Origin of the sequence: Myceligenerans pegani (genome assembly GCF_014892515.1) — a bacterium.
Classification (GTDB): Bacteria; Actinomycetota; Actinomycetes; order Actinomycetales; family Cellulomonadaceae; genus Myceligenerans; species Myceligenerans pegani.
Genome location: NZ_JADBGR010000062.1, coordinates 1 through 57204 on the forward strand (window position 1 = coordinate 1; position 57204 = coordinate 57204).

General features: G+C 71.2%; 46 protein-coding genes, 1 tRNA gene and 1 other RNA gene. 20 read left to right on the plus strand and 28 right to left on the minus strand.

Features of this window, described 5'->3' with window-relative positions; genetic code table 11:
- The 5 genes from IIE03_RS06590 to IIE03_RS06610 all read right to left on the minus strand — a co-directional run.
- On the minus strand, window positions 1–8469 hold an 8469-nt coding region (locus IIE03_RS06590), incomplete at its 3' end, for a type I polyketide synthase (RefSeq protein WP_318842843.1).
- A 141-nt stretch (window positions 8470–8610) separates the two neighbouring features.
- On the minus strand, window positions 8611–9543 hold the full coding sequence (locus IIE03_RS06595; protein ID WP_192861954.1) for a zinc-binding dehydrogenase: 933 nt from the start codon (window positions 9541–9543) through the stop codon (window positions 8611–8613).
- 44 nt (window positions 9544–9587) lie between these two features.
- A complete protein-coding gene (locus IIE03_RS06600; protein ID WP_192861955.1) occupies window positions 9588–10415 on the minus strand; it encodes an NAD(P)H-binding protein in 828 nt (275 codons plus the stop codon).
- Between the two features lie 67 nt (window positions 10416–10482).
- On the minus strand, window positions 10483–12003 hold the full coding sequence (locus IIE03_RS06605) for an FAD-binding oxidoreductase (protein ID WP_192861956.1): 1521 nt from the start codon (window positions 12001–12003) through the stop codon (window positions 10483–10485).
- A 121-nt stretch (window positions 12004–12124) separates the two neighbouring features.
- Window positions 12125–13201 carry an alkene reductase gene (locus IIE03_RS06610; RefSeq protein ID WP_192861957.1) on the minus strand — a complete coding sequence of 359 codons (1077 nt, stop codon included), beginning with the start codon at window positions 13199–13201 and terminating at the stop codon, window positions 12125–12127.
- 127 nt (window positions 13202–13328) lie between these two features.
- Here IIE03_RS06610 and IIE03_RS06615 point away from each other — a divergent pair, with 127 nt between their 5' ends.
- Window positions 13329–13757 carry a MarR family winged helix-turn-helix transcriptional regulator gene (locus tag IIE03_RS06615; protein WP_192861958.1) on the plus strand — a complete coding sequence of 143 codons (429 nt, stop codon included), beginning with the start codon at window positions 13329–13331 and terminating at the stop codon, window positions 13755–13757.
- 52 nt (window positions 13758–13809) lie between these two features.
- Here the strand turns inward: IIE03_RS06615 and IIE03_RS06620 are convergent, their stop codons facing one another.
- The 6 genes from IIE03_RS06620 to IIE03_RS25680 all read right to left on the minus strand — a co-directional run bounded on the left by IIE03_RS06620 (window position 13810) and on the right by IIE03_RS25680 (window position 21319).
- Window positions 13810–14337 carry an ester cyclase gene (locus tag IIE03_RS06620; protein WP_192861959.1) on the minus strand — a complete coding sequence of 176 codons (528 nt, stop codon included), beginning with the start codon at window positions 14335–14337 and terminating at the stop codon, window positions 13810–13812.
- A 32-nt stretch (window positions 14338–14369) separates the two neighbouring features.
- Complete coding sequence (locus tag IIE03_RS06625) at window positions 14370–15920, minus strand: FAD-binding oxidoreductase (protein WP_192861960.1); 1551 nt, start codon at window positions 15918–15920, stop codon at window positions 14370–14372.
- A 4-nt stretch (window positions 15921–15924) separates the two neighbouring features.
- On the minus strand, window positions 15925–17457 hold the full coding sequence (locus tag IIE03_RS06630) for an aspartate aminotransferase family protein (protein WP_192861961.1): 1533 nt from the start codon (window positions 17455–17457) through the stop codon (window positions 15925–15927).
- Window positions 17454–18317, minus strand: a complete 864-nt coding sequence (locus tag IIE03_RS06635; RefSeq protein WP_192861962.1) for an alpha/beta fold hydrolase — start codon at window positions 18315–18317, stop codon at window positions 17454–17456. Before IIE03_RS06635 ends, IIE03_RS06630 begins: the two co-directional genes overlap by 4 nt.
- A 7-nt stretch (window positions 18318–18324) precedes the next feature.
- The gene (locus IIE03_RS06640; protein WP_192861963.1) at window positions 18325–19641 is read right to left on the minus strand and encodes an FAD-dependent oxidoreductase; all 1317 of its coding nucleotides are present in this window, start codon (window positions 19639–19641) and stop codon (window positions 18325–18327) included.
- 172 nt (window positions 19642–19813) lie between these two features.
- Window positions 19814–21319 (minus strand): AfsR/SARP family transcriptional regulator, encoded by a 1506-nt coding sequence (locus tag IIE03_RS25680; protein WP_318842844.1) that lies wholly within the window; start codon window positions 21317–21319, stop codon window positions 19814–19816.
- A 1059-nt stretch (window positions 21320–22378) separates the two neighbouring features.
- On the opposite strand from IIE03_RS25680, the gene IIE03_RS06650 reads away from it, so the two are divergent.
- The gene (locus IIE03_RS06650) at window positions 22379–23797 is read left to right on the plus strand and encodes an ATP-binding protein (RefSeq protein ID WP_192861964.1); all 1419 of its coding nucleotides are present in this window, start codon (window positions 22379–22381) and stop codon (window positions 23795–23797) included.
- 309 nt (window positions 23798–24106) lie between these two features.
- Here the strand turns inward: IIE03_RS06650 and IIE03_RS06655 are convergent, their stop codons facing one another.
- The 3 genes from IIE03_RS06655 to IIE03_RS06665 are packed head-to-tail and all read right to left on the minus strand — an operon-like array spanning window position 24107 to window position 25731.
- Window positions 24107–24619, minus strand: a complete 513-nt coding sequence (locus IIE03_RS06655) for a hypothetical protein (RefSeq protein WP_192861965.1) — start codon at window positions 24617–24619, stop codon at window positions 24107–24109.
- On the minus strand, window positions 24619–25110 hold the full coding sequence (locus IIE03_RS06660) for a YxiG-like protein (protein WP_192861966.1): 492 nt from the start codon (window positions 25108–25110) through the stop codon (window positions 24619–24621). Before IIE03_RS06660 ends, IIE03_RS06655 begins: the two co-directional genes overlap by 1 nt.
- A gap of 18 nt (window positions 25111–25128) precedes the next feature.
- Window positions 25129–25731 carry a DUF7660 family protein gene (locus IIE03_RS06665; RefSeq protein WP_192861967.1) on the minus strand — a complete coding sequence of 201 codons (603 nt, stop codon included), beginning with the start codon at window positions 25729–25731 and terminating at the stop codon, window positions 25129–25131.
- A 55-nt stretch (window positions 25732–25786) separates the two neighbouring features.
- On the opposite strand from IIE03_RS06665, the gene IIE03_RS06670 reads away from it, so the two are divergent.
- The 5 genes from IIE03_RS06670 (at window position 25787) to IIE03_RS06690 (ending at window position 30108) form a co-directional block, all read left to right on the plus strand.
- Window positions 25787–26608: a hypothetical protein gene (locus IIE03_RS06670; protein ID WP_192861968.1), complete on the plus strand. Its 822-nt coding sequence runs from the start codon at window positions 25787–25789 to the stop codon at window positions 26606–26608.
- Between the two features lies 1 nt (window position 26609).
- Window positions 26610–28115: a S1 domain-containing protein gene (locus tag IIE03_RS06675; RefSeq protein ID WP_192861969.1), complete on the plus strand. Its 1506-nt coding sequence runs from the start codon at window positions 26610–26612 to the stop codon at window positions 28113–28115.
- Window positions 28112–28885, plus strand: coding sequence for a hypothetical protein (locus IIE03_RS06680; RefSeq protein WP_192861970.1), 774 nt, complete (start codon window positions 28112–28114; stop codon window positions 28883–28885). The genes IIE03_RS06675 and IIE03_RS06680 overlap by 4 nt, the downstream gene beginning before the upstream one ends.
- Before the next feature lie 388 nt (window positions 28886–29273).
- Window positions 29274–29627, plus strand: coding sequence for a VOC family protein (locus tag IIE03_RS06685; RefSeq protein WP_192861971.1), 354 nt, complete (start codon window positions 29274–29276; stop codon window positions 29625–29627).
- Between the two features lie 22 nt (window positions 29628–29649).
- A complete protein-coding gene (locus IIE03_RS06690; protein WP_192861972.1) occupies window positions 29650–30108 on the plus strand; it encodes a VOC family protein in 459 nt (152 codons plus the stop codon).
- A gap of 76 nt (window positions 30109–30184) precedes the next feature.
- On the opposite strand, the gene rnpB is transcribed toward IIE03_RS06690, so the two are convergent.
- Window positions 30185–30583: RNase P RNA component class A (rnpB, locus tag IIE03_RS06695), an RNA gene on the minus strand.
- Window positions 30584–30670: 87 nt separating this feature from the next.
- Here rnpB and IIE03_RS06700 point away from each other — a divergent pair.
- Together IIE03_RS06700 and IIE03_RS06705 are read left to right on the plus strand one after the other, a co-directional pair.
- The gene (locus tag IIE03_RS06700) at window positions 30671–32128 is read left to right on the plus strand and encodes an MFS transporter (protein ID WP_225997387.1); all 1458 of its coding nucleotides are present in this window, start codon (window positions 30671–30673) and stop codon (window positions 32126–32128) included.
- Window positions 32129–32246: 118 nt separating this feature from the next.
- Window positions 32247–33086 carry a hypothetical protein gene (locus IIE03_RS06705; protein WP_192861973.1) on the plus strand — a complete coding sequence of 280 codons (840 nt, stop codon included), beginning with the start codon at window positions 32247–32249 and terminating at the stop codon, window positions 33084–33086.
- An 8-nt stretch (window positions 33087–33094) separates the two neighbouring features.
- Here the strand turns inward: IIE03_RS06705 and IIE03_RS06710 are convergent, their stop codons facing one another.
- Complete coding sequence (locus IIE03_RS06710; protein WP_192861974.1) at window positions 33095–33415, minus strand: ArsR/SmtB family transcription factor; 321 nt, start codon at window positions 33413–33415, stop codon at window positions 33095–33097.
- Window positions 33416–33431: 16 nt separating this feature from the next.
- On the opposite strand from IIE03_RS06710, the gene IIE03_RS06715 reads away from it, so the two are divergent.
- The 8 genes from IIE03_RS06715 to mtnN all read left to right on the plus strand — a co-directional run bounded on the left by IIE03_RS06715 (window position 33432) and on the right by mtnN (window position 40555).
- Window positions 33432–33923 carry an SRPBCC domain-containing protein gene (locus IIE03_RS06715; RefSeq protein WP_192861975.1) on the plus strand — a complete coding sequence of 164 codons (492 nt, stop codon included), beginning with the start codon at window positions 33432–33434 and terminating at the stop codon, window positions 33921–33923.
- A gap of 189 nt (window positions 33924–34112) precedes the next feature.
- Entirely contained in the window at window positions 34113–34943 is an 831-nt protein-coding gene (locus IIE03_RS06720; RefSeq protein ID WP_192861976.1) for a YaaA family protein, read from the plus strand.
- 58 nt (window positions 34944–35001) lie between these two features.
- Window positions 35002–35934: a Nif3-like dinuclear metal center hexameric protein gene (locus tag IIE03_RS06725; RefSeq protein ID WP_192861977.1), complete on the plus strand. Its 933-nt coding sequence runs from the start codon at window positions 35002–35004 to the stop codon at window positions 35932–35934.
- A gap of 122 nt (window positions 35935–36056) precedes the next feature.
- A complete protein-coding gene (locus IIE03_RS06730; protein ID WP_192861978.1) occupies window positions 36057–36788 on the plus strand; it encodes a zinc ribbon domain-containing protein in 732 nt (243 codons plus the stop codon).
- On the plus strand, window positions 36788–37522 hold the full coding sequence (locus IIE03_RS06735) for a histidine phosphatase family protein (protein WP_192861979.1): 735 nt from the start codon (window positions 36788–36790) through the stop codon (window positions 37520–37522). Before IIE03_RS06730 ends, IIE03_RS06735 begins: the two co-directional genes overlap by 1 nt.
- A 150-nt stretch (window positions 37523–37672) precedes the next feature.
- The gene (locus IIE03_RS06740; RefSeq protein WP_192861980.1) at window positions 37673–39049 is read left to right on the plus strand and encodes a glycoside hydrolase family 10 protein; all 1377 of its coding nucleotides are present in this window, start codon (window positions 37673–37675) and stop codon (window positions 39047–39049) included.
- A 175-nt stretch (window positions 39050–39224) separates the two neighbouring features.
- Window positions 39225–39677, plus strand: coding sequence for an S-ribosylhomocysteine lyase (locus IIE03_RS06745; RefSeq protein ID WP_192861993.1), 453 nt, complete (start codon window positions 39225–39227; stop codon window positions 39675–39677).
- The gene (gene mtnN, locus IIE03_RS06750; RefSeq protein ID WP_192861981.1) at window positions 39674–40555 is read left to right on the plus strand and encodes a 5'-methylthioadenosine/S-adenosylhomocysteine nucleosidase; all 882 of its coding nucleotides are present in this window, start codon (window positions 39674–39676) and stop codon (window positions 40553–40555) included. Before IIE03_RS06745 ends, mtnN begins: the two co-directional genes overlap by 4 nt.
- Window positions 40556–40687: 132 nt before the next feature.
- On the opposite strand, the gene IIE03_RS06755 is transcribed toward mtnN, so the two are convergent.
- Together IIE03_RS06755 and aceE are read right to left on the minus strand one after the other, a co-directional pair.
- Window positions 40688–42607: a bifunctional 3'-5' exonuclease/DNA polymerase gene (locus IIE03_RS06755; RefSeq protein ID WP_192861994.1), complete on the minus strand. Its 1920-nt coding sequence runs from the start codon at window positions 42605–42607 to the stop codon at window positions 40688–40690.
- A 139-nt stretch (window positions 42608–42746) separates the two neighbouring features.
- A complete protein-coding gene (gene aceE / locus IIE03_RS06760; protein ID WP_192861982.1) occupies window positions 42747–45497 on the minus strand; it encodes a pyruvate dehydrogenase (acetyl-transferring), homodimeric type in 2751 nt (916 codons plus the stop codon).
- Between the two features lie 479 nt (window positions 45498–45976).
- Between aceE and IIE03_RS06765 the strand changes: the two genes are divergently transcribed.
- The 3 genes from IIE03_RS06765 (at window position 45977) to IIE03_RS06775 (ending at window position 47033) form a co-directional block, all read left to right on the plus strand.
- Window positions 45977–46405 carry a DUF3052 domain-containing protein gene (locus IIE03_RS06765; RefSeq protein WP_408632832.1) on the plus strand — a complete coding sequence of 143 codons (429 nt, stop codon included), beginning with the start codon at window positions 45977–45979 and terminating at the stop codon, window positions 46403–46405.
- Window positions 46405–46893: a peroxiredoxin gene (locus tag IIE03_RS06770; RefSeq protein ID WP_192861983.1), complete on the plus strand. Its 489-nt coding sequence runs from the start codon at window positions 46405–46407 to the stop codon at window positions 46891–46893. The genes IIE03_RS06765 and IIE03_RS06770 overlap by 1 nt, the downstream gene beginning before the upstream one ends.
- A gap of 67 nt (window positions 46894–46960) precedes the next feature.
- Window positions 46961–47033: transfer RNA gene (locus IIE03_RS06775), tRNA-Val, on the plus strand.
- Window positions 47034–47072: 39 nt separating this feature from the next.
- On the opposite strand, the gene IIE03_RS06780 is transcribed toward IIE03_RS06775, so the two are convergent.
- The 10 genes from IIE03_RS06780 to IIE03_RS06825 all read right to left on the minus strand — a co-directional run.
- Window positions 47073–48515 carry an AMP-binding protein gene (locus IIE03_RS06780; RefSeq protein WP_192861984.1) on the minus strand — a complete coding sequence of 481 codons (1443 nt, stop codon included), beginning with the start codon at window positions 48513–48515 and terminating at the stop codon, window positions 47073–47075.
- Window positions 48466–49614 carry an MSMEG_0565 family glycosyltransferase gene (locus tag IIE03_RS06785; RefSeq protein ID WP_192861985.1) on the minus strand — a complete coding sequence of 383 codons (1149 nt, stop codon included), beginning with the start codon at window positions 49612–49614 and terminating at the stop codon, window positions 48466–48468. The genes IIE03_RS06780 and IIE03_RS06785 overlap by 50 nt, the downstream gene beginning before the upstream one ends.
- Before the next feature lie 33 nt (window positions 49615–49647).
- Window positions 49648–50517, minus strand: coding sequence for a carbon-nitrogen hydrolase family protein (locus tag IIE03_RS06790; protein ID WP_192861986.1), 870 nt, complete (start codon window positions 50515–50517; stop codon window positions 49648–49650).
- A 99-nt stretch (window positions 50518–50616) separates the two neighbouring features.
- Window positions 50617–51846, minus strand: a complete 1230-nt coding sequence (locus IIE03_RS06795) for an MSMEG_0569 family flavin-dependent oxidoreductase (RefSeq protein ID WP_225997388.1) — start codon at window positions 51844–51846, stop codon at window positions 50617–50619.
- Window positions 51843–52202: an MSMEG_0570 family nitrogen starvation response protein gene (locus IIE03_RS06800; protein ID WP_192861987.1), complete on the minus strand. Its 360-nt coding sequence runs from the start codon at window positions 52200–52202 to the stop codon at window positions 51843–51845. The genes IIE03_RS06795 and IIE03_RS06800 overlap by 4 nt, the downstream gene beginning before the upstream one ends.
- Complete coding sequence (locus tag IIE03_RS06805) at window positions 52195–53097, minus strand: carbon-nitrogen hydrolase family protein (protein WP_192861988.1); 903 nt, start codon at window positions 53095–53097, stop codon at window positions 52195–52197. The genes IIE03_RS06800 and IIE03_RS06805 overlap by 8 nt, the downstream gene beginning before the upstream one ends.
- A gap of 53 nt (window positions 53098–53150) precedes the next feature.
- Window positions 53151–53672 (minus strand): MSMEG_0572/Sll0783 family nitrogen starvation response protein, encoded by a 522-nt coding sequence (locus tag IIE03_RS06810; RefSeq protein WP_192861989.1) that lies wholly within the window; start codon window positions 53670–53672, stop codon window positions 53151–53153.
- 110 nt (window positions 53673–53782) lie between these two features.
- Window positions 53783–55201, minus strand: coding sequence for an MSMEG_0567/sll0787 family protein (locus tag IIE03_RS06815; RefSeq protein ID WP_192861990.1), 1419 nt, complete (start codon window positions 55199–55201; stop codon window positions 53783–53785).
- A gap of 1 nt (window position 55202) precedes the next feature.
- Window positions 55203–56270, minus strand: coding sequence for an MSMEG_0568 family radical SAM protein (locus IIE03_RS06820; RefSeq protein ID WP_192861991.1), 1068 nt, complete (start codon window positions 56268–56270; stop codon window positions 55203–55205).
- A gap of 309 nt (window positions 56271–56579) precedes the next feature.
- The coding region (locus tag IIE03_RS06825; RefSeq protein ID WP_192861926.1) for an AbgT family transporter at window positions 56580–57204 on the minus strand (625 nt) is incomplete at its 5' end.

A 57204-nucleotide genomic window follows, 5' to 3' on the forward strand; every position in this document is an offset into this window, starting at 1 on the left:
CAGGTCGCACTCCCCGCTCCGCAGCGACGCGGCCGCCAGATGCAACGCCACCAGCGACGACGAACACGCCGTGTCCACCGTGACCGCGGGGCCCTCGAGGCCGTAGGTGTAGGCGAGGCGCCCGGACACGACGCTGGAGAGATTGCCCGCCAGCAGGAAGCCCTCGAACTCCTCGGGTACGGAGGCCAGCCGGGACGCGTAGTCGTCGTACATGGCGCCGACGAACACCCCCGTGGCGCTGCCCCGTAGGGACGCCGGGAGGATCCCGGCGCTTTCCCAGGCCGCCCACGCCACTTCCATCAGCAGGCGCTGCTGCGGGTCGGTGGCGGTCGCCTCGCGCGGGGAGATCCCGAAGAACTCGGCGTCGAACAGGTCGGCGTCGTGCAGGAAGCCGCCCTCCCGCACGTACGACGTGCCGGGGTGCTCGGGATCCGCGTCGTAGAGCGCGTCCAGGTCCCAGCCACGGTTCACCGGGAAACCCGACACCGCGTCGACGCCGTCGGCGACGAGCCGCCACAGGTCCTCGGGAGACTCCACGCCACCCGGATAGCGGCACGCCATACCCACGATCACGATCGGGTCGTCGTCCGCGACGCGCGTCGTGGCCCGGACGGCGGCGCGAGCCGGCGCGTCGATCCGTGTCAGCAGGTAGGTGCTCAGCGCGGTCGGCGACGGGTGGTCGAAGACCACCGTCGCGGGGAGCCGCAGTCCCGTCGTGCCGGCGAGCCGGTTGCGCAGTTCGACACCGGCCAGCGAGTCGAAGCCGAGATCACGGAACGCTCGGCCTGCCGGGACGTTCGCGGCACCCGCGTGTCCGAGCACCTCGGCCACGGTCCTGCGGACCAGGTCCAGCACCACTTCCTCGCGCTCCGGTTCCGCGAGCGCGCGCATCGCGTCCGGCCAGGCGCCGGCGGGACCGGCGGAGGCCGGAGCCGGGCGCCGGGACGTGGCGGGAACGATCTCGCGCAGCGTGGCCGGGGCGTCCGTGCCGAGGGCACGCAGCGCGGCACGGTCCATGGCGACCGGCGAGAGCACCGGCCGGCCGTCGGCCAGCGCGGTGTCGAACAGCCGCAGCCCCTCGTCCGCGGTCAGCGGGAGGAAGCCCGACCTGCGCCAGCGGGCGACCTCCCCTTCCCCGAGCTCCTTGCCCATGCCGTCCGCCCAGAGGCCCCAGGCCAGCGACATGGCGGGGAGCCCGAGGCCGGCCCGGTGCAGCGCCAGGGCGTCGAGGTAGGTGTTCGCCGCGGCGTAGGCGGCCTGCCCCGCCGTTCCTGTCAGGCCGGTCACCGAGGAGAACAGCACGAACGCCGTCAGGTCGAGCTCGGCGGTCGCCTCGTGCAGGATCCACGCCGCGTCCGCCTTGGGCCGCAGCACCTCGTCGATCGACCCCGGTTCCAGCGATGCCAGGGTCCCGTCCACGACGACGCCGGCGGCGTGCAGCACGCCGGTCAGCGGCCGGTCGGCGGGGATGTCGGCGAGGAGGTCCCGGACGGCGTCGGCGTCCCCGATGTCCGCCGCCCGGACGACCGGACGCGCGCCGAGCGCGGTCAGTTCCGCCATCAGGTCGGCCGCACCGGGCGCGTCGCTCCCGCGCCGGCTGACGAGCAACAGGTCACGGACGCCGTGGCGCTCGGCCAGGTGACGCGCGACGATCCGCCCGAGCCCACCCGTTCCGCCGGTGACGAGCACGGTGCCGTCCGGGCCGAACGGCACGGTGGCCGGTTCGTCCGGCCCGGCCTCGTCACGTACGGCCGGAGCCGCCTGCAGGCGAGGTGCGTAGGCGCGGCCGCCACGGACGGCGACCTGTGGTTCCCGGGTCGAGAGCGCCGGCGCGACGTCGTCGTCGGACTCGATGTCCACGACGACGAACCGGCCCGGGTACTCGGACTGGGCGGTGCGGACCATGCCCCACACCGTCGACGCGGCGAGACCCGGGAGCGGGGCATCGGGTGCCACGGCGACGGCGCCCCGGGTGACCAGGACCAGTGGTCGCGGGTCGGTGTCCGGATGGTTCCGCATGGCGGCGAGCGCGCGGTGCGCGTTCTCGTGCGGGTCGATGCCGTCGAGCTCGACCGTGACGTGATCCGGGGAGGCTCCCGTCGTCTCGACGGGCTGCCAGGCCAGGGCGAGCAGGGAGCCGGGCGCGGCGGTCTCGGCGACGGGGCGCAGCACCAGGGAGCCGATGGAGGCGAGGGGGACTCCGTCGTCGTCGGCCAGGAGGAGCGCGACGTCACCGTGCGCGTTCGGGGTGACGCGGACACGGGCCGTCGCGGCGCCCTGCCGGTACACCTCGACGTCCGACCAGGTGAACGGCAGCCAGACGCGGCCCTCCTGGGCCAGGTCCAGCACCACCGGGTGCAGGACGGCGTCCAGCAGAGCAGGGTGCAGGCCGAAGGGTCCCGCCTCGGCGGTCAGGGACACCTCGGCGAAGAGCGTGTCGCCACGGCGCCAGAGGGCTTGGACGCCCTGAAAGGCAGGACCGTACTCGTAGCCCAGCGCGGCGAGACGGTCGTAGAGGTCGTCGACGGATTCGGCGACGGCGCCGGCCGGAGGCCAGTCGGCCAGGTCGTCCCCGTGCGAGGTGCCGGTACCGGCCGGTTCCAGTGAGCCGGACGCGTGCCGGCTCCAGGCGTCGTCGGTCCGGCTGTGCACGGTGAGGCGGCGGCCGCCGTCGTCGTCCGGGGCGGAGATCCTCACCTGGACGGGCACGGAGCCGTCCGGCCCCACGAGCAGCGGCTCCTCCAGCGTGAGTTCGGTGAGCGTGCCGGCGCCGACACGGTCGGCGGCGGCCAGGGCCAGGTCGAGGAAGGCTGTTCCCGGCAGGAGCACGGCGCCGTTGACCACATGGTCGGCCAGCCACGGCCAGGCGGAGCGGCTGATCCGGCCGGTCAGCACGTGCTCGTCCCGGTCGGCCAGGTCGACCGTCGCGGACAGGAAGGGGTGAGCCCCCGCCTCCTGGCCGAGGCCGAGCGCGTCGGTGTGCTCGACGGGTCGCAGCCAGAAGCGCTCGCGCTGGAAGGCGTAGGTCGGGAGGTCGACCGGGGCGGCGCCGGGGAAGAACGGTGCCAGGTCCACCGGAGCGCCGTCGACCAGCGCGGCCGACAGCCCTCGCACCAGGCTCTCGGCCTCGGGGCGACCGTCCCGGAGCAGCGGGATCGCCCCGGGGACGAGCCCGCTCAGCACGGCGTCGGGGCCGACCTCCACGAACCGGACCGCCCCCTCACCGGCCAGCGCCGCGGCGGCGTCCGCGAACCGGACGGGCTCGCGGATCTGCCGCACCCAGTAGGACGGGTCCGTCAGCTCGCCGGGGGCGGCGAGTTCGCCGGTGAGGGTCGAGACCAGCGGGACGGAGGGCTCGTGGAGGGTCGCGGACTCGGCCATCCGTCGGAATTCCGGGAGGATCCCGTCCATGTGCGGCGAGTGGAAGGCGTGACTCACCCGCAGCTCCTTGACCCGGCGTCCTCGGGCGCGCCACTCCTCCGCGAGGTCGCGGACGGCGTCGGCGTCCCCGGAGACGACCACGGAGTCCGCGGCGTTGACCGCGGCCAGCACGGTCGTGCGCCCGTCGGTGACGACCTCGTCGGCGTTCGCCTGGATCGCGGTCATGGCCCCGCCGGGCGGGGCGCTCTGCATCAGGCGTCCCCGGGCCGCGACCAGTCGCGCGGCGTCGTCGAGCGACATCACGCCGGCGATGTGGGCGGCCGCGTACTCGCCGATCGAGTGACCGGCGACCAGGTCGGGGACGAGTCCGTGCGCCTCGAGGAGCCTCGCGAGCGCCACCTCGACCGCGAAGAGCGCGGGTTGTGCCGCACCGGTCCGGCCGAGTTCCTCGGCGTCGTCGCCGAAGACGACGTCGAGCAGCGGACGGCCGAGGTGCTTGTCGAGCGACGCCGCCACCTCGTCGAGGGCCGCGGCGAACGCCGGGTAGGCCGCGTACAGCTCACGCCCCATCCCGAGCCGTTGTGCTCCCTGCCCGGTGAACAGGAACGCGGTCTTCCCGGCACGCGCGCTCCCGCGCAGGGTGCCGTCCCCCTGTGCCAGGGCGTCCAGCCCGGCGAGCAGGTCGTCCGCATGACGACCGACGACGACGGCGCGCTCCTCGAACAGCGTCCGGCCGGTCGCGAGCGCGATCCCGACGCCGTCGACCGCGAGCCCTTCCGCGGCCTCCCGCAGCCGGGCCGCCTGCGCCCGCAGCGCCGTCTCGTCCCGTGCCGAGAGCACCCACGGGGTCGGCCCGGCCGGCGATCCGGCGTCGCCGGCCGACGACGCCGGGCCCGTAGCCGGCGGCTCCTCCAGGACGACGTGTGCGTTGGTCCCGCTGATCCCGAAGGAGGAGACCGCCGCACGACGGGGGGTGGAGGAGGCCGGCCAGGGCCGCGGACCGGTGAGAAGGCGAACGGTACCCGCCGACCAGTCGACGTGGGGCGTCGGGGCGTCGACGTGGAGGGTCTTCGGCAGGGTCTCGGCATGCAGCGCCTGGACCAACTTGATGACGCCCCCGACCCCGGCGGCGGCCTGGGCGTGACCCACGTTCGACTTGAGAGAGCCCAGGTAGAGGGGCTCACGGCCGGCACGGTCCCCGCCGTACGCGGAGATGATCGCCTCCGCCTCGATCGGGTCGCCCAGACGGGTCCCCGTGCCGTGCGCCTCGACGACGTCGATCTCGGCGGGGTTCAGGCGCGCGTCGGCCAGCGCGTCCCCGATGACCCGGCGCTGGGCCAGGCCGTTCGGGGCGGTGAGACCGTTGGACGCGCCGTCCTGGTTGATCGCGGAGCCCCGGATCAGGGCCAGGACGCGATGCCCGTTGCGCCGGGCGTCCGAGAGGCGCTCGAGCAGGAGCATTCCGGCGCCCTCGGCCCATGCCGTGCCGTCGGCCGCCGCGGCGAAGGGCTTGCAGCGGCCGTCCGGGGCGAGGCCACCCTGACGGGTGAACTCCACGAACATCCCCGGACCGGACATCACCGTGGCGCCCCCGGCCAGCGCCAGCTCCGTCTCGCCCGCACGGAGGGAGCGGACCGCCAGGTGCAGTGCCACCAGGGACGACGAGCAGGCGGTGTCGATCGTCACGGCCGGGCCGGTCAGGCCGAGGTGGTAGGCGATCCGGCCGGACATCACGCTGCTGGTGCTGCCCGTCAGGACCTGCCCCTCGACCTCAGCGGGTGCCTCGTGCATCCGGGGGCCGTAATCGAGCGTCGTGGCGCCGACGTATACCCCGGTCCTCGAGCCCCGCAGGGAGCGCGGGTCCAGGCGCGCGCGCTCGGCCGCCTCCCACGCCACCTCGAGCAGGATCCGCTGCTGCGGGTCCATGGCGAGGGCCTCGCGGGGCGAGATCCCGAAGAACGCCGCGTCGAACATGCCCGCGTCGTGCAGGAACCCGCCCCGGTTCACGGCCAGGTCCACGTCCCAGCCCCGGTCGGAGGGGAACTCCGAGGTGGCGTCCCGGCCCTCGGCGACCAGCCGCCAGAGATCCTCGGGCGAAGCGACGCCACCCGGATACCGGCAGGCCATGCCCACGACGGCGATCGGCTCGTCGTCGTCGGCCATCGCGCGCTGCGACCCGGCCTCGGCGCGCTCCCCCGAGAGTTCGGCGGTGAGATGCTCGATCAGCGCGGACGGCGTCGGGTGGTCGAACAGCAGACCACTGGCCAGGCCGAGCCCGGTCGCCGTGGCGAGGCGGTTGCGCAGCTCGACCGACATGAGCGAGTCGAACCCGAGGTCCTTGAAGGGCAGTCCGGTGTCGACCGGCTGGCCCGGTGCGTACTCCAGCACCGCCGCGACCTCGGCCAGCACGAGCTCGTCCACCGCGCGCATCGAGGTGCCGGCCTTGGTGGGCTCCGCGGCGGGGCCGTCGACCGCGGGCTCTGCCGTCCGGCGTGCGGCCTGGTCGGCCGGGGCCGCGGAGGTACCGGGCAGCCAGTGCCGGGTCCGCTCGAACGGGTAGGTGGGGAGCGGGACGACGGCGGCGCCGGCGAAGAGGGCCGCCCAGTCGACATCCGCACCGCGGACATGTGCGGCGGCGACGCCGGCCAGCACGGTCTCCGGTTCGGGGCGGGACGAGCGCAGCAGCGGCTGGCTCACGCTGTCCTGCGGCTCGCGCACCGAGGCGGCGGCGAGTGCCGCGCAGACCGCGTCCGGGCCGACCTCCAGGAAGGTCGTGGTCCCCGCGGACTCCAGCGTGCGGACGGCATCGAGGAACCGCACCGGCCGCCGCACCTGGTCGGCCCAGTACCGGGGCGAGAGCCACAGGTCCGTCTCCTCGCGGCCCGTGACCGTCGAGACCATCGGGACGGAGGGCGGGTGGTACACCAGCCCGTCCGCGACCCGGCGGAACTCGTCCAGCATCGGTTCCATGAGGGATGAGTGGAAGGCATGGCTGACCGCGAGGCGACGGGCCTTCCATCCCTGGCGCTCGGCCGCGGCCGCGAACTCCTCGATCAGGACGAGTTCGCCGGAGACGACCACGGACGCGGGACCGTTGACCGCGGCGACGGCGAGGTCCTCGGTGAGCAGCGGGAGCACATCCTCCTCGGCCGCCTGGACCGCGAGCATCGCACCCCCGGAGGGCAACGCCTCCATCAGCCGCGCCCGAGCGGCCACGAGGGCGCAGGCATCGGCCAGGTCCAGGACTCCGGCGCAGTGGGCTGCGGCCAGCTCGCCGATCGAGTGGCCGGCCAGTCGGTCCGGCCGCAACCCCCAGGACTCGACGAGCCGGAACAGGGCCACTTCCAGCGCGAACAGCGCGGGCTGGGTCCATGCCGTCCGGTCGAGGTCGTCACCGCTGGTGATCACGTCCCGGAGCGATCCGGGAAGCAGACCGTCGAACTCGGCGCAGACCGCGTCGAAGGCGCGGGCGAACTCGGGGTACCTGTCGTACAGCCCGGCGCCCATCCCGGCGCGTTGTGCACCCTGGCCGGTGAACAGGAACGCCACCCCACCCGGCGTCACCGAGCCCGTCACGGTTCCCGGCGCGGAGGTACCGTCCGCGACGGCGTCGAGGCCCCGGCGGAAGTCGTCGCCGTCGGCTCCGATCACCACCGCGCGGTGGGCGAACCTGGTCCGGCCCGTGGCCAGCGACCATCCGACGTCGGCCGGTGCTCCGTCGACGGAGCGCAACGCGGCGGCCTGAGCGGACAGGGCTTCTCGCGTACGGGCCGAGAGGACCCACGGGATCGGCGGCCGCGTCGCGGAGGACGACGCGCGCGGAGTCTCCGGCGCGTCGGTCAGGACGAGGTGGCAGTTGGTGCCGCCGATGCCGAAGGAGCTGACGCCTGCGACGAGGGGACGCGTGGGCGCGGGCCAGGGCGTGAGGGAGTCCTGGACCGCCAGGCCCAGCCTGTCCAGCGGGATGTCCGGGTGCGGCGTGGCGAAGTTCAGGCTCGCCGGGAGCCTCCGATGATGGAGGCTGAGCAGCACCTTGAGGAGGCCCACGACTCCCGCGGCTCCCTCCAGGTGCCCGACGTTGGTCTTCGCCGAGCCGACGCGCAGCGGGAGGTCACGCCCGGCGCCCAGGACGGCACCGAGGGCAGCGGCCTCGATCGGGTCGCCGACCGGCGTGCCCGTCCCGTGCAGTTCCACGTACTGCGCCCCCGAGGGCTCGATACCCGCCGCGTCGTAGGCGGCGCGGAGCACCCGCTCCTGCGCGGCGACGCTGGGGACGGTGAGGCCGTCCGCGGGACCGTCGTTGTTGACCGCGCTGCCGCGGATGACGCCGTAGACGCGGTCGCCGTCGGCCAGGGCACGGTCGAACGGCTTGAGGATCAGCGCGCCGCCGCCCTCGCCCCGGACGAAGCCGTTGGCCCGGGCGTCGAAGACGTACGCCGTCCCGTCCGGCGACAGCCCACCGAAGCGTTCGGCCGTCGTGGCCGCCTCGGCGAGCAGGTTGAGGTTGACGCCGGCCGCGACGGCCAGGGCGGAGCCGCCGGACCGCAGCTCGTCGCACGCCAGGTGGACGGCGACGAGGCCGGACGACTGCGCCGAGTCGACGGTCAGGCTCGGGCCCCGCAGGCCGAGGTGGTGCGAGATCCGGTTGGCGATGACGCCCCGGTTCACCCCCGTGAAGGTGTGCTGGGTGATCGCGTCGACTCCGCGCTGGTAGGTCAGGGCCGCGTAGTCGTCACGGTGCGCACCGACGAAGACGGCCGTCTCGCTGCCGGTCAGCGTCGCGGGAACGATCGCCGCGTCCTCCAGCGCCTCCCAGACCAGCTCGAGCGCCAGCCGCTGCTGCGGGTCCATCGCGGCGGCCTCGCGCGGCGAGATGCCGAAGAAGCCCGGGTCGAAGCCGTCGATGCCGTCGAGGTACGCACCCCAGCGGGCGCCGCCGGGCCCGCTGCGCTCCGGCGGCATCTCCCGTACCGCGGTGGCCCCCCGCTGCAGCATGTCCCAGAACTCGCCCGGGTTCTGCGCGCCGGACAGCCGGCAGGAGATCCCGATGACCGCAATCGCTGTCTGACCGTCGCTGATTGTCGCCACGCCGGAAGACTAACCGAGCAGAACGACACCAATGCAGTCGAACAGTCATTGACTGGTAATTTAGTGCAATTACCGTTGAAACACCCGTGTCACCAGGACGAACCGTCCTGGTGACACGAGACAAGGCGCTTGACGAGGGGCTCAGCGGAGGCCGGGCTCCCGCACCACCTCGAGGACCGCCTTGCCGCGCACCTTCCGGCCGAGCAGCTGCGACGCGGCTTCCGCATAGGAGTGCCAATCGCCCCGCCAGCCGATGGCAAGGTCCAGCCTTCCCTGGTCCGCCAGGCGGACGAGGTACCGCAGGTCGCCCCCGAGCGGGACGGAGATGACGAACGTCTCGATGCGCCCCCCGTCGTGCCTGATCCGAGCCTCCTCGAAGTCGATCGTCGTCGGCTCCTTCGACGCCATGCCGACCGCCACGACAACGCCTCCGCCCGAGAGCCGCCGGTACGCGTCCGCCAGCTGCCGGCCGCCGACGTTGTCCACGACCGCGTCGACCCGTCCCTCCACGGCCCCGGGGCCGAGGACGACCTCCGCCGCACCCAGTTCGAGGAGCCCCTCGCCCCGCTCGGGCGACCCGACGGACGCGACCACCTCCGCTCCGGCCAGGCTCGCAAGCTGCACGGCGAACCTACCGACGCCGCCGGACGCACCCGTGACGAGGACGCGACGGCCGAGAACGGAGCCCAGTCGGCGGACGGCCTGGAGCGCGGTGACGCCCGCGACGGGGAGCGCCGCGGCGGCTGCGAGGTCGACGCCGTCCGGGACGACCGCGAGCTCGGCGGTGTCGACCGCCCGGAGCTCCGCCCACGCACCCGACCAGCCGAAGGTCACCACGCGCGCCCCGGCCGGCGGGCCGGAACCGTCGGCGGCGGCGGCGACCACGATGCCCGCCGCGTCCCAGCCGGGGATCGTGCCGTCCGGCAGGTCCGGCGTCCGGAACGCGACCTCACCGAAGTTGAAGGAGAATGCGGCGACCTCGACAAGAGCCTGCGACGGACCGGGCTGCGGCGTCGGCGCGTCGTCCAGTCGCAGCATGTGCTCGCTGGCTCGGTGGTGGATCAGGGCCTTCATCGTGAGTCCGATCTGTCGTGTGCGAGGTGTTCGCCGATGGCCGGTCAAGAGCTCCACAGGTGGGCGTGCTCGGTGACGAAGTCCTGGACCGCGCGCGGCGCGTTGCCCGTGACCGTCTCGACCGCGTCGCTGACCACCGCGAACGTTCCGTCGTGCACCCGGCCGAACATGTTGCCGACGACCTCGGCGAGCCACGGAGCGGCCCCTGCGACGGCCTGGTTCAGCGGGACGTCCACCGCCTTGACCGCTGTACCGGTCGCGGCGGAGATGCCGGCCGCGATGTCGGCGGTGGTGACCGCCGCGGGCCCGGTCAACGTGTAGGTCCGGCCCTGGTGGGTGGCGGGGTCCACGATCGCCTGCACCGCGACGGCCGCGATGTCGCGGGTGTCGACCCAGGCGATCGGCGTGCCACCGGTGGACAGGCTGATCGTCCGCTGACGGCGGATCGACTCGAGGAAGTAGCGGGGGTCCGTCAGCACCTGCTGGAACCACGACGGGCGGAGGATCGTCCACCGGTCGGCGTTGTTCGTGACGGCGGCCTCGACCCGCCGCACCCAGCCGTCGGCCGCGACCCGTTCGGCACCCTGCTCGGAGACCAGCACGACGTGGGCGCCCGGCGCCGCCGCGATCAGCTGCTCGATCAGCTCGGGCGAGTCCTCGACGTCGGGCCGGCCGAGGTAGATCGCGTCCGCCCCACCGACGGCCTTGGGCCAGGTCGTCTGGTCCCGCCAGTCGAAGGCGACGGTCGTCGGCAGCTGCGGGCTCCGCGAGGATCCGCCGCGAACCTCGGTGTCACCGCGTCCGGCGAGCTGTGCCACGACCTCGCGGCCGGTCTTGCCGCGGGCTCCGGTGACGAAGACGGTTCGGGTCATGTGAAGGAGTCCTTCCCAGGTGCTGTCTGGATGATCTGGTCGACGGCGGCCGGCTCGGCCGCGCCGGTCACGTCGTGGGGCGAACGGACAACCCGTGACTGAACTCGCCGCGCGGATCCCACTGCTCCTTGACGGCCTGGAGGCGGGGATAGTTGTCCCCGAAGTACAGTTCGTGCCACGGGACACCGGAGTCGTTCAGTGCGGGATCCGCGACATCGGCGTCGGCGTAGTTGATGAAGCATCCGTCCGTGACGTCGTCGCGTCTCGGCACCCCGCCGGACGAACCGTAGACGTCCGCATAGCACTCCCGGATCCACCGGTCGTGACGCACGTCCTCCGACGGATCGGTCCAGAGCGTCACGTAGAGCAGCTTGAGGACGGAGTCGCGCTGGGACACCGCCGTCGCCCCCGGGGCGATCTCGTTGATCCGCCCGCCGTAGGAGACCAGGGCCACCATCGAGAACGGGTTCTCGTAGTCGTCCCGCGTCAGCTGCCGGTAGAGCGCGGCGAGCTGCCCGGCGGGCATCGCCTTCCGCAGGTACGCGGACTTGGCCTTCCAGCGCGGCAGCGACGGTTCCACGAACCCGAACCATTCCCGCACGACGTAGAACCACGGCAGGACGCTGCGGTCGTTCACCGTGCAGTCGGCGCCGACGCCTTCGCTGACCGCCGCGAGGAACCGGTCCAGCATCTCGTCCGCGCCAGGGAGCCCCGCATCGATCTGGGTACTCATCCGGAACGCCCCCGCGGCCCGGTGCTGCGTCTTGAGCTGGCTGTAGAGGCCGACGTAGGGCGAGTCCGGCGCGGAGTTGGCCTCGTGCCACGCGCCGAAGTTGCGCACGAGGCGCGTGAAACCCTCCTCGGTCAGGTCGTCCCACGACCAGGCGACGTCGGACACGATGAGTTCGGCGGGCGGGGCGGGCAGCTGGTCGGCCGGCTCGGCCGACCCGGTTCCGGGCGCGCGCAGCCAGTACCTGGTGATCACGCCGAAGTTGCCGCCGCCCGCGCCGGTGTGTGCCCACCACAACTCACGGTGCGGGTCGTCCGGCTCGCTGGTCGCCACGACCGTGCGGCACCGTCCGTCCTCACCGACGACGACGACCTCGACGGCGTGGAGGTAGTCGACGGTGAGTCCGTGCCTCCTGGACAGTGCGCCGTAGCCGCCACCGACGATATGCCCGCCCGCACCGACCGTGGGGCACGTCCCCCCGGGAAGCGTGACCCCCCAGCCGCGGTACAACGTCTCGTAGACCCGCCCCAGGGTTGCCCCCGGCTCGACGGCGAACGCCCGGCGCTCCTCGTCGTAGTACACCGCGTCCAGGCCGGCCAGGTTGATCACGACCTGGACGTCGGGGGACGTGGTGAAGTCCTCGTCGCAGTGCCCACCGCTGCGCACCGCTAACTTCAGGCCCTGGTCGACGGCCGCCTGCACGGCTTCCACGACCTCGGCGACGGAGGAGACCAGGTGCACGTATCGCGGCGCGCCCACCCACCGGGTGTTCGCGCCGCTGATCAGGCCCCGGTAGCGAGCATCGGCTCGTCGAACGGTCGCGCCGCCCGCCAGGGCAACCGGCGAACTTTCGTGCATGGAGCAGGACCTCCCGGTCGGATCTGGGTGCCGGCGGCACACCGAGGCTTGTCCGGGCCGGAGACCGCCCGGACAAGCCTCGACGCACCTCGCACGACGGAGGGCAGCTTGCCTGTCCGGCCTACTTCTCGAGCGTCGGGTAGTCCGTGTACCCGACCTCGTTGCCGCCGTAGAACGTCTCCGGGTTCGGCGTGTTGTACGGACCGCCGGCCTTGATGCGCACGTCGAGGTCGGGGTTGGCGAGCCACAGCGCCGCCAGGGACACCGCGTCCGCGACGCCCGACGCCATCGCCGACTCCGCCGCCTCGGCCGTTGCCGGGTAGACCTCCATGGTCTCGTGCGGGTTGAGGATGAACGTGCCCGGCCAGGCATCCCGGAGCTGCCGGGTCAGGTCGCGCGTGCCCATCTCGATCACGTGCAGGTAGGCGATGTCGAGCGCCGCGAGCTCCTCGAGAAGCGCCACGTACACGGGGGCCGGGTCGTTCTCGACGATGCTGTTGTACGGGCTGCCGGCGGCGATCCTGATGCCCACGCGATCGGCACCGACGGCCTCCGCGACCGCACGCACGACCTCGACCGCGAAGCGGATGCGGTTGGCGATCGAACCGCCGTACTCGTCGGTGCGCAGATTGGTGTTGTCGGCGAGGAACTGGTGCAGCAGGAAGCCGTTCCCGCCGTGCACCTCGACGCCGTCGAAGCCGGCCTCGATGGCGTTGCCGGCGGCCTGGGCGAACTCCTCAACGGTGGCGGCGATGTCCTCCGTGGTCATCTCACGCGGCGTCGGGTGGTCGAGCGGCCCCTCGAAGCTGATCATCTGCTCGCCGGACGCCACCGCCGACGGCGCGATCGGCAGCTCACCGTTCGGGTACAGCGACGGGTGCGCGATCCGGCCGCAGTGCGTCAGCTGCGCCACGATGCGGCCGTCCTTCGCGTGCACCGCGTCGGTGACCTGACGCCAGCCGGCCATCTGCTCCGCGGTGTGCAGGCCGGGGGTCAGGATGTAGCCCTGGCCCAGCACGCTCGGCTGAATGCTCTCGGAGACGATCAGGCCCGCGGATGCTCGCTGAGCGTAGTACTCGGCGGTCATCGGGGTGACGACGCCCTCCTGGGTCGCCCTGTTTCGCGTCATCGGGGCCATCACCAGACGGGACGGCAGCTGCAACGCGCCCACCTTCACCGGGTCGAACAGAGTGCTCACGATTTCTCCTCACTGAACGCGCCTGAACATGAATTACTTGAGTCGCTCACGGACACCCTCCCACAGTTCCTTGAGTGGATCAAGCACCATGCTTTAGTCACTCACGTACGTGGCGTACCATCGCCATATGGCTGTACCATCTGTCCCCGCGAACGCCGCGACCGCCCTCGAACAGGCGATGTTCACGTTCGTCGACGCCTACAACCAGGCCTGGGAGACCGCCGCTAGCGAGCACGACATGAGCACGGCCCACGCCTGCGTGCTCGGCCGCGTCGAAACCCGACGCAGCATGGGTGAGCTCGCCGAGGAACTGCGCTGCGACGCCTCCAACATCACGCAGATCGTCGCTCGCCTCGAAGCTCGCGACCTGGTCCATCGCGAGCCCAATCCCGAGGACAGACGGTCCCGGCACATCGTGCGCACGCCCAGTGGCGACGACCTGTACGGCGAGTTCGAGCAGTCCTTCGAGTTCCCCAGGGCGGCCGCGGCGAACCTCGACGACGCGGAACGTGAGCAGCTCACGGCACTGCTGCAGAAGGCGCTGCGGGCCGCCTGACGCGACGGTGGCCGCGCCCCGACCCGGGCACGGCCACCCGCACGCCTCCCGGTCACGCCGCGGGGAGCAGGCCGAGCTGTGTCGCCATCTCGAGGTTGTCGTAGCGGATCAACCAGGTGGAGATCCTGCCGCCGGAGAACTGGTAGATGTCGTAGCCCTCGAGGTCGAACTTCCTGCCGGTGGCGTCGACGCGAGGAGCCGGGTTCTCCGGGGGCCAGCCCACGATGTCGCCGGTCAGAGTAGCCGTGCCGCGCCATCGCACCGCGAGGCTGTCGCCGTCCAGCGCGAGATACGGTGCGCCGATCTCGGCGAACTGCATGTCCGGGAACGCGTTGTAGGTGATCTCGGCGAAGCGGCGGAACTCGTCCTTGCCGCGGGTGAAGCGGCCTTGCATGGCCGGGTCCTCGACGTAGACGTCGTCCGTGCACATCTCGAGTTGTGCGTCGATGTCCTGCGCGTTCACCGCGTCGAACCAGCGGGTCATGAAGCCGTCGAGCGCGGCCGGCAGGGACCCGTCGAGCTGGGCTCGCGCCTTGCTGTAGGTCTCGGCGAGGTAGTCGGGGTGTTCTGTGGTCGACATGGGCTTCCTTCGAGGTCGGGTGCGGACGGGATTCAGTCGGGCCGGCGGACGGCGAGCGCGTGGGTGAACACATCCTGCGGATCCCACCTCGACTTGATCCGCTGCAGCCTCGGGTACGCGCTGCCGAAGTACAGCTCGTGCCAGGCGACGCCCGAGGTGTTCAGCGTCTCGTCGAGCAGGTCCGCATCGATGTAGTTGAGGATCGCGCCGTCGCCCGCACCGCGACGGTCCGGCACCCCTCCCGTCGACGCGTGGACGTCGGCGTACCAGCGGCGCAGCCACGCGAGGTGCGCCGCGTCGTCGGCCTCGTCGGCCCACATCGTCAGGTAGAGCAGCCTCAGGACCGAGTCGCGCTGGCCGACCGCGGTGGCCGACGCGTCGATCGCGTTGACAGCTCCCCCGTAGCCACCGATCTCCACCATGGTCGCCGGGTTGTCGAAGTCCGGGTCGGTCAGGTGGCGGTAGATCGCCCGCAGCTGCTCGTCCGGGAAAGCGGTCCGCAGGTAGGCCGACTTCGCCTTGAAGCGGCCCTTGCCCTCCCAGCCGTCTCCGCCGAGGCCGGCCCAGGCGGTCACGTGCCCGAGCCAGTCCACGGTCCTGCGCTCCTCGCGGTAGGTCAGGCCGGTGCCTTCGACGACCGCGGCGAGGAACTCGTCGAGCAGCTCCTCGGCGCCCGACGTCGCGGCATCGAGCTCCGTCGACATCAGGAACTCGCCCGCCGAGACATGGCGCGGCTTGAGCGCGCCGAAGAGGTTGGCGGCCCGGGAGCCGGGAACGCTGTTGGCCTCGTGCCACGCGCTGAAGTTCTTCAGCAGGCGGGTGAAGGCCTTCTCCGTCATCGCGTCCCACGACCACGCCGTCTCCGAGACGATCAGTTCCCGCGGGGCGCGGGGCAGCTGGGCCGCGGGATCGTCGCCCTCGGCGTCCGGCGAACGCAGCCAGAACTTCGTCACCAGCCCGAACGTGCCGCCACCGCCGCCGGTGTGGGCCCACCACAGGTCATGGTTCTCGTCGTCGGGGTTCCGGCCCGCGACGACCTTGCGGGCGCGGCCGTCGCCGTCGACGACCACCACCTCGACGGCCTCGAGGTGGTCGACGAGCTGACCGAGCTGCCGGGACAGCGGTCCGTACCCGGCGTTGGTCATCTGCCCGGCGAGCGCCACCGGCGGCCCCGCCCCGGCGGGCACGGTGACGTGCCAGCCCTCGTACAGCCTCGTATAGAGTTCCACCGTCGAGATGCCGGGTCCGACGGCGAACGCGGACCGCTCCGGATCGAACTCGACCGACCGCAGCTGCGAGGTGCTGATGAGGGCGCGGACCTCCTGGTTGGTGAGCAGGTCCTCGTAGCACGCGCCACTGCTGTGGATCGCGAACCGATCCCCGTTGTCGATCACGTGCTGGACCGCGTCGACCGCTTCGTCCGCCGTGGCGGGCACCAGGACGTAGTCGGGCGTTCCCGCCCACCTGCCGTTGAAGCTGGCAGTCAGTGCTGTGTACCGTTCGTCGCCGGGCTTGACGACCTCGACGTCGGATAGGGGCATGTCGTCCTCGTCTCTCGTGTTCGTGGCGAGCAGGGCGGCCACGAGCTCAGCCGATCGGGGCCAGCCGCCGGCCGTCCGTGTCGCGGATCTGTCGGCACAGCTCGCGCAGCGCCTCGGTGAGCCTCGCGATGTCGGGGGCGCCGATGTACGCGGACGGTTCGAAGCGCAGCGTGTACACCGCACTCGAGGTGGGGAACGTGCGGATACCGTGCTCGCGGAGCAGGTACCCGGACAGGAAGTAGCCGAAGAACCCGGAACCGTGCAGTTCACGCAGCGTCTCGGACGTGGCGTCGCCCTGTTCGAAGAACTCGAGGCCCACCATCAGGCCGCGTCCCCGCACGTCCTTGAGGACCTCCGGGAACTCCTCCTGCAGGCCGCGCAGCGCGCTCCGCAGCTCCGTCCCGCGCGACTGCGCCGCCCGGTAGACCCCGCCGTCGTCGGCTTCGAGCATCTCCAGCACCTTGCCCGCGATCAGACACGAGAAGCTGTCCTTCGCGAACGTCGAGCTGTGCATCATCTCGAAGCTGGTCTGGTAGCGCGAGGCCCGCACCAGCATCACCGCGGCCTTGGCGATCCCGCCGCCCAGGCTCTTGGCCATGGCGTAGTAGTCTCCCCGCAGACCGAGGTGACTGCTCGCGAGGAAGGCGCCGGTGCGACCCATCCCGCTCTGGATCTCGTCCACGACGACCGGGATGTCGAGCTCGGTGGCCACCCGCCGGACGTCGCGGACGAACGTCTCCGGCAGCTCGTGGATGCCGCCCTCACCGAGGATCGGCTCCAGCACCACCGCACAGAACCTCGGGAAGGGCCTCCGGACGACCTCGATCCGGTCACCCTCCACCACCACGTCATGCAGTTCTCGGCTCTCGGAGCGGACGATGTCGTCCACCGCGCCGGGCTCGTCGACCGGCACGAACCGGGCCTGCGCGGCGAGCGCCGAGAACACCGCCCGGTAGACCGGGTTGTAGGTGAGTTGCGTGCTGCCCGCGAGCTTGCCGTGGAACGACCCGACCGGTGCCAGGAACAGCGGCGTCTGGGCGATCAACGCCTCGTTGTGCGCGACGACGTCCGCGACGACGGCGTCGACCCCTCGCGTCGTGACGGTTCCGGCGGCGGCGGCCGCCTTTGCCGCCTCGAGGTTCGCGCCGATCTCGGCGCGCAGTCCCTCGATCCGGGTGTAGCGCTCCAGCTCCGCGTGCTTCATCGCGGCCTCGATCGCCTCGGCGCCGCTGTTCGCGAAGATCGCGAAGTAGGGCTCGTCCGAGCCCGTCTCCCTCTGGATGATCCGATTCAGCCTGGCCGCGACCTCGTTGGCGTACGGGTGACGGGAGAACTGGGCATGGATCGGCGTGTGGCCGGCCAGCAGCTCCTGCGCATAGGCGACGAGCTCCGGGTTGCTGTGGCCGAGCATCGTCGACCCGTAGCCACCGACGAAGTCCAGGACGGGGACCTCCTCGTCGCCACGCCGGTAGTAGAGCCGGTCGCCCTCTCCCCGGACGTACTCGACGTCGAGGCCCGCGGTGGCCAGCACCCCGCGAAGATAGGGTTCGGCGAGTTCCTCGAGTGTCACCTCGGTCATCGTCCGACCCCCTGCTCGGCCTCGGCGAGCCGCACGATCTCCGCGGCGACCGCCTCGGGTGCCTGCTGCGGCTGCCAGTGCGAGGTCTCGGGCAGGGTGACGAGCCGGTACCGGCCCGTCACGTGCTCTTCCGTCTTCGTGACCGAGAGCCTGCTGACCGCGGTATCGGTCGGGCTCCAGACGAATGTGGTGGGTACCGGGACGGTGCCGAACCCGAACGGCTCACCGAGCAGGTTGTTCGCCCGGTACCAGTTGAGCGCCGCGTCCAGGACGCCCGGGTCGGAGTGCTTGCGGACGTACCTCTCCACCTGCTCGTGGGTGAGGACGCCCTCGCCCGCCTGCGCGAACCAGGCCCGCAGCTGCGCGGAGTCGTCGGCCAGGAACTGCTCGGCGGAGCCGCTCGCCATGAGCATCTCGACGTACTGGGAGCCGTGCTGCTGCTCTTCGTCGACGCGGAAGGCGTGCTGGTAGGCGTCCAGGTGGGGGATCGCCAGCGCGACCAGGCTCCGCACCCGCGCGGGATGCTTGGCGCCCAGGTACCACGCGACCGCCGCGCCCCAGTCGTGCCCCACGACGTGCGCGGACTCGATCTCGAGACGGTCGAGGATGCCGAGCACGTCGCCGGCGAGAAGTGGCAGGGCGTAGTCCGCGACGTCGGCCGGCCTCGCGCCGTCGGAATAGCCACGCTGGTCGGGAGCGACGGTACGCAGTCCGGCGTCGTGCAGGAGCGGCGCGACCTCGGTCCAGGACCGCCGGCTGTGCGGGAAGCCGTGCAGGAGCACGACGACGGGGCCGTCCGCCGGGCCGTCGACGTCCACGTCGAAGGTGAGGTCCCCGAGTGAGATCTGTTCACGTGTCATCGGTGTCTCAGACCCCCAGGATCTTGGTCTCGAGGTGCGGCTCGTGCAGCACGGTGTAGTGGTCCGCGAGGCCGATCACGCGCTGGAACGCGCGAGACACGTCGGCGTCCCGGCTGGCGGCCTCCTGGGTCTTCGAGATGAACTCGTGCGTCTCGGTGATCTCGGGGGTCCGCTCCCCTTCGACCCCGGGGAAGGCGAGGTCCGAGCTGACTGCCATGTCCCAGCAGCCGTCGATGGCGTCCTCGGCGAGGTCCTTGAAGTAGGCGAGGGGATCGACGGGGCCGCCGTCGGCGACGTGCTTGCGCAGCACGATCGAATCCAGCGCGGCGACCGTCATGCCCTGGGCGTAGCTGGGGTTGAAGCTGGCGACCGCGTCGCCGATCACCAGGAAGCCGCTCGGGAAGTCGGACATGAGCTCGTAGTGCCGGCGCAGGTTCGTGGGGAACTTGTACGCGACCGGGTCGTTGAGCGGCTCCGCCTTCTGGAGGATGTGGTAGATGTCCGGGGCGGCGAGAGACTTGATGAAGTCGAGGTAGCCCTCGGGGTCCGTCGGCGGGTGGTCGCCGAGGATGCCGTAGGCGGTCACGATGGCCCGGCCGCCGTCGATCTTCTGGCAGATGCAACCGCGCGGGACGTCGACGGAAGCGACTGTGTTGACCGAGATGTCGCCCTCGAACGCCTCGTCCGGGATCTTGTAGTACCGGGTGGCGTAGCCCATCCCGATCTTGTGCTTCTCCTCCGGGACCCTCTCGTAGCCCAGGTCCTCGAGCCACACCGGGGCGCGGGAGCCGCGGCCGGAGGCGTCGACGACCAGGTCCGCGGGCAGCAGGGTCTCGTGCTCACCTTCGGGAAACACCCAGAGGCCACGGACGTGCTTGCCGTCGTCACTCACCTCGAGCCGGCTGATGTCCGTCTGCTCCGACAGCACGACGTTCGGCAGCGCGAGGACGCGGTCACGGATGTGCGACTCGAAGAACGGCCGCGACGCGGTGAGGCAGACCAGCCCGGAGTCCGTCTGCACGAGCCGCTTGGCGTTGAGGATCCATCGCACGTCGTTGGACGCGTCCCCGACCGCCGCGCCGTCGGCGACCATCTGGTCGGTGATACCGGGAAAGTGCTCCTCGGTGATCTGCTGGCCCCGTGAGAGCAGGCCGTGCAGGTGGTGTCCTTGGGGCAGGCCACGCCGGAGCAGGTTCGGCCCGGTCAGGTGATCCCGGTCGACCAGGGTCACCGTGTCGTAGCGGTCTGCCAGGACGCGAGTTGCGAACAACCCCGCGATCCCTCCGCCGAGCACGACAGCGCTCGTAGTGCCATGTGGATTCATTGCGCCTCTCCTCTGGGGAGCAAGTCTTGTGTGCTCGCAGGCGCCTCGATGCTTGGCTCGTGGTGCCTGCGACGATCCACCGCCAGATGCCGGATCGCGGTCAACGTAGCGGGGCCCGCATCACCAGCCGGTCATCGCCCGGAAACTGCAGGAATTACCGAAACCTCCAGTACTACTGACCACGGTCGCGCCGCGCCCCGGGCAATACCGCTCTGACTCCCGGGGCCGCCGCCCCCACCGGGTGACCGGCCGTCCCACCCGTCACCGGGCGACCGGCCGTCAGGCCCGCTGCCGCACTCGCGACCAGTCGGCCCTCCGTGGCGTCCGGATCGCACGAGAAGGTGAACTGCAACTCGGCCTCCCGGCGGGTTTCGGAGCAGATGAGCAGTTCACCGCTGGCCGCCGCCGCGAGCAGGGCCTGGCAGGTGTCCACCGCGGACCCGCGGACCACCAGGCATCCGTTCGGCTCCGGAGCACTGTGGACCAACGCCGTTCCCGTCGCGACGGCGATCTGAGCGCCTTGGTCGCCGGCGTCCAGCTGCCGCCGGATCTCCCATCCGGCCCGCACCGCGCGATAGGGACCGTCACCCATCAGGCCCATCTCGAAGACCGCCATCGATGTCGAACCGAACGAGACGGTCGGCACCCCTCCGAACGTGCGGACGGTCCTGCGCACCAGGCCGCTCGTCTCGTCCCAGGACCTGTCGACCCTTCCCGGCACGGCCCCGGAATTCGTCGCGCTCCGAACCAGCAGCACACTTCTCCTGTTCTGCGCCGTCCCCTGCTCGGGCTGTCGGAGCGGCGGCCACGCGGGAGCGTGCGCCACGGCCACCGCACCCGCCCCGGTTCCAGCCGCCGAGCCGCCCGCACCCGCAGGCTCACCTGACAACGCAGGGTCGTGATTGAGAATCGCCCGCTGGAGCAGCTGCAGCTTCTGGCTGGGCTCCAGGCCGAGCTCGTTCACGAGGGCGGTGCGCATGCGGGCATAGACATCGAGCGCGTCGGCGTGCCGGCCACTGCGGTACAGCGCGAGCATCAATTGGGTGCAGGCCCTCTCCCGGAGCGGCTCGTTCTCCACCATCATCTCGAGCTCGCGCAGGATCTCGTGCTGCCGGCCACAGGCCATCGCGGCGTCGAAGTAGTCCTCCAGGACGTCCAGCCGCGTGTTCTGCACGGCCACCAGCTCGGGCCAGGAGATCCCGGCCTCCGCCAGGTCGCTGAGCACCGGCCCACGCCACAGGTCCAGGGCCCGGCGCAACGTGTCGACCGCGCCCTCCGGGCGCCCCCGGCTCAGGTCGGCGCGCCCCTCGTCCACCAGCCGATGGAAGACGTACAGGTCGACGTCTTCCTGGTCGGCCATGAGGAGGTAGCCGGGCGGCCGCGTGACGAGCGTCGCCTGGCCCGCCTGCCGATCATGATCCGTGAGGACACGGCGCAGCCCGCTGATCGCGTTGTGGAGGATCTTCCGCGCCGTCACCGGCGCCTCGTCGTCCGGCCAGAGCGCGTCGAGCAGCGCGCTGGTAGCCACCACCTTGTTGGCACGGAGCAGAAGCACGCCAAGGGTCGCGCGTTGCTTCGTTCCAGCCAGAGGAATGATCTGCCCCTGGTCCCGGTCCCGGACCTCCAGTGGGCCAAGTACACGAAAGCGCATCAATACCTCCCAAAGATTAACTATCATGACGAGTCCCGCGGCAGGCGAGTCACTAGATTTCAGGTTCGACGACCATGTGCGTCAGGCGTGCCCGTTCAGCCGGTCGGCAGCGGCCGATGGCGAGGATCCGGGGGTGTTCGGGCGGGCCGCCAGCTCTCCTGGCGGGCGCGAACACGGAGGCGATCTGCCGACCGCACTCGCGGTCGGCCTCGGCGCGCCCGTCGACGGCGGACGTTCTCCGGCGGCCGGAGGCCCGCGTGACGTGATCGACCGGCCGGCAACGCCGGAGGACGTTCCGTTCCATGACCTGGACAGGGCAGAGCGAGTCACGATGGGCTCCCGGGCAGGACAGCAGGATTCACTCACCCGCGCACAGTCGCGAGCGGGAGGGCGCGTCCATCGACAGGTCAGGACCCGGCCACGGACAAGCTAGGGCACCCGATCAGCCCCTGCAAGGAAAATGCTTGATTCACTCACGCATGGATGGATGTGCCAACTCGCCCACCTTGTCCTAGACAACGCTGTCACAAACATGTAAAGTGAACCTTTTGCCCGCGTGAGTTCCCTCACGCGGCGATCGGAACGGCACGGGCGCGAGACCGACGCCGCAGGGCAGGCGGGCATGGATGTCGCAGTGGTGGACCACGACGATCCTCGCCGGGGACATCCGGGCGGCGGTACGGCGGGTTCCGGCGTCCGACGCGGGACAGACGACGTAGTACCGCGGCTGGATGATCCCCACGGCCGCGTACGGACGCCTCGCGACCGGGCTCCAGGCCCGGGGAGTTCAGCTGCTCGCTGATCCCACCGCGTACCGCGCAGCGCACGAGCTTCCCGGGTGGTACGACGCATTCGCCGACCTGACTCCCACCAGCATCTGGCGCGCAGGCACTCTCCGCTGGACCCGCCCCGTGGCCAACGTTGTGACTCATCCGATCTGGGCACCTACCTCGGATGCGTGCTGCTGCGTTCCGTCTCGTGGCGCCGCTCGGCTCGGGCCTGGTTGCGCGAAGCGATCGGAGGGATACTCTTGTTGGTGAGAGTCTCTCCGATGAGACTCTCACCAACGAGAGTATCTGGAGCGTTATGGACGGGTTCATCGGCCGCGAACGTGAGCTCGCCATCCTTGATGGCAAGCTCAGCAAGGTGCGTGCCAGCAGGTGGGGACCTGCCGGCCAAGCAGTACTGATCCGTGGACGACGGCGCGTCGGCAAGTCACGCCTCGTGGAGCAGTTCGTCGAGCAGACCGACATACCTCATGTCTTCTTCACCGCGGTCGGCGGCAATCGGGACGAGGACCTGGTGGGCTTCGTCCACGAAATCACCGTCTCAGATCTCCCGGAGGGTGCGTCCGCTGCAGACTTTGCTGATCCCACCACCTGGGACGCGGCGTTCCGTGTCCTGGCGTCGGTCTTGCCACAGGACTCGCCGAGCATTGTCGTGATCGATGAGCTTCCCTACCTCGTCCGTGACGACCCAGCGTTCGAGGGTGCACTCCAGAAGGCGTTCGACAGAACCCTGTCGAAGCTGCCGGTCCTGCTACTGCTGATCGGGTCCGACATCGCGATGATGGAACGCCTCAATACCCATGGACGCCCCTTCTACCAGCGCGGCACGGAACTGATCGTTCCACCTTTGACGCCCTCCGACGTCGCATCGATGCTTGGCCTCCAGGCCGCAGACGCGTTCGATGCGTACCTTGTGACGGGCGGGCTGCCTCTCCTCCTGACCGAGTGGGACACGGGAGAAGGGCTGTGGAACTACCTGGAACGTGGGCTGCATGACCCCACGTCGGCACTCCTCGTGAGCGGTGAGCGCACGCTGGCCGCCGAGTTCCCCACCGAAGCCCAGGCGAGATCGGTCCTCTCGGCTATCGGGCATGGCGAGCGTACCTACTCGCTGATCGCGCGAGCGTCCGGCATCGGACCGAACGTCTTGAACCGATCGCTGCAGCTTCTCGTCGAGCGTCGCGCCGTCGTGGCTCGAACGCCGCTGTCGACGAGGCCTAGCAAGGAGACCCGCTACTGGATCGACGACCCGTACCTCCGGTTCTGGCTGTCCTTCGTCCAGCCTGGGATCGCTCAGATCGAACGCGGACGTGGTGACCGAGTGTTCGAAACCGTGCGAAAGCAGTGGACGACCTGGCGCGGCAGGGCGATCGAACCCGTGATCCGCGATGCACTCTGGCGATTCGCGGATGACGAGATCGCACCCGGAACCAACGTCGTGGGGGGCTACTGGACGCGGACCAACGACCCCGAGATCGACCTGGTCGGAGCCGACCGCGAGCCGATCGCCAAGACTCTGACGTTCGTAGGCTCGATCAAGTGGCTGGAGAACCGGCCGTTCGATCACCGTGACGCCACGCGACTCGTCGTTCATCGCTCGCAGTTGCCGGGAGCCACGGACGAGACCCCACTCGTGGCGGTGTCCCGCAGCGCGGCGTCGCTCGACGGGCTGACGATCATCGGGCCTGACCGCCTGCTCACCGCCTGGGACGAGTAGAGACCCGAATGCTCGAGAGATCTGGACGGCACCGCGTCTGCTGCGGTCAGGCCGTCAAGAGCGGACGAGCCAGCCCGTACGCCGGGTTCTCCTGGAGGGTGGGGCGGTATGTCTCGCGGTGTCCAGCGGGTTGGTTGGGCACCGCGAGAACGTTGGGATTTTGCGGTTCCTCAGCGGTCGCGGCGCGTTGGTGAAGCTGGCGTCAGACGGGCCCCGACGGTGCTCATGTGTACCCAATGTGTACCCGCCGCTCTCCTCGCACGGCACGGTCGGTCTCATCACGGCCGAGCAGCGCGCACATCCGCTGTGTCAGCCGATTCGATGCCAGGCGTACTCAGCCTGCGGGTCGTCGAACGACAGCCCGTTCTCGTCCAGCGCGTTGTAGACGGTCACCTGCCCGCCGTCGAACACGAGATGGACAGCGACCATGCCGCCAGCCATGTCGCGGCCCCGCCATTCGAGCAACGAGACTTGCCTGACGGACTGACCTTGGAGGCCCGACAAGACCGCCGCCGCGTCGCTCCGCCAGCACAGGTCGAAGGTCTCGAACTGCACAGGACCGCCCGGGTCGACCGTGTTCCAGGTGAGTGACAACTCATCGAACTTGTGGTGCTGAACCTCGACCTGCTCACCGTCAAACTCCAAGAGCACCGGCGCGTCGGCGAACCACTCGTCACGCTCGCGATCCCAGAGCAGCCACGCCCGAGTGAGGCGCCGACCAATGAGTCCAGCAAGACGCCGTCGATGCGTTTCCGCGATCGTCGCGAGGCCACGCCGATAGGCCGGCTGGTAGCCCTCGACGCCGAAGTACGGGTAGCTCATCACGGCGCCTCATCCAACGCGACGATGACATGACCGGTGGCGACCTGGTCGATGCGGAGGTCGGAGAAGACCAGTTCGATGTCGTGAGCGTTCGTCTCCACGCGCGCCGTGTGGAACGGGACTCCCAGCTCGGACGCCCATCGTGCCGCCTCGTCGGACTCCGGTAGAAGCCGGATTCCTGGGTAGAGGGCCTGCCACCGCACGCCCCAGACATACCCGTCCGGTTCGCCGGCCCGCTCCCAGGCGAGGTGGTCGGTGAACTCATCGCCGAGTGACGTCGCCCAGACGTCGCGCCGCACAGTCGTGGTCGCGGTCGCGCGAACACAGTGGGTGAACCGGTAGCGCAGGTGTTCCGGTGCGATTCCGGTGCGCGGATCCGCGGTCGCGTAGATGTAGAGGTCGTAGTCCCTCATGTAGTCGACGTAGCCATGGAAGACAAGGGCCTGGTCGAAGATTTCGTCGAACGCGTCCTGGAGTTGGTGCCGGTCCACACTGCATCCCTTCTACTTCTACTCGTAGGTGGTCGCGGCGTGGAGCATCCGCGCGACGAGGTTCCAGGAAGGCGTCTCGGGTACCGATTCGCCGTTGCCCAGGTAGTAGCCGTCCAGGTCGCGGGTCCACGCGGCGAGTGCGTGAAGATAGTCGGGCAGGGTCGCGTTCTCCCAGGCGTCGGGCGATGCGGCGCTCGTGCTGGCGAGTTCGTCGATGAACGACGCGAGTTCGTCGCGGATGCGTGGTGAGTCCAGCAGCGGTGTTGCTGCTGGGTTCGGGTGTGGATGCCAGGGTTGCGGTGGTGCGGGTTCCTTGCGCAGGTAGACCCACTCTTCTCCGGCCAGCAGCGTCCGCTCCTCGGGTAAGACGGCGGCGACGGCGTTCAGTCTGACCTCGACATCGTCGGGGAAGTCGGCGAGGACGTGAGTCTCCACGAGCGAGCAGTCCTCGCGATCCGTGGCATCGGGATCGTGGTCGTAGATCATGCGGCCCTCGATCCCGGACTCACCGAGGAGCACCGTCACGCCCCGCAGGCTGGGCGTGACCGCATCCCACAGCGCCCGTTGGAGTGAGAGCAGGACCGTAGTCCGCGGCAGGCCGGCCGATGGGGTCGATGACATGCTCAGATCCTCGCAGGCTGCTGGGCCCGTCCGGTGGAGCGTGGGAGACTCCCGTGTGCACTACGTGAAGGTGGAGACGACCGGCGGCGGGTCGTGGACGGACCCGCGAGACTACCTGGACTGGCTCGGCGAGCATGCCGATGAGCTTCCGCCCGGTGCGCGGGCTTTCGCGACTCACCCTGAGCATTACGACTTCAGCCACCAGTGGTGTCCGCGGAGTGCGTCGTTCGACCGGATGTCCACGCGGTTCACCGACGACGGCGTCGTGGTCACCCTGGTCCTGGCGGCATACGGCGGTGCTCCGCCCGAGTTCGTCCTGCGGTACGAGGGCGTGAGGTCGGTGGAGTCCGACGGCGACCACAGCGGACAGCCACGCTCCAATCTGCTGGTCGACGAGATCCTGCCCGACGGCGAGGGCGTTGTCCGTCACGAGTTGGCGTTCACCGGCGGCACGATCACCGTCGTCGCCACCGACCTCACGGCAGGCTGGTCGGGTCCGGGAGCACCAGAAGATCCCCGTGACAGGCCCGACCGGTGGCTCTTCGACAATCCCGCCACGCTGGTGCATCACCTGCGCCTGCGACGCAGCATGTTCGTCTCGGACGACTCATTCTCGACGCTCGCTGCGTTCGTGTCGGGATCTCTGTGGACGCTGAGGACAGACCTTCACGGACTCTCGCGGTGGCTGACTGCTCGCCTGGGCGCCGCCGGGCGGAACATCACCTGGGAGTCGCACATCGTGCGGCACGTCGCAGGTCCCGGGCGCCCGGATGTGCGGAGCGACGAGCTGACCGTCGAGGAGAACGAGCAGGCATGCACCCTCGCGCTCGATCTGCTCGCGGAGTGGCTTGGCGAGCAGGGCTACGTCGCGGAGTGACATGGGATTGTTCAACTCGCTCGATGTGACGGTCGAGTGCCCCTCATGCCTTGTGGTCGCGCCACGGGAGGTCCAGTTCCGGTACGGCGCCGTGTGGCAGTACCGCTACGGCCTCGGTGACGTGCTGCGATGGGGCCGCAGCGACGTGGGCGATCGTGCCGTGTCCGACGTGGTCGTGGATGCCTGGCTGTGCGAGTGCCCGTCCTGCGACCACGAGGGGCGCATCGCCCTGTACGTCCGCGACAACACTCTGGTCGCAGTCGGCCCGGTCAGTGACGTGCCAGGTCTCCAGGAACTCGAATGGCTCCCTCTACCGCCAGCCGGTGGCGACGTCGTCATCGAGCCGACTACTGGCATCACCGGGCGTCTCGACGAGCAGCGGCGTCGCAATCAGATGATGGATGTGCTCAAAGTGCTGGCGGCAGGCGATCAAGGTGTTCGCCAGGTCGGCGTCGAGGCCTTCTATACGTCGTTCTTCGAGTGGAGCGGCGGCATCGAGAACTGGAACTGGTGTGCGTCGACCGTCTTCACGGCGGCTGAGGTCGGGCTGCTCACCGAGGTGCAGAAGATGCTGATGATCTCCCGCGGCGAAGCCGCCGGCCTGGATGCGGACGGGCTGATCGCCTCGGGATGGCCATGGCGGATCAGTCAGGTCGCCGCTCCGGCGCTGCATGTGCTGAACGCCCGAGGCCGGTACTCCGAACAGGTCGTGGAGGATGTCCCGACCGGGAAGGTCATCGACCTGCACGACCGGCGCTACTCACCCCGCCCAGCCGACGAGATCGCGGAAGGAACTCTGGTCGACGTGACGGTGGTGTGCCACCACCCGTACGGGTTGGGCGTCTGGGTGGATGGCGTCGACCAGTTCGGCAATGTGAACGTGCCTGCGATCAGCGACGAGCCGATCGGCAGCCCTGAGGACTATCCGCCGATCGGAGATCGACTCCGCGCCGTCGTGATCGGGTACAACGGGAGCCAACAGCTACGGCTGACGACCCGACGCTCCGACCTGCCGGCCCTGACCGCTCGAGGTGCCGAGGTCTTCGAGCAGATTGCCCATGCCGTCGGCGCGCACATCACCGACGTTCACGACGAGCACGAGCGCTGGCAGGTGTACTGGACTGCCATCTCTCACGAAGACCTGCGCCCACTCATCCGGGAGGCGATCAGCGAGGGCGAAGATCGCGTGCGCCAGATCGTGGTCGAAACGCTCAAGTACGTGGACGAGGCCGAAGGACGAACCTGGGTCGACCTGATTCAGAGCGACCACGACCGGGCGTTCGCGGAGCAGCGACTGCGCGAGTGGGCTCTCATCCGAGAGATCGCAGACCGACCCCGAAAGATCGCCGCCGAACTTCCCGAACTCACACTCTGGTGCCAGCGCCGCATCATCGAACACACGACCTCAGACCTCGTCCTCTCCGACATCGCCGAAAGCGGCTCCTCCAAGAGAATCCGCCACGCGGCCCGCGAGAAGCTCCGCGGCCGGTGGAAGGGATGGGCATGACGGCGGACACGACCTGGGTGCCGGTCGCCGACACGCCTTCAGCTTTGGCCTGGCTGGATGGACAAGAGTGCCCGCTCACGGGCTACTGGGCTCCGGATGGCTTCGAGGACGCCACCTGGGTTCTCCACGCGATGTACGAGAACGACGAACTCCGAGGGCTTGGCACGCACGACGATGTGGAGAAGGACGCGATAGCACGCGGACTGATGGAGCCCGACGTTGTCGCAGGGATCGATCTGAGCGCCGCGACGGTCGACTCCGGGACGCCACTGGGCTGGGTCGAACGCCCGAGCGTCGAGTGGACCCGGCTGTACTGGCGAGATCACTTCGGGCCGTCGATGGATATCCGGCTTGCTGCGGGAGGCTTCCCGCCGAACGACCGGGCGCTACGCGACGGCTCGTGGTCGGCGTCGATCTTCGCGCCGCCCGAGGGCTCGCTCGACGAGGCGTCGCTCGCAGGGCTTCTCTCGACACTTGCGGCACATACGGACGACGGTGGATCCGGTCAGGCCTTCGCCTTCTACGGCCAGGTTCCCGCGAACAACTACGACTCTCCGACGCTCTTCGCCGGAAGGCTGGACACGGTCAAGGACCTCGCCATCCGGCTCGACGCGACGCCGTCGAACCTCTGGCCGGCAGACCGGTCGTGGTTCGTGATGACCGACTGGGACATCACCTCGACCTGCATCTGGGGAAGCAAAGCCCTGATCGACCAGATACGAGAACACCCCGAACTGGAAACCGCGGAGTGGACTCGACCGACCGGCTGATGAAGCGGTCCCCTGGAGTGTCACAACGTCCCACCAGCCGTCCCAACCAGAGATGTCGTGGTACAGCTCGAAGTCGGACCTGGAGGACGGCTGGCACTGGCCGCGTTGGGATCGTTGGAATCTCGCGGATTCCGCGTTGGCCAGTGCTGGCTGGATCGGGCTGGTGCCGGACATGTTGTGGACTTTCCATGGACTGGCTACCCCCTCGATCTCGCGCCGCTCCAAGTCCGGAAGCAACGCGGCAAACGCTTCAAGATCGGTGCTGATAAACCCACGCTCGTCGTCGGGTGCGGAACGCCATGCGAATCGAACTGTGGATGGCATCGTCGTTCCGGTCGCGAGGCTGCGCTGAGGCTGTGATGTCAGTGTGCTCGCTTACGCTCGCGCCATGACACAGATTGGTAGTGCCTTCCTGCCCGTCCACGACACCCGGTCGGCCGCCGACTGGTACGCCAAGACCTTCGACCTGCACCCGATCAGCCGCGAAGACCATGCGGCTGTCCTGGAGACCGGCGAGCCGGGCCGCAGGCTGACGCTCCTCGGCCCGGCCAGCGGCATCGCCGTCGAGCCCGGACTGGACTGGGCGCCGTTCAACCTCGTGGCGGACGACCTCGCAGCCGTGCGTGACCGCCTCACCGAGGCAGGCAGCAAGCCCGGCGACGTGCACGGCGACGACGAGACGTGCTTCTGGTTCACCGCCACCGACCCCGATGGCAACACCCTGCTCGTCGTGGACCGCTGAGATGGCGGAGTCACGTCAGCCCATGAACGGCGTCACGATCCATCAGGCCCGCCAGGTGCGGCTTGTCACCGACCTGTGGGACTCACTGGCCTACTACCGCGACGTGCTCGGCTGCGAGGTCGACGACTGGGGTCACGCAGTGCGCGGCGGGCTGAACCTGCTGCTGCAGCAGGCCGAGGTGCCCGCGCACGTCCGCCCCAATCCCCGACCAGCCGAACGCGACACCTACCCCACCGACTGGCAGGGCCCCGAACAGGGCTGGGACACCTACGTGTTCGTCGACTTCGCCGACTTTGAACCCCTGGTCAGCGAACTGCGCGAGCGCGGCGCACGGATCGCGTTCGGTCCGGTCGCCGCGACACACGACAACGGCATGACGTTCAAGAACGTCGCGGTTCGCGATCCGGACGGCTACACGATCGTCTTCGGCTGCGGCTCCCATGAACCCGTTCCCGACACCATGCCCGAAGACCCTCACTGAGCCTGTGGTGAGCCATGGGCGCAACGGCCACGGCAGCCCCCGTTCCTAGCAAGTCAGCCAAGGGCCGGGATGAAAGCGGACGAGCCGGCCCGTACGCCGGGTTCTGTGTCCCGCGCGGGGTTGCCCCCGTGCGGGCGACGGCCATCCATCTAGGCCCAGCGTTGCCGCTGGGCTCGAGCGGTCTACCCGGGAGCTCGGGCGAGCAGCCCTCCAGCACTCCCTGTCTGACCTTGCTCCGGGTGGGGTTTACCGAGCCGCCCCTGTCACCAGGGGCGCTGGTGGTCTCTTACACCGCCGTTTCACCCTTACCGCCGCCGGTCGCCCGGCGTCGGCGGTCTGTTTTCTGTGGCACTTTCCCGCGAGTTACCCCGGGTGGCCGTTAGCCACCACCCTGCTCTGTGGAGCCCGGACGTTCCTCGGCGCCGACGCTTCCGGTTTCCCGGGCCACCGACGACGCGGCCGTCCGACCGGCTCGTCCGCGCAGGCCAGAATACCGGAGCCCGCAAGCCCGCGAGGATCCACCCCTATCCAGGCACCGTGCCGCAGTGGTTGGATGCCCCGCATGACGACGCTCCCCACGGGCCCCGACAGCCTGCGCCTGAACCGCGCGGCGGTGCTCGCCGCCTTCTTCGCGCAGGGTTTCGTGTTCGTCAGCGCCACGCTGTTCATCCCGAAGATCGTCGGCACGTTCGGCCTCGACCCCGGCGTGTTCTCGATGTTCCTGCTGGGTATGGTGCTGGCGGCCGCCGTCGGCTCCGCGATCGCCGAGGCGGTGGCCCGCGGCGCGGGAAGCGCCGCCGCCCTGCGCACGGGACTCGTGACCATGGTTCCGGCCCTGGCACTCATGTTCGCCACCGGCAACCTGGTGGGGCTCGCGGCCGGGATGGTCCTGTACGGGATCGCACTCGGCATGGTGGATGCCGGCTCGAACATGCAGGCCGTCACGCTGGAACGCCGCTACGGCCGCCCCATCCTGCCGTCGTCGCAGGGTGCGTGGACGCTCGGCGGGCTCGTCGCCACCGGCGTATCGCTCGCCGGGGTGGCCACCCTGCCGCTGAACGCGGGCGTGCTCTTCGCCGTCGTCCCCCTCCTCGCGGCGTTCACGCCGCTGCAGGGCCGCAGCCTCCCGGCCTTTGACGCCGGTCCCGGATCAGCCGCGTCGCCCGTCGCCACGCCGGGCACGGCCCTCGGATCGTCCGCCACGCCGAGCGCTCCTCCCGGATTCCTGCCCGGCAGCACCCCTGGACTCCTTCCGAAGGGCACCCCGAGTCCGGTCGTCATGCCCGGCACGACCCCGACACCGTCCGCGCCCGCCATGTCCGACGCCGGTCCGGGCGCGCTCTCCCCGGACGCGCGCTCCGCGTCCGGCACAGCCGCCCCCACGGCCGACGGCCCTGCGGCCGCCGGCGCTCCCACCGGCGCCGTCCGGTGGGCCGCCATCGCTCCGGCCGGGATCGCGTTCCTCATCTTCTACCTGGTCGACTCCGCCACGCAGGCCTGGGGCCCGCTCTTCCTCTACCGCGATCTGGCCGCACCGGAGCACCTGCTCGCCCTCGCGACCCTGCCCTACCTCGCGGCCACCTGGCTGGTCCGGCTCGCGGGCGACCGGCTCACCGCCCGCTTCGGCGCGCCCGCCATCGTGCGGACGGGCGCGATGATCGCGTTCGCCGGGCTCGCCGCCGTCGTCCTCGCCCCGTCGTGGCCGGTCGCGGCCGCGGGATTCTTCGCCACCGGCCTGGGGCTCGGCGCGGTCGCGCCGCTGAGCTTCTCCGCCGCGGGCCGGATCGCGGGCGGTGACCGCGCCCGGGCCGACGTCGTCGTCGCGCGGTTCAACCAGCTCAACTACGTCGGCGCGCTCCTCGGCGCCGTCGTCACCGGTCTGATCAGCACCGGGACCCTGCGCATCGGCTTCGCTCTTCCCATGGTCCTGGTCCTGGTCCTGATCCCCCTGGCCCGCGGCTTCGCCGCCGCACCACGCGCCGGCGTCGACGATGCGCGGACCGTCCGCCCGTCCGTGTAACCGACCACGGCGCCTTTCCTTGCGCAATTCACCCCTGCCGTGAGAGAACCTCCTGGTCAGACGTTCGCCGAGCGCACCGAGACGGTGCGGAGTCTGGCAGACCAAGGAGACATACCCGATGCGCATCACCCACAGGCTCGCCGTCCTGCTGATCGCGGGGGCGACGACCGCCACCCTGACCGCGTGCCAGGGAGACACGGCAGGTTCGCCCGACGACGGGACGTCGGCGACGTCCACCAGCACGGCGCCCGTGCAGGACGAGGAGGCCGCCGCCGCGGGTCCGGGCTCTGACACGGTGACGGCCGACAACTTCGTGGAACGCACCTCGACGGCACTCTCGAACACCGCGACGACGACGTTCGAGGCCGAGTACTCGGGCTCGCTTGCCGGAGAGGGTTCCGGCGTCGCGACCACGTTCGAGGGCAGGGCGGTGTACGGCGAGGTGCCGGACGCCGTCGCGATCCAGATGACGACCGACCTCGACGAGGATCTCATCAAGCTCGACGACGAGAACATCTGGGCGAGGGACCAGGAGACCGGCGGCAAGTATCTCCATCTCACGGACCCGGACCCCGGTTACGCGTTCCGGGACGAGCAGTTCACCGACATGAACGTGTACGCCCGGACGGTCGCCCTGGACGGCGCCGTCACAGCCGTCGAGGACCGTGGCACGGAGATCGTCGGCGGTGCCGAGACGCACCATTACGTCGTCACGGTGGACCTGGCGGCCGCGGACCTCACGGCGCTCGGGTTCGACGCTGCGGCGGCCAGGACGGGATCGATCGACGTCGAGTACTTCCTCGACGCGAACGACCTGCCCCTCCGCACGATCATCCCGGCACCGGTGCCCGGGCAGACGCTCGTCCACACGATGGACATCGTCTACGACACGCCGCCCGCCGAGATCGTGGCCCCGCCCGCGGACCAGACGATCACCGCCGCCGACCTCGACGGCTGACCGGCGTCCTAACCCCTGTCCAGGTCGTCCAGGAGCTGGACAGCGGCCCGCGCGTAGTCCCCGATCCAGCGGTCGTGGATGCGCTTGATCGGCAGCGGCGCCAGTGTCAGACGGCGCTCCCTCCCCTGCCGCTCGCCGGTCACGAGCTCGGCCCGCTCGAGGACCCGCAGGTGCTGCAGCACGGTGGTGCGGTCGAGCTCCGGGAAGTGCGCGCAGAGCTCCCCCGTCGTGCGCGGCGCCGTGCGCAGCACGTCGAGCATCCGCCGCCGCACCGGCGCGGCCAGTGCCTTGAAGACGAGATCGTCAGCACTGTTCTCCGCTTCAGACATGTTGTAATCTTACAACATGTCTGAGAACCACACGGCCGGCGCCGCCGCACTGGGCGCCCTCTCCTTCACCGTCTCGGGCCGCATCGCGCGCCCGCCCGCCGAGGTCTACGAGGCCGTCGCCGACCCCGAGCAGCTCTCCCGCTACTTCACCACCGCGGGCGCGCGGGGCCGCCTCGAACCCGGTGCCGGCGTGTCCTGGGACTTCGCCGACTTCCCGGGCCGCTTCCCCGTGACCGTGGTCGAGGCCACGCCGCCGGAGCGCATCGTCATCGAGTGGGATGCCGCCCCCGGGGCCAACGACACCGGCACCACCCGCACGACGTTCACGTTCGCCCCGATCGACGACGGCGCCCGCACGCTCGTGACCATCACCGAGGAGTCGTGGAACGCCACGGAGCTCGGCGCGAAGCACGCCTTCGGCAACTGCGAGGGCTGGACGGGGATGCTCGCCGCGATGAAGGCGTGGGTCGAGCACGGGATCAACCTGCGCGAGGGCTTCTACGCGTAGCGCCGCCCCGGGCAGGGCCGCGACGTCCACGCCGAGCCGCCCACGCGATTTTCTTCGGAGTCCGCGTCGACCGCACGACGTCTCCCCGGCGCCGCCCCCGTTGCGCAACCCTGGCGCCGCGCCCATTCCTCCTCCACGACGCCTCACGCGTACGCGGCGTCCCCCGCCGTGTCGACCTAGACTCGTGCGGTGCTTCTCCTCCTCCCACCGTCCGAGGGCAAGACCCCCGCGCCCGACGACGCCGGCCCCGTCGACCTCACCGCACTCGCCCACCCCGGGCTGACGGCGCAGCGCCGGACCGTGCTCGACGCGCTCGCGGCCGTCTCCGCGCGTGACGACGCGACCGAGGTCCTCGGCGTCAGCCCGAACCTCGCCGGGGAGGTGGCGCGCAACGTGCACCTCAAGGACGCGCCCGCCGGGCCCGCCGCCGGCGTGTACACGGGCGTGCTGTACGGCGCGGCCGGGCTCGCCGCGCTCGCCGGCGGCGCCGCGGAACGCGCCGCCCGGACCGTGCGGATCTTCTCCGGCCTGTGGGGCGCCGTCGCGCCCGGCGACCGCATCCCCGCCTACCGCCTCTCCATGGGGGTGTCGCTGCCCGACGTCGGCCCGCTGGCCGCGGCGTGGAAGCCGGCCCTGGCCACGGAGCTGGGACCGCACGCCGCGGACGACGTCGTCGTCGACTGCCGGTCCGCGACCTATGCGGCCGCGTGGAAGCCCGCCACCGCCGGGCCCGGCGCCGCGGAGTGGCTCACGGTCCGTGTGGTCCGCGAGGTCGGCGGCAGGCGATCCGTGGTGTCGCACAACGCGAAGCACACCCGCGGCGTGCTGGCCGGGCACCTGCTGCGGCGGGCGGAGGAGCCGACGTCGGCCACCGAGGTGCTCGCCGCCGCCCGCGAGCTGGAGGGCCGGGTGATCCTCACGGAGGTCACCACGGGCAACACCCAGACCCTCGTCGAGACCACCCTCACCCCGCCGTCGCGTCCGAGTTCCCCGCAAACCCTGGAACTGGTCCTCCGCTGATCCGACGCCGGCCGACACCCAGCGGTCGCCCCGCCCCGCAGGAAGTAGGCTCACCGTCGTGAGTTCCGCATCCAGCCTGGCCGACGTCGTCCGCGTGCTCGACGGGCTGTACCCGCCCGGTACCGCCGAGGGGTGGGACGCCGTCGGGCTGGTCGCCGGGGATCCCGTCGCCGAGGTGCGGCGGGTGCTGTTCGCCGTCGACCCCGTGGCCGACGTCGTCGACGAGGCCCTCGAGTGGGGCGCCGACCTGCTCGTCACCCACCACCCGCTGTTCCTGCGCGGCACGCACTCCGTGGCCGCCACCACGTTCAAGGGCTCCGTCGTGCACCGGCTGGTCACCTCCGGGTGCGCGCTGCACGTCGCCCACACCAACGCCGACGCCGCGCCGCGCGGCGTCGCCGACGCGCTGGCCGACCGCGTCGGGATCGCGGAACGCCGCCCCCTCGTCGCGAAGGCGCGCGCCGCCACCCTGGCCAGGACCACGCCGGCCGGAGCCCCCGGGACCGACGACGCCGGAACCGCGGACGCCGAGATCGGGATCGGCCGCGTCGGCACGCTCACCGAACCCGTCACGCTGCGCGACTTCGCCCGGCGCGTCGCCGACGCCCTGCCCGCGACCGCCCAGGGCATCCGGTTCTCGGGCGACCCCGGGGCCATGGTCCGCACGGCCGCCGTCGTCGGCGGATCCGGGGACTCGTTGTTCGACGACGTCCGCGCCGCCGACGCCGACGTGTACGTCACCTCCGACCTGCGCCACCACCCCGCCTCCGAGCTGCGGGAACGCGCGCGCTTCGAGGCCTTCGCGACGGGGCGCCCGGAGGCGGGCGGCACGCCGTTCCTCGTCGACACCGCGCACTTCGCGAGCGAATGGCCCTGGCTCGCGTACGCGGCCGAGGACCTGGCCGCGGGACTCGCCTCCGGCGGCCTGCCCGGCGTGGAGACCCGGGTCAGCGACATCGTGACCGACCCGTGGACCGGCGTCGCGCGGTAGCGTTGCCCAGAGGTCGCGCCGGGTAGCACCGCCGACGACGCCACGAGGCGCCCCGCCGGGACCGCGCCGCCGCACCCCCGAACGACCCGCGAACCAGCCCGCCCTGCGAGAGGACCCCAGCGGTGACCACTGCTCCCCCCGACGACCAGCGCAAGCTCCTGGAGGTTCAGGCACTGGACACCCGCCTCCAGCAGCTCGCCCACTCGAAGCGCAACCACCCGTCGCTGGCCCGTATCGCCGAGCTGGAGGGGCAGATCAAGGACCTGAACGGCTCGCTGGTCGAGTCCCGCACGGCGGTCGCCGACCTGAAGCGGGAGCTGACGAAGGCGGAGGCCGACGTCGAACAGGTGCGCGCTCGCGCCGCACGCGACCGGCAGCGGCTCGAGTCCGGCTCCGTCGGGGCCAAGGACGCCGTCGCCCTCACCGACGAGATCGCCTCGCTCACCCGGCGTCAGGGTGCGCTCGAGGAGGTCGAGCTCGACGTCATGGAGCGCCTCGAGGCGCACGAGGAGGCGCTGACCAAGGTCACCGCCGCGTACGACGCGCTCGCCGCGGACCGCGACGCCGCCGGGGCCGAGCGCGACGCCGCCTGGGCCGAGATCGACGCGGAGGCCACGACGGTCACCGCCGAGCGGGACAAGCTGGCGGAGCAGGTCGACACCGGGCTGATCGCGATGTACGACCGCATCCGCGCCCATCAGGGCGGCCTCGGCGCCGCCGCGCTCCGCGAGGGACGCTGTGAGGGCTGCCGCCTGGAGCTCAACCCCGGGGACCTGGCCGCCGCGCGGTCCGCCGCCCCCGAGCAGGTCGTGACGTGCGAGGAGTGCGGCCGGATCCTCGTCCGGGACGCGTGATGGCGACGTCGGACCCCACGGCGCACGCACCCGGCTACGACACCCACGTACGTCCCCCCGGCTCGGTGAGCCGGTTCGACGGCGCGCTGCCGCTCACCGCCGTGCTGGTGCGGCACGGGGTGACGTCCATGACCGAGAACGGCGCCTACTCCGGGTCCGACGTGCCCGGCCCGTCCCTCTCCACGCGGGGGAAGGGTCAGGCGGCGGAGGCGGCGGACGCCGTGTTCCGGATCGGCCGCGACCGTCGCGGGCTGTGGTCCGACGTGCCGCGGCCGTCGCTGGTGGTCGCCTCACCGATGGTCCGCGCCCGGGAGACGGCGGGCGCCGTCGGGCGCCGCCTCGGACTGCCGGTCTCCGTGGAGGACCAGTTCGCGGAGTGCCGGTTCGGCGACTGGGAGGGCCTCACGGCCGCGCAGATCGAGGCCGGCTGGCCCGGCGAGCTGCACCTGTGGCACAGCACCGGGACGTTCGTGCCGCCGCGCGGTGAGTCGTACGCGCAGGTGGGGGCGCGAGTGTGGGACGGGATGCAGGCGCTGGTCGACGGCGGCGTGGGGCGCACCGTGGTGATCGTGGGGCACGCGGCGCAGATCCGGACGGCCGTGGGACAGGCGATGGGCGCACCGGCGTCGCACTGGTCACGCATCCGCATCCCGCCGGCGTCGCTGTCGGTGCTGCGGCTCTGGGCCGACGGGGCCAGCGAGATCACGGCGGTCGGGTTCCCGACGGACGCGTGAGCGCCCTTGCCCGAACCCGCGGCACCGACGAGGGCTTCGGGTGGGTCGGTGGGGTCGAACCGTTTAGCGCCCTCGCTCCGATAACGTTTTCCATCCATCCTCGTGCTACGGCCGCACGCCGCGGCCGTGTCGCTCGACGAGGAGGACGAGATGAATCACCGCACCGCGCCGCCACGGCGCCGGGCAGCCTGGGCAGCGGGAGCCCTGGCGCTCGCGACAGTGCTCGCCGGTGGTATCGCGATGTCGACATCGGCCCAGGCCGCCAGTGACACGCTGGGCGAGGCCGCCGCCGAGTCCGGCCGCTACTTCGGCACCGCCATCGCCGGCCAGAGGCTCAGCGACTCGCAGTACACGACCATCGCGAACCGCGAGTTCACCATGATCACGGCCGAGAACGAGATGAAGCTCGACGCCACCGAGCCCAACCAGGGCCAGTTCAACTTCTCCCGGGGCGACCAGATCGCGAACTGGGCCCTGCAGAACGGCAAGCAACTGCGCGGCCACACCCTCGCCTGGCACTCCCAGCAGCCGGGCTGGATGCAGAACATGGAGGGCCCGGCGCTGCGCCAGGCCATGCTCAACCACGTCACCCAGGTCGCTACCCACTACCGCGGCAAGATCCACTCCTGGGACGTCGTCAACGAGGCGTTCGCCGACGGCGGCACCGGCGCCCGGCGCGACTCCAACCTGCAGCGCACGGGGAACGACTGGATCGAGGCCGCGTTCCGCGCCGCCCGCGCCGCCGACCCGGGCGCCAAGCTCTGCTACAACGACTACAACATCGACAACTGGAGCTGGGCCAAGACGCAGGCGGCCTACAACCTGGTCCGGGACTTCAAGCAGCGCGGCGTGCCGATCGACTGCATCGGGCTCCAGTCGCACTTCAACTCGGGCAGCCCCTACCCGAACAACTACCGCACGACGCTGCAGAGCTTCGCCGACCTGGGCGTGGACGTGCAGATCACCGAGCTCGACATCGAGGGTTCCGGGCAGCAGCAGGCCGACACCTACCGCCGGGTCGTGGAGGACTGCCTCGCGGTCTCCCGCTGCACCGGCATCACGGTGTGGGGTGTGCGCGACTCCGACTCCTGGCGCTCCCAGGGCACGCCGCTGCTGTTCGACGGGAACGGCAACAAGAAGCAGGCGTACTACTCCACCCTCGACGCGCTCAACGCCGGGGGCACGACCGACCCGACGGACGACCCCACCGAGGACCCGACCGAGGATCCCACGGAGGACCCGACGTTCCCTGCCGGTGACTGCTCGGCGGACCTGCGGATCGTGAACTCGTGGCAGGGCGGCTACCAGGGAGAGGTCGCCGTCACCGCCGGCTCGTCGGCGATCAGCGGCTGGTCCGTGACGCTGTCCGGCGGGATCTCCGTGAGCCAGATCTGGAACGGGACGCTGTCCGGGTCGACCGTCTCCAACGTGTCGTGGAACGGCAACCTCGGGGCCGGCCAGAGCACCAGCTTCGGCTTCATCGGCAACGGCTCACCGCCGTCCGCCGGATCCCTGGCCTGCGGCTGACCCACGGACGGTGCGGTCGGCCCGACGCGGAGCGGTCGGTTCGGTGTCGATGCGGTCGGTTCCTCAGGGAGCCTGACCGCATCGACACCGGGCCGGCCGCTCGGCATCCGGCCGACCGCATCAACCCGCGCGGCGGCGCGGACCGTAGGCTGGTGCCGTGACCGAGCAGCCCCGTATGAACGTCGAGTCGTTCAACCTGGACCACCGCGTCGTCGCCGCGCCGTACGTGCGCCTGGCCGACCGCAAGGAACTTCCCGCCGGAGACGTCGTCGTCAAGTACGACGTCCGGTTCGCCCAGCCCAACGTCGCCCACCTGGAGATGCCGGTGGTGCACTCGCTGGAGCACCTGTTCGCGGAGAAGTCGCGCAACCACACGGACCGGGTCCTGGACTTCTCCCCCATGGGCTGCCAGACGGGCTTCTACCTGATGCTCGCCGGCGAGCCCGCCGAGGAGGAGGTCCTCGACCTGGTCGAGGCGACCCTCAGCGACATCACGGAGGCGACCGAGGTGCCCGCCGCCAACGAGGTGCAGTGCGGCTGGGGCGCGAACCACACCCTGGCCGGCGCCCAGGACGCGGCCCGCGCGTTCCTCGCCGAGCGCGCGCAGTGGACCCGGGTCTACGCGTGACGGCCGCTCCCGAGGGCGGCGCCGTCGACGCCGTCGTGATCGTCGCCATGCCCGACGAGGCCGCCCCGTTCCTCGATCTCGCCGGCGTCCCGCGCGCCGATGCCGCGGCATCGGGCATCACGCCCGACGACGGCACGGGCACCGGCACGGCCTCCGGCGACGTCCGTCGACCGTCGAGTGCGCCGGCCGACGACGACGGCGCACGCCCCGTCAGCACGATGTCCGACGCCTCCGGGCTCGGCATGTCCGGCGGCGCGCTCCCACCCGGGGCGCGGATGGTCGGCGCAGCCGAGCACCGGGTCCTCACGCTGGGCGGGCGCCGCATCGCGCTGGTGCGCAGCGGCATCGGGTTCGTGAACGCCTCGGACGCCGCGGTCGGTGCGCTCCTGACCTACGGCATCGTCCCGGTCGTCAGCGCCGGGAGCGCGGGCGGCCTCGCGCGGTCGGTCGAGGTCGGCGACGTCGTCGTCGGGCGGACGTACGTGAACACCGGCGCGGACGCCACGGCGTTCGGGTACCGGCTCGGGCAGCTCCCCGGGATGCCGGCCGTCTACGCGGCCGACCACGGTCTGCTCGAGGCCACCGAGAACGCCGTCGGGCACGAGCAGAACCTCGTCGCCGGGACCATCGGCTCGTCCGAGAAGTTCGTCACCGCGGAGCCCGCGCGCGCCCTGCGGGAGACGTTCGACCAGGTGCTGGCCGTGGACATGGAGTCGGCCGCGATCGCGCAGGCGTGCCACAACCACGGCGCGCCGTTCGTATCCATCCGGGCCGTGTCCGATCTCTGCGCCCCGGACGGCACCGAGTTCCTCACCCACGTCGACGACGCCGCGCTCCGCTCGGCCCGGGTGGTCGAGGCGACCCTCACACGCCTCTGAGCCGCCCGCGACCGACCCCAACGCCTGCTACGTCGCGACCTTCGAGGCCCGCTGACGTGCCCTCCGCGCGGGGCGGCCGCCGCGCTGACCGGCCGCCCGCTGGCGTGCTGTCCGCGCCGGCGGCCACGCCGCTCAGTCCTTGGCGTCGGCGTAGCTGTCCACGATCGCGACGCTGAGCGGGAAGGTGACCGGGAAGTCGCCGAACAGGAGGCTGCCCGCCTCGTCCGCGGCGGCCCGGACCTCGTGCGCCACGGCTTCGGCAAGGACGACGGGGGTATGCACCACGACCTCGTCGTGCAGGAAGAACACGAGGTGCGGCCGACGCGCGAAGGGCTCGGGGGCGCCCCCGGAGTCCGGTACGTCCGGCACCTCGCCGAGTGCCCACAGGCGCCGGCGGAGCGACGCGATCCAGCACAGCGCCCACTCGGCGGCGGTGCCCTGCACCACGAAGTTCCGGGTGAAGCGGCCCCAGGCGCGGGTCTGCGAACGGGCGCGACGCCCGGCCTCGGCGCTGTCCTCGGGTTCGGCGGCGAAGGCGCGAGCCTGGGCGTCGGCCCATGCGCTGCCCGGCGGCGGCGAGCTGCGCCCGAGCCGGGTGGTCACGACCTCGCCCCGCTCCCCCGCCCGGGCGGCGCGCTCGACCAGGTCGATCGCCCTCGGGAACGCCTTCGCCAGCCGGGGCATCACCTGGGCAGAAGCGCCCGTCGTACCGCCGTACATCGCCCCGAGCATGCCGAGCTTGGCCTCCTGGCGGGTCTCGACGACGCCGGCCGCCACCATCCCCGCGTACATGTCGACGACCTCGGCTGCCCCGCCGCCACCTCCACCACGAGCGTCATCGCTCCGACCACCCGCGCCGTGCCCCATGCCGCCGACCCCTCCGCCGCCCGCGCCGTCCCCGGATCCACCCGCACCACGGCCGCCCGCTCCGCCCGGGCCCTGACCCGCCGCAGCCATCCGTTCGTCCTGCGCCAGACCGGCCAGCACGCGCGGCTCGAGCTGAGCCGCGTCGGCGACGACGAACGTCCACCCCGGGTCGGCCACCACCGCGCGCCGCACGCTGTGCGGGAGCTGCAGCGCGCCTCCGCCCGTGCTCGCCCAGCGGCCCGTGACGACGCCGCCCACCACGTACTCCATGCGGAACCGGCCGTCCGGCGCCCAGGTGTCGAGCCAGGTCCAGCCGTTCGCCGTGTACAGGCGGTACAGCGACTTGTACTCCAGGAGCGGGGCGATCACGGGATGGTCGAGCTTCTCCAGCTCCCACTTGCGCAGGCTGCGCGCGGCCACGCCCGCGTACTCCATGGCGCGCAGCAGGTCCGGGTGCGAGTCGGGATTGAGCGTGGGCGGCGCGTCGAGTGCCTCGCGGATTCGCTCCACCAGCGCCTCGAGCTTCGCCGGCCGCGCGCCGGACCGGGGGCGCGGGCCGAGCGCCTCGGTGAGGATCGCGTCGTGCACGTCGGCGCGCCACGGCAGGCCGGTGTGGTGCATCTCGGCGGCGGCCAGCGCGCCCGCCGACTCGGCGGCGATCAGCAGGCGCAGCCGACCGGGATCGGTGCTCGCCGCGATCGCGTCGAGCTGCGCCGCCAACTCGGCAACGGGGTCCAGCCCGCCGTCCGTGTCCGACGACGGTCGTGCGGTGCCCGCGAGGTCGCCTCCCCGGCCGAGGAGATCACCCGTCCCGCGCGCGGGACCGCCTGGCTCCCCACCCAGTGCGTCGAGGTCGAAGAGGGCGGCCGGCGCGGCGTCGTCGGACACGCCCCCGGCATGCGGCGGCGGTGTCGGCGGCAGGCCGTCCCACGGCCCCCGGGGCGCGGCGGCCAGCTCGGTGTCCGCCGCGAACGCCGAGGAGCGCAGGATCGCGTGCGCGAGCCGCAGGTCGTGGGCGCGCTCGACCCGGACGCCGTCGGCCAGCAGGCTCGGGTACCAGCGGTTCGTGTCGTCCCAGGTCCAGCGTGGTGGCGCGGAGGGGACGCCGTCGTCGTCCACCACCTCCCCGGGCTCGGGCAGCCGAGCGACGGCGGCTCGCGGCCCACCCACCCGCGACAGAATCATGCGCACCCCCCAGATTCTGCCCGGACACACTGACATCGGCCCGGCCCACCGCCACCCCGCCCACAACGCGAACGGCGGGGGCGGCGCCTCACGCACCGCCCCCGCCGTCACCCGCGGACTCAGCCCGCTGTCACCCGACTCAGCTCTCGCCGCCGGCGCTTCCCGACGCCCCGGCGGTCACGTCGAGCAGGCGGTACTTCTCGATCGCCTTGGCCACCACGTCCGAGGGCACCTCGCCCCGGCGGGCCAGCACCTGCAGCGTCTTGACCACCATCGACGGACCGTCGATGAGGAAGTACCGCCGTGCGGCCGCACGCGTGTCCGAGAACCCGAAGCCGTCCGCACCGAGCACGGCGTAGTCGCCGGGCACCCAGGCGCGGATCTGGTCGGGCACGAGGTGGTCGTAGTCGCTCGTCGCGATGACCGGCCCCGGCGCGCCCTGCAGCTTCTGCGTGACGTACGGCACACGCGGCTCGGAGGCCGGGTCCACGAAGGCGGCCTGCTCGGCGTCGAGCGCGTCGCGCCGCAGCTCCGTCCAGCTCGTCACGGACCAGACGTCGGCGTGCACGCCCCAGTCCTCGCGCAGCAGTTCCGCGGCTTCCAGGGCCCACGGGACGCCCACGCCCGAGGCGAGCAGCTGGGCCCGCGGCCCGTCGCCGTCGCCGGCCGTCAGGACGCGGTGGATACCGCGCTTGATGCCCTCGACGTCGACGTCCTCCGGCTCGGCCGGCTGCACCATCGGCTCGTTGTACACCGTGAGGTAGTACATGACGTCCTGGTCGCGGCCGTCGGTGCCCGGGCCGTACATCCGCTCGATGCCGTCGCGCACGATGTGCCGGATCTCGTAGCCGTAGGCCGGGTCGTACTGCACGATCGCGCGGTTGGTCGCGGCGATGAGCGGGCTGTGGCCGTCGGCGTGCTGCAGGCCCTCACCGGTCAGGGTGGTGCGGCCCGCGGTCGCGCCGATGATGAAGCCGCGGGTGAGCTGGTCCCCCGCCGCCCAGAACTGGTCGCCGGTGCGCTGGAACCCGAACATCGAGTAGAAGATGTAGATCGGGATCAGCGGCTCGCCGTGCGTCGCGTACGAGGTGCCCACCGACTGGAACACGGCGGCCGAGCCGGCCTCGTTGATGCCGGTGTGCATGATCTGCCCGGACTCGGACTCCTTGTAGCTCAGCATGAGCTCGCGGTCCACGGCCAGGTAGTTCTGCCCCAGCGTGTTGAAGATCTTCGCGCTCGGGAAGATCGAGTCGAGGCCGAAGGTGCGCGCCTCGTCGGGAATGATCGGCACGATCCGCTCACCGAAGCCCTTGACCTTGAACAGGTCCTTGAGCATCCGGACGAACGCCATGGTCGAGGCGACCTGCTGCGTGCCGGACCCCTTCGCCAGCAGCTCGTAGGACTTGTCCTCCGGCAGGGTCAGCTGCGTCTTCGGCGTCGACCGGCGCTCCGGCACGAACCCGCCGAGCTGGCGGCGGCGGTCCAGCATGTACTGGATCTCGGGCGCCTCCATGCCCGGGTGGTAGTACGGCGCGTCGTACGGGTCCGCGAGCTCCTCGTCCGTGATCGGGATGTTGAGGGAGTCCCGCAGCGCCTTGAGCTCGTCGGTCTTGAGCTTCTTCATCTGGTGCGTCGCGTTGCGGCCGGCGAAGCCGGAGCCGAGACCGTAGCCCTTGACGGTGTGCGCCAGGATGATCGTCGGCTGGCCGGTGTGCGCGCGCGCCGCGGAGTAGGCCGCGTAGATCTTGCGGTAGTCGTGGCCGCCGCGCTTGAGGTTCCAGATGTCCTCGTCGGTCATGTTCTCCACCAGCGCCTTGGTGCGCGGGTCGCGACCGAAGAAGTGCTCGCGGATGAAGGCGCCCGACTCGGCGCGGTACGTCTGGTAGTCGCCGTCCGGCGTGGCGTTCATGAGGTTGACCAGGGCGCGGTCCTTGTCCGCCTGGAGCAGCGCGTCCCACTCGCGGCCCCAGACGACCTTGATGACGTTCCAGCCGGCGCCCCGGAACTGCGCCTCCAGCTCCTGGATGATCTTGCCGTTGCCGCGCACGGGCCCGTCGAGGCGCTGCAGGTTGCAGTTCACCACGAACGTGAGGTTGTCGAGCTGCTGCTGGGACGCGAGCTGGATCATGCCGCGGCTCTCCGGCTCGTCCATCTCGCCGTCGCCGAGGAACGCCCACACGTCCTGCTGGCTCGTGTCCTTGATCCCGCGGTTGTGCAGGTACTTGTTCGTCCACGCCTGGTAGATGGCCGACGCCGGGCCCAGGCCCATCGACACCGTGGGGTACTCCCAGAAGTCGGGCATGAGGCGCGGGTGCGGGTAGGACGGCAGGCCGCCGCCCTCGTGCGACTTCTCCTGGCGGAAGCCGTCGAGCTGCTCGGCGCTGAGGCGCCCCTCCAGGAAGCCACGGGCGTACACGCCCGGCGAGGCGTGCCCCTGGAAGTAGACCTGGTCGCCGCCGCCCGGGTGGTCCTTGCCGCGGAAGAAGTGGTTCAGGCCCACCTCGTACAGCGTCGCCACCGAGGCGTACGAGGAGATGTGACCGCCCACGGCCAGGCCCTCCCGCTGCGCGCGGGTCACCATGACCGCCGCGTTCCAGCGGATGAAGGAGCGGTACCGCCGCTCCATCGCCTCGTCGCCCGGGAAGTAGGGCTCCTCGTGGACACCGATCGTGTTGACGTACGGCGTCGCCGTCGTCGCGGGAATGTGCACGTTGCGCTCACGGGCCCGCCGCAGCAGGTTGAGCATGACGTACCGGGCCCGCGGACCGCCCTTGTCGTCGATCAGGCCGTCGAACGACTCGACCCACTCGGAGGTCTCCCCCGGGTCGATGTCCGGCACAGCGCTGAGCAGACCGTTGATCAGCGGTCCGGTCTCGTCAAACGAAGCCACCAGCAACCTCTCCGTCGTCGGCACGACCCGGTCGGCCGTGCTTCTCTCGTCCTGCGCCGCTCCGGGGCGATCGGCGTCGCGGTCCGCGGCGCCCGCCCACGCACACAGGTGGTCACAGCCATTCTGACCCCTGACAGCGCGCGCTCACACCATCGGAGGGTCAAGAAGCTCAGCGGGATGCGTGATCTGCGTTACTTCACGTCGACTTTCCCCGGAAGAGACGCGAGGATGAGACCGAGTATCGCTTTACTGATACCGGGTACGGTCTTGGTGGTTCGTGGACGACGACGGCGGTGGCTCGGCAGGTCCCGCGCCCGCGATCCGGGGCCGATGCGACCGGTACGGCGGCCCGCACGACCCCGCCGGGGACGGACGCAACGGTCCGGCATCTCTGGCGCGCCCCGTGCAGCGCGGCCCGTCCGAGTGCACTACCTTTGCCACGAAGGACGCCTGGTCACCACGCGGCCCAGGATCGTGAGATGAAAGGAATGCAGAACCAAGTGAGCGCGGACACCCAGGGTGCGGACCGACTCGGATTCAAGGCCGACCAAGTGGTTCAGGAGTTCGGCTGGGGCGACGACGTCGACGACGACGTGCGCACCGAGATCGAGAAGATCACCGGCAACGAGCTCGAGGACGAGGACTACGGCGACGTCACCGACGGCGTGATCCTCTGGTGGCGGGATGGCGACGGAGACCTGACCGATGCCATGGTCGACGTCACCACGCTCCTCGACGACGGCGGACTCATCTGGATCTTCACGCCGAAGGCGGGACGCGACGGGCACACGACGCCCGGAGAGATCCAGGAGGCCGCGAACACGGCGGGCCTGCAGACGACGAACACGTTCGCCGTCGCCGACGAATGGTCGGCGACGCGACTGGCCTTCCGGGGCCGCGGGCACTGATGAACGCCCCCGAGCCCGCCGGCGTGCCCGTACCGGCCGTCGGTCCGGGCGACCCGGCGCCCGATTTCACGCTCCCCGACACGCACGGCACGCCCGTGCACCTCGGCGACCTGCGCGGTCAGGCCACGCTCGTCGTCTTCTACCCGTTCGCCTTCTCCGGGATCTGCACGAGCGAGCTGTGCGAGCTGCGGGACAACATCGAGGACTTCGAGACCGCGGGCGTACGGTTGCTCGCCGTCTCCACGGACCCCGTGTTCGCGCTCAAGGCCTGGCAGGAGGCCGAGGGCTTCGGCTTCGACCTGCTGAGCGACTTCTGGCCGCACGGCGCGGTCGCGCGGTCGTTCGGCGTGTTCGACGACGAGTCGGGGCACGCCCTGCGCGGCTCGTTCCTCGTCGACGCGGACGGGATCGTGCGCTGGAGCGTGCTCAGCCCGCGCGCCCGGCCTCGCGACCTGGAGGGCTACCGCCAGGCGCTGGCGGAGATCTGACCGCACAAGAAGTACCGAACGGCGTGGCCCGGGTACCGGGACGGGTATCCTGGGCTGCGCCGTTCCGGGGCCTGTAGCTCAGTTGGTAGAGCACTACGTTTACACCGTACTGGTCGGGGGTTCGAGTCCCTCCGGGCCCACTTTGTGATGACGCGGGACATCGTTCCTCGATGTCCCGACTACGTGGCGACAGCGCCCCGGCGCGCCTTTCCGGCGTCGTCGCGCAGCGGCTGGTGCGTCACCCGGACCCGCATGGGCCGGCGGGCGGCGTCGAGCCGGGCCGCGGCCCAGGAGCGCAGCTCCTCGCCGTCGATGCGGGCTCCGGCCACGTCGGCGACAGCCTCCACGTGCTGGCCGAACTCGTCATCGGGCACGCCGAAGGCCAACGCGCTCCGTACGGCGGGGTGTTCCTCCAGCACGCGCTCCACGTCGACGGGGTAGACCTTCTCCCCGCCGCGCACGATCACGTCGTCGGACCGGTCGGTCAGCCACAACCACCCGTCGGCGTCGAGGTGGCCCAGGTCGCCCAGGGTGTCCCACCCGTCCGGCCGACGGCGGCTCACCGCCCCCAGGTAGGTGTACGCCGGGTCGGCGCCGCGCCGCATCCAGACCTGGCCGGTCTCGCCCGGCGCGGCGTCTGTGCCGTCCTCGCGCAGCACGCGTACCTGCGTGCCGCCGATCGGCCGGCCCACGCTTCCCGGCCGGGCCAGCCATTCGTCGCCCCGGATCATGGTGAGCCCGTTGGACTCGCTGCCCGCGTAGACCTCGATGACGCGTCCGGGACCGAGCCAGTCCAGCACGGCGCGCTTGAGCGCGGGCGCACACGGCGAGCCCAGGTGAAGCACGGTCTCCAGGGTGCGCAGCCGCCCCGGATCCCGCTCGGCGGCCGGTAGCCGCAGCAGGCGGTGCAGCATCGTGGGTACGAGCAGGGCCCACGTGACGCCGTGTCGCTCGATCGCCGTGAGCACCGCCCGCTCCTCGAACCGCGGCAGGATCACCAGAGTGTGCCCGGTGAACAGTCCGCGGAAGGCGTAGGTGAACGTCGCGGAGTGGGTGAGGGGCCCGCTGACCAGCTGCGTGGCGCGCAGCGGCACGAAGTCGGCTACCGGCCGGGACGGGTCCAGGAGGGCGGGTGCGGTGGACAAGACCACCTTGGGTCGGCCCGTGCTGCCGGAGGACGTGGGCGCCTTCCAGGAGCGAGCCCAGGCGTCGGGCAGCGGGCCGTCGTCGGTGGCCTCGGGTCCGTGCGGGCCGGTTCCCGGGAGGCTCGCCACGCCGTCGGCCTCGAACCCGACCACGAGTGCGGGGCGGGCGGTGGCCACGACCTCCGCCCGCTCGTGCGGGGTCAGCCCACGCGAGACGGGCTGGGGCGTGGCGCCCGCCTTCCACACGGCCACGCACGCCACCAGCATCTCCAGCCGGTTGGGCAGGGCGAGGATGACCAGATCGTCGCGACGTACGCCGCGTTCCAGCAGCAGGCGCGCGTACCGGTTGGAGGCGGACTTCAGGGCGGCGGCGGTGAGCTGCTGCTCTCCTGCGGGGGTGACGGCGACGGCGACGACGCGGCCAGGGTCAGCCTCGGCGAGCCCGCTGACGATCCGTGAGATCGATCTCCTGGCCATCGTCGCCTCCCTCTCGTGCGACGTGCTCGTAGAAGCGTTCGTGCGCCGCGGCGGCTGCCGCCCAGGTGTGCCGCTCGGCCAGTTCTCGTCCGGGTTTGGCGTCGGCCGGGGTGGGGTCGTCGAGGACGGCGGCCAGCGCCGCGGCGATCTGTGGCACGTTGGCGGCATAGGTGACGGTGTCGCCGAAGACCTCGCGGGTGACCGGTAGGTCGCGCGCCACCACGGGCACACCGGCGGCGAGCGCTTCCATGGCCGCCAGGCCGAAGCCCTCCTTGGTGGAGACGAAGCCCAGCGCCGCGGCGGCCGCCACGAGCGGCGGTACGTCGTCGTCGGCCAGGGTGCCGAGTACCACGGGTTCGACGCCGAGTTCGGTGCAGCGCCGGTCGAACCGGTCGCGGTAGGGGCGGTAGTCGAAGAGCGTCTCTCCCCCGGCGATCACGAGGCTCAGGTCCGGGTGGTCGGCGCACAGCAGCGCGAACGCCTCCAGCAGGTCGATGCTGCCCTTGCGGGGCTCGATGCCGCCGAGCGCGAGGACGTATCGCCCCAGCTCCGCCTGCCACCGGGCGCGTGAACGGGCTCCGTCGGGTCCGGCCGCGCGGGCGAACCGGTCGGCGTCGACGCCGTTGGGGATCACGGTGGGGGCCAGGCCGTAGCCCTCGTGCACCTCCTGCGCGACGGCACGCGAGACGCAGAGCCGTGCTATGGGGTCGGTGATCGCCCGCAGGTGGCACTCGACGAGGCGGGGTGTGGTGAACTCGTCGAGGTGGTGGATCGTACGCACGCACGGGCCCACGGCATTGGCGGAGATGCAGTCCTGCGCGTGCACCACGTCGTAGCCGGAGGGGTCGAAAGCGCCGGCCATGGTCTGGATCGACCGCTCGATACGGTCACCGACGTTCTCGTCGTCGCGGGGGACGAACGGTACGAGCCGCACCTCGACCGTCGGGTCGACGGGCCGGAAGAACGCGTCGTCGCCACCACGGCCAAGGGTCCACACCGTCACCTGGTGGCCTCGGGCGGCGAGCGCCTCGGCGAGAGCCAGGGTGTGCACCACTCCGCCGCGCGGCTTGGTCGAGTAGGTGATCTGAGCGATGCGCACGGCGCTCCGTCCTGAAGGTGGTCGGCCTGGGTGTCACCCGGGGCTTCGGCTCGGCGCCGGCCGCGTGAGGTTGTAGGCGTTCTCGACGCGGTCGCGCAGGTGGTTCATGGTGCGGCGGGCTCTGGCGACGTCGGCCGCCACGTCGGCGGTGGCGACGGCGAGCCCGCCTTTGGCCCAGGTCTTGGCGATGATCTCGCCGGCCGGGTCGACGACCTTGGCCTGCCCGAGGAAGCGGAGCCCGCCGAGCACTCCCGTCTGGTTGGAGGAGACCACGTAGAGCTGGTTCTCGGCCGCCCGTGCACAGTCGTACAGGTCGAACAGGTGGGCCTGGCGATCGTTGCGGAGCCGGTCGGAGCGGTCGGTGACGCTCGCGGGCCAGGCGCTGAGGCACGCGATGATCTGCGCGCCGTCGAGCGCGATCGAGCGAGCCGACTCGGGAAACGTCTTGTCGAAGTCGATGAGCATGCCGAGGCGGCCCACGGGGGTGTCGAAGGCGTCGAATCCGGTGCCGGGCCGGTATGCCTGGGACTCGCCGAGCGGCAGGTGCACCTTGCGGTGCACGCCCAGCAGTCCGTCCCCGTGCACGCAGACGGCCGTGTTGTACCGCACTTCGGCTCCGCCTTCCTGAGCCCGCTCGGCGATCCCGAAGCACACCACCATGTCCCTGGCCATCTGCCGCACGGCCGCGACCTCGGGTCCGTCGAGGTCCACGGCCGGCGGCAGTGGTTCGTCCGCCGGGTGGTACATGTCGTGCAGGTAGCCACCGATCGTGGCGTCGGGCAGCACCAGCAGGTCGACGCCGCGCTCGCGGGCCTGGTCGATGATGCCGGGAAGCTTGGCGAGGGTGCGGTCGATGTCGCGTCCGAAGTGCGCTGCGACCGCGCCCATGGTCGTCGTGGACATGTCCTAGAGCGTAGGTTGTCCGTCATCCGGCTTTAGCCGACTGTGCGGTGAGCGCGTGTGGCGCCGGCCCGCCCCACGCACCGCCGTCGCGCCAGGCGCCTATCGCCCGGGCGACATGCTCGGCATCCTGGGCGATGCCGAGGAACCGGCCCGATCCCCAGGTGTGGAGCCAGGGCAGACCGACGAACGCCAGCCCGGGTACCGGGCTGAGGCCGCGCACGTGCCGCGGATGCCCTCGTCGTCGAGCACCGCGGGCGCCAGCGAGTCGAGCCAGGACCAGTCGGCTCGGAAGCCGACCGACCAGACCACCGCGGCAATCCCGTCGAGGTCGAGCCGTTCCGGCTCGGCGGCGGGCCGCCAGACCGGCACGTACCGGTCCTCGGCGGGTGCGTCGATGCCCTCGGTCTCGATCCACCGGTCGATGTCGTCCTTGATGGACTCCGCCACCGAGTCGGCGTGGTCGAGGTCACTCTCCAGGGTCGGGGCGAAGGTCAGCGCGCCGTCGCTCACGCCGGTGGCACGGCCGTACAGCTGCATGCCCCGGCGCGCGAAATCGCGGAGGTCGATGTCGCGGCCGCCGTCCCGCCCGGTCACATAGTGGTTGGTCGATTCCCGCTTGGCCAGGCCGCGCGCGGCCACGGGCACGTCGTACACGCCCATCTCGGCCAGCCACGTCATGCAGTCCTTGCCCCGGTAGCGGCGGGCGACACGGGGCGCCCGCCCGGCGGCCAGGTGCACCTCGCGCCGGGCGAGAAGCAGGTCCTCGGCGATCTGGGTACCGGACTGGCCGGTGCCGACCACGAGCACCGGGCCCTGGGGAAGCAGATCGGCGTTGCGGTATTCGTGCGAGTGCAGCTGCACCACGCGCTCGGGCAGGGCCGACGCCCAAGGGGGTACCACGGGCCGGTGGTAGCCGCCCACGGCCGCCGCCACCGCGTCGGCCGTGACCGTGCCGTGCGTGGTCGAGACGACGAATCCGCCGCCCGGCCGTGGTGCGAGCCGAGTGGCGGCAACACCTTCGGCGACCGGCGCGTCGAACGTGTCCGCGTACCGGCGCACCCAGGCGTAGACCTCGTCGCGGCGCATGAAGCCGTCCGGGTCCGGACCGTCGTAGGGATAGCCGGGCAGCCGGCAATGCCAGTTCGGCGTGACCAGGGTGAACGCGTCCCAGCGGCCATCGCGCCATTCGTGCGCCACGGTCTCCCGCTCGAGCACGAGGTGCTCGACGCCGGAGCCGACCAGATGGTGGCTCAGCGACAGGCCGGCCTGCCCGCCGCCCACGACCACCACCTCGTGGTGGGCGCCGTCGATGACGCGCGCCGCCCTCATGCGCCGCCTCCCGGCACCGCGGTCTCCGGGGCGGTGGCGGCATGTCCGGCGGTCCCCTGCATCTCCGTCCCGGGTAGTGGCGGCTCCATGCGCAGGATCTCGACCTCGCCCGTGGGGAACGACGTGGCGGTCCGCCGGATCTCTGCCTCCTGTTGCGCGGCCGACGTGCATGCCATGCCGTAGCGGGCTCGCACCCGTTCACTTGCCTCTCGTAGTGCCCGGGACACGCGGTTCACGAACTCGGCTACGGGATAGCTGGCCCCGACCTCGAGGTGGTCGTGCATCACGAGGCTCGGCGAGTAGCAGCTCGCCGTGGGCCCGTCGGGCCAGCGCACGTCGAACGTCATCTCAGGCATGGGCCAGGTCCTTCCATCCGGTGGACTCGGGGGCGTCCGGTGCGGTGAGTGCCGCGTAGACGTCGGGGCGGCGGTCGCGCAGGTGGAACATGCCGCCGCGCATCGCGCGGAAGGTGCCCTCGACGTCGATCTCGGCGACGGCGATCCCGGCGTCCAGCAGGGTGGTGGCCAGCACGTTCCCGCCGGGGTCGACCACTTTCGCGTTGCCCACGTAGCGCAGCGACCCGAACGTGCCGGACTGGTTGGACGCGATCCAGAACACCTGGTTGTCCAGCGCGCGGGCGGCGTCGAACAGGTTGAACCGGTAGGTCCACCGGTCCTGCTGCAGGTCTTCGGCGGTCGCGGTGCGGGCCGCCGGCCAGGCCGACATGCTCACGACGATCTCCGCGCCGTCCAGGGCCAGCGCCCGGGCCGCCTCCGGGAAGGCCTTGTCGTAGCAGATCTGCAGGCCGATCCGTCCGACGGGCGTGTCGAACGCCCGATAGGACTCGCCTGCGGCGTACGACATGTTCTCTCCCAACGGCTGATGCACCTTGCGGTAGGAGCCGTACACCTGGCTTCCGTCGAGGCAGACGGCCGCGTTGTACCGCGTCTCACCGTCGTCGTCGAGCTCGCAGAAGCCGATGCAGACCACGGTCTCCCCCGCGAGCGCCTGGACGCGCCGGATCTCCGGCCCGTCCAGGCGGATCGCGGGCGGCAAGGACCGCTTGGTGGTTCGTACGGTGTCCCCGTGGTTGCCGAGTGAGGACAGGTAGCCCCCGATCGACGCCTCGGGGAAGACGACGAGCCGCGCGCCCTGGGCGCGTGCTTCGTCCAGGAGCTGCTCGACGAGCGCGTAGTTCTGCTCGAGGTCGCGGGTGAAGTTCGCCGACACGGCGGCGACGGTGAGGCTCACGGAAGTTGCTCCTCCGGGGTCGTCCGACGGGGTCTACCAGGCCGTGGTGGGGGCTAGAGGTTGTAGGTGGAGTTGATGATGGCGCCCTTGCGCGCGTAGTGGATCACCGCGTCCTGCACGTCCAGCGGGTGGGCCGGGATGACACCGGCGATGAGGTCTTCCTCGCGCGCGCCGTGCAGTGACAGGCCGAACCGGCAGCAGAACACGGTGCCGCCCTCGGCGATGATCGTCTTGAGGGCGTCGTTGATGTTCTGCTCGCCCGGGAACGCGCTGTCGCCCGTGGTCGGGAACCCGCGAGTGTCCAGGGCGTTGATCGCGCCGGGGCCGTAGAAGTAGATGGCCGACTCGAAGCCCTTCCGCAGCGCGCGGGTGGCCTGCAGGATCGCGACGAAGCTCACCGACGACTCGTGGGCGATGCCGTGCACCAGCGTGAAGTACGCCTGGCCCGGCTCCGCCTGGTAGTCGGGGAAGATCTTGGTCGAGCCGTACAGGTTGCTGCCCTTCGGCAGCGACGGGTGCGGGATCTCGGCGAGTGATGCGTCGATGTTGGCCTGGATCTGCTCGTCGAACGCCATGGTTGATGCTCCTTCGGGATGGGTGGTGTGGTCGTGCTGGGTCGTGCGAGTGGTGCAGCTCGTGGGATGCGGGATGGCGGCGTCCGCACCGGTGTGCGGACCGGGCACGGTCAGGCGCGACCGAGGCCGGTCGCGGCGCCGGGGACGGCCACGGTGGTCTCCCCGTCAGGCCAGCGCAGACGAACGCCAGGTTCGCTGGTCAGCTCCCCGCACTCGGCGGTGCTCGCCAGCGGCGAGGACATGCGCCCGGCGCCCGGTGGGTCCGCCGTGAGGATCGCGAAGCCCGGAAAACAGGTGAGCCAGTCGCCCGGCGCGGCGCCGTCCGGCATCGGCACGGCGCCGACATCGATCGTGGCGCCCGTGCCCGACGCCTCGGCGAGCATCGCCGTCGTGCCGAGGACGCCGGCCATGCTCACGTCCTTGGCGGCGTGCGGGCGGGCCGCGCCGACGGTGCCGGCCAGGTGCCGCAGCTCGGCCGCCGAGCGCGACGAGGTGGAGTCCCATTGCCGGCCCTCGAAACCACGTCGCCATCGGCCGGAGAGGTCGGCGGTCAGGGACAGAGCGTGCCCCGGCCGGCCGCCGCCACCGGGGACCGGGTGCTCCGTGCGGCCGAGCGCGGTGACCGCCAGAGACGCCGGTACGCCGAGCTGGGTGTGCCCGCCGAGCACGGGCACGCCCCACGCCTGGGAGGCACTGTGCAGGCCGCCCAGCACACGGCGCGCGAACGACGCGGTCGGCGCACCGAGCGCGTCCATCAGCCCGGTGGGGTCGGCGCCCATCGCCGTGAGGTCGTTGACGTTGACCAGCACCGCGCACCATCCGGCCCACTCGGGGTCGCGTTCGAGCATCGCAGGCAGGATCGCGTCGCACGCGGCGACGACGTCGCTGCCCGGCACAGGTGCTCCGTCGTCGCCCACGAATCCCGCGCCGCCCAGCGTGGCGGGGCCCGTGTGCTCGCGCAGCGGGCCGATCAGGCCGGCGAGGGCGGCCTTGGTGGAGCCCACCAGGTCCGCGACCCGGGTCAGCGGCCAGCGCATCAGGTCGTGCGGCCGGCCCTGGACGTCCCGGGTGCCCCATACCTGCCAGCCGAGGCGCTCGAACAGCGGCCGGTTACGGACCTGGACGGTGGCCTCGAAGCGCAGCACGCCGAGCTCCGCCACGCGTGCACAGGCGGACCGGACGAGCGCGGCCCCGATCCCCGCGGCCCCGCGTGCCTCACGCGCCACGACGAGCCGGCTGCCGGCCCACCACCCGATGTCCCTGCCCGCGGCGTCGAGCGCGTCGGGATCCGGGGCGATGCGTACACCACCCAGCACCCGGTCCTCGGCGTCGACGGCGACCAGCACCTGGGTGCGTTCGTCCTCGTCGGTCCGGTCCAGGTCGTGCCCGGAGAACAGGCCCTGCTCGGCGACGAACACCTCACGCCGTAGCGCCCGGTAGGCGGCCACGTGCCGAGGTTCGGCCCGCCGGACCGCCCAGGGCGCGGCCGGCACGAGCTGCCTGCCGGTCAGTGTGGGAACGTCGAGCATGTCAGCCTCCCACTGCCGCGAGGGCGCTGCAGGCACCGCACGCCGCACACCCCGCGGCCTGGTCGGACCCGCGCATCCCCGCGGCCGCCAGGAGCGCACCGACCCGCCGGGTGACGTCGGCGACCACCGCGCGGTGCGGTGCCGGGACGTGGTCCACGTCGGTCGCGAGCGTGCCGGCCAGCGGCCGGAACGGGACCACGAACGGGTAGACGCCCATATCGATGAGTTCGCCCGCGGCCTCGACCATCTCGTCCGGGTCCTCGCCCAGTCCGACCAGCAGGTAGGTGGAGACCTGGTTGCGCCCGAACACGCGTACCGCCTCGCGCCAGGCCGCGCGGTACTCGTCCAGCGACACGGTCGCCTTGCCCGGCATCCAGCGACGCCGCACGTCGTCGTCCATCGACTCGACGTGGATGCCGATGGAGCGGGCGCCCGCCTCGTACAGGTCGGTGATGGCCCGCAGGTCGGCCGGCGGTTCGCACTGCACCTGGACCTGCAGCTCCGGGACGGCCTTCTTGACGGCGCGGACGCAGCGCGCCAGGTGCTTGGCACCCCGGTCCCAGCCGTTGGAGGTACCCGTCGTCATGACCATCTGCGAGACCCCGTCCAGCTCGCGGGCGGCCCTGGCGACCTCGGCGAGCATCGCCGGAGTCTTGACGGAGATCGTCGTTCCCGAGCGCAGCGACGACTCGATGGCGCAGAACCGGCAGCGCTGGCTCTCGTCGTAGCGGACGCACGTCTGGACCACGGTGGTGGCCAGCACGTCCTTGCCGTGCAGCTTCGCGATCTTGTCGTAGGGGGTCCCGTCGGCTGTTGTCAGGTCGTAGAATCGCGGTCGGGTGACGGGTTCCACGTCCATCCCGAGATCCGCGCCGTCCAGGGTCAGGCGACCTTGCGAGATGACGTACGGGCTGTCGGGGTCGATCGGGATCGCGGCACCGGTACCGCCAATGACGAAATGTCCGTCGTCGCTCGGCCCCGCACCGCCGGTACGGCGGACCGGAGCGTCGCTGCGCACCCCGAGGAGCGCGATGCTCACTCGGGTGGAGAGTTGGTCGGTCGGCGTCATGACCTCAGTGAAGAGGCCAGTTTTTACCATTTGGTTTCATTCGGAATACGAACATGTGACTTGCTGTTACAAGTTGTCGAACGGCCCCGAAGGCGCCAGCGGGCGATCAGCCGGGTCGCCGACGTGGGCAGCGTGGAGACGCGATCACGTCGGCGCCCGCGCGCATCGCGACCTCCACGCCGCCGGCTCGGACGGCATGGCCCCCGATGCCGATTGCCGCACCGCGGCCTGTGACCGCGGTGAACAGCCGGGCGCATGCGCCAGAATCCCGTTCCGCACGTGGCCGAAATCGTCGGCGTTGTCTGTCGGTTACCGCACGGGTGCTCCGGGGCCGAGCGGGATGCCGAGTGTCCACCACGCGAAGAACAGCAGTGTCCAGGCGAGTGTCATGCATACGGCCAGCGGGAGGGTGTACGAGGCGAGGGTGCCGATCCCGGCGTCCTTGCGGTACCGCTGGAGGAAGCCGAGAGCCATGATGAAGTACGGGCTCATCGGCGTGATCGATGTGGACCCGGAGTCGGCGATGCGGAACAGTGCCTGCGTGGTCTCCGCGGGCACCTCGAGCAGCATCAGCATCGGCACGACGACGGGGGCGGCGATCGCCCACATCGCGGAACCGCTGGTGACCAGGATGTTGACCACGGACAGCAGGGCGAGGACGGCCAGGAAGACCACCCAGATCGGTACGCCGCTGGTGCGCAGCGCCTCGGCCGAGTTCACGGCGACGACGTCGCCGATGTGGGTCCAGTCGAAGTACTGCAGGAACTGGGCGATCGCGAAGAAGAGGACCAGCACGGGTGCCATCTGGCGCACGCCCTCGGCCATGAGCTTGGGAACGTCGGAGGCCTTCGAGATCGCTCCGGACCGCCACCCGTAGACGACACCCACGACCGCGAACAGGACGGCGACCACGGCCGCGATCCCGTCCAGGAAG

Bases quoted from the DNA above. Each gene is read 5' to 3' on its own strand.
- IIE03_RS06800 (WP_192861987.1), bottom strand. From the start codon at position 52,202: ATGCCTGAGATGACGTTCGACGTGCGCTGGCCCGACGGGCCCACGGCG.
- IIE03_RS06665 (WP_192861967.1), bottom strand. From the start codon at position 25,731: ATGTCATCGACCCCATCGGCCGGCCTGCCGCGGACTACGGTCCTGCTC.
- IIE03_RS06595 (WP_192861954.1), bottom strand. From the start codon at position 9,543: ATGAAGGCCCTGATCCACCACCGAGCCAGCGAGCACATGCTGCGACTG.
- IIE03_RS06685 (WP_192861971.1), top strand. From the start codon at position 29,274: ATGACACAGATTGGTAGTGCCTTCCTGCCCGTCCACGACACCCGGTCG.
- IIE03_RS25680 (WP_318842844.1), bottom strand. From the start codon at position 21,319: ATGATAGTTAATCTTTGGGAGGTATTGATGCGCTTTCGTGTACTTGGC.
- IIE03_RS06655 (WP_192861965.1), bottom strand. From the start codon at position 24,619: ATGAGCTACCCGTACTTCGGCGTCGAGGGCTACCAGCCGGCCTATCGG.
- IIE03_RS06810 (WP_192861989.1), bottom strand. From the start codon at position 53,672: ATGGCGTTCGACGAGCAGATCCAGGCCAACATCGACGCATCACTCGCC.
- IIE03_RS06675 (WP_192861969.1), top strand. From the start codon at position 26,610: ATGGGATTGTTCAACTCGCTCGATGTGACGGTCGAGTGCCCCTCATGC.
- IIE03_RS06710 (WP_192861974.1), bottom strand. From the start codon at position 33,415: ATGTCTGAAGCGGAGAACAGTGCTGACGATCTCGTCTTCAAGGCACTG.
- IIE03_RS06780 (WP_192861984.1), bottom strand. From the start codon at position 48,515: ATGGCCAGGAGATCGATCTCACGGATCGTCAGCGGGCTCGCCGAGGCT.
- IIE03_RS06770 (WP_192861983.1), top strand. From the start codon at position 46,405: ATGAACGCCCCCGAGCCCGCCGGCGTGCCCGTACCGGCCGTCGGTCCG.
- IIE03_RS06715 (WP_192861975.1), top strand. From the start codon at position 33,432: ATGTCTGAGAACCACACGGCCGGCGCCGCCGCACTGGGCGCCCTCTCC.
- IIE03_RS06815 (WP_192861990.1), bottom strand. From the start codon at position 55,201: ATGCTCGACGTTCCCACACTGACCGGCAGGCAGCTCGTGCCGGCCGCG.
- IIE03_RS06735 (WP_192861979.1), top strand. From the start codon at position 36,788: ATGGCGACGTCGGACCCCACGGCGCACGCACCCGGCTACGACACCCAC.
- IIE03_RS06605 (WP_192861956.1), bottom strand. From the start codon at position 12,003: ATGCACGAAAGTTCGCCGGTTGCCCTGGCGGGCGGCGCGACCGTTCGA.
- IIE03_RS06690 (WP_192861972.1), top strand. From the start codon at position 29,650: ATGAACGGCGTCACGATCCATCAGGCCCGCCAGGTGCGGCTTGTCACC.
- IIE03_RS06600 (WP_192861955.1), bottom strand. From the start codon at position 10,415: ATGACCCGAACCGTCTTCGTCACCGGAGCCCGCGGCAAGACCGGCCGC.
- IIE03_RS06745 (WP_192861993.1), top strand. From the start codon at position 39,225: ATGAACGTCGAGTCGTTCAACCTGGACCACCGCGTCGTCGCCGCGCCG.
- IIE03_RS06680 (WP_192861970.1), top strand. From the start codon at position 28,112: ATGACGGCGGACACGACCTGGGTGCCGGTCGCCGACACGCCTTCAGCT.
- IIE03_RS06700 (WP_225997387.1), top strand. From the start codon at position 30,671: ATGACGACGCTCCCCACGGGCCCCGACAGCCTGCGCCTGAACCGCGCG.
- IIE03_RS06705 (WP_192861973.1), top strand. From the start codon at position 32,247: ATGCGCATCACCCACAGGCTCGCCGTCCTGCTGATCGCGGGGGCGACG.
- IIE03_RS06820 (WP_192861991.1), bottom strand. From the start codon at position 56,270: ATGACGCCGACCGACCAACTCTCCACCCGAGTGAGCATCGCGCTCCTC.
- IIE03_RS06650 (WP_192861964.1), top strand. From the start codon at position 22,379: ATGGACGGGTTCATCGGCCGCGAACGTGAGCTCGCCATCCTTGATGGC.
- IIE03_RS06640 (WP_192861963.1), bottom strand. From the start codon at position 19,641: ATGAATCCACATGGCACTACGAGCGCTGTCGTGCTCGGCGGAGGGATC.
- IIE03_RS06755 (WP_192861994.1), bottom strand. From the start codon at position 42,607: ATGATTCTGTCGCGGGTGGGTGGGCCGCGAGCCGCCGTCGCTCGGCTG.
- IIE03_RS06790 (WP_192861986.1), bottom strand. From the start codon at position 50,517: ATGTCCACGACGACCATGGGCGCGGTCGCAGCGCACTTCGGACGCGAC.
- IIE03_RS06630 (WP_192861961.1), bottom strand. From the start codon at position 17,457: ATGACCGAGGTGACACTCGAGGAACTCGCCGAACCCTATCTTCGCGGG.
- IIE03_RS06635 (WP_192861962.1), bottom strand. From the start codon at position 18,317: ATGACACGTGAACAGATCTCACTCGGGGACCTCACCTTCGACGTGGAC.
- IIE03_RS06620 (WP_192861959.1), bottom strand. From the start codon at position 14,337: ATGTCGACCACAGAACACCCCGACTACCTCGCCGAGACCTACAGCAAG.
- IIE03_RS06795 (WP_225997388.1), bottom strand. From the start codon at position 51,846: ATGAGGGCGGCGCGCGTCATCGACGGCGCCCACCACGAGGTGGTGGTC.
- IIE03_RS06615 (WP_192861958.1), top strand. From the start codon at position 13,329: ATGGCTGTACCATCTGTCCCCGCGAACGCCGCGACCGCCCTCGAACAG.
- IIE03_RS06765 (WP_408632832.1), top strand. From the start codon at position 45,977: ATGAAAGGAATGCAGAACCAAGTGAGCGCGGACACCCAGGGTGCGGAC.
- IIE03_RS06740 (WP_192861980.1), top strand. From the start codon at position 37,673: ATGAATCACCGCACCGCGCCGCCACGGCGCCGGGCAGCCTGGGCAGCG.